Source organism: Acinetobacter seifertii, from assembly GCF_016064815.1.
Classification (GTDB): Bacteria; Pseudomonadota; Gammaproteobacteria; order Pseudomonadales; family Moraxellaceae; genus Acinetobacter; species Acinetobacter seifertii.
Genome location: NZ_CP065820.1, coordinates 2,306,857 through 2,364,527, shown reverse-complemented (window position 1 = coordinate 2,364,527; position 57,671 = coordinate 2,306,857). Strand labels below are relative to the sequence as shown.

Below are 57,671 nucleotides of genomic sequence, written 5' to 3'. Positions count from 1 at the left end.
GATAATGCTAAACCGGCAAATTCTTCTGTAGATGTTACAATCCCTTTAAGCAGCGTAAATACAAACGTACCTGCTTTAGATAAAGAATTCCAACAAGAAGCTTGGTTTAATGCAGCTAAATATCCAAATATTACTTTCAAAAGTACGAAAGTAGAAACTAAAGACAAAAAGCATTTCAAAATTACTGGTGATTTAACTGTTAAAGGTGTAACTAAGCCAGTTGTGCTTGATGCTGTTTTAAATAAACAGGGCGAACACCCGATGGCAAAAGTTCCAGCGATTGGTTTCAACGCGACAACTTCATTCAATCGTTCTGAATTTGGTCTAGGCAGCTATGTACCGAATGTAGGTGATAAGATCACTGTAAACATTACGACTGAAGCAACTGCAGCTAAAAAATAAGTTGTGAGTTTTCTAAAAAGTCCTCAATTGTGAGGACTTTTTTAATTAGATGGGTTCTTTTTTATCTGATTCTATAAAAACTAAAGGTTGAGCAGGATCAATCTTTCTTTTCTCTGCTTTTTCTTTTAAAAATTGATATGTCGGGACTTTCATTTTTGCCTGATCACGTAATTTCTTTTTAATATAGAGAACAAGAGCAAAGCAGGTCGTTGCTAACGTCAGCATCATGCCATTCATATAACTCATAATTGAACTTACATAGCCTATTGTAGTTAGACGATGCATCATACGTTCAACTTGAGTACTACTCTCTATACCTGTAATTGCCCAGCTACATAAATGTTCGCAATTATTAATAATCAAATGATAATGATTTTCGTGCATGCGTGAGCGCATACGTCGTACAACAACCTTGCCTTTGTAGCGTGGAGCATCATAAGAACGTACATGAATTTTTTTGCCGTGAGAAAAGGCATCTATTGAAGTGATTTCAATGGGACGCTTTTTTATAAAATGTGCTAGGCCTGAATAATGAATAACTCGACCTCTCCCAGCATAAATACCATGATGGCTATAACCGAGATGTTTTACAATAAGATGAGCCCCTAAAGGGTAGCGTTTATTTGTTTGTTGCATATTCACGCTGATCCGATAAAGTTTTAATCACTTTTATTAAAAGCTTTGACCATTATAGCGAATATGATTGTGTCCTAGTGTATTGATTAGGTGGAATAAGCGACTTTCGGGTATACATCTTATGAAACCTTTTTTAATTTAATAAAGTGTATTTTATAAACATAAAATGACTTATGAGATTCATCGTTAATGAAAATAGTAATACTGTGTATTATGAACTTTTTTGTCTTTGTGCAGTCTGCTTTAGCATTAGAGCATCGACAAATTGAAAATGATACGGATGATCAATTTGAAGTTATTGAACTTTCTAATTTAAATCAATTACGTCTATTTCTGAAGAAGCCACAAACGAATGAATATTATAAAAGTTTCGATAATATTCAGTACCAGCTCAAGTCATGTGAACAACTTACTTTTGCAATGAACGGAGGGATGTTCCATTCAGGCTTTTCACCTGTAGGCCTATATATTGAGCAAGGGCAAGAGATCCAACCTTTAAATCAAGATAAAGGGTGGGGGAACTTCTTCTTGCAGCCTAACGGAGTTTTTGCATGGAATAAAAGACAAGCTGTTATATGGATAACTGAACAATATAAAGCAAAGGCTTTTCAACCAGATTATGCGACACAATCTGGTCCTATGTTGGTGATTAATGGAAAACTAAATCCCTTGTTTCTAGCAAATAGCGATTCAAAGAAAATACGAAATGGGGTGGGTATAAAAAATAATAAGCTTTATTTTGTAATTTCTAAAAATAGAGTGAATTTTTATAATTTCGCTGAATTTTTCCAAAAGAATTTAAAAGTAGAACAAGCTCTATATCTTGATGGTTCTATATCTAGTCTTTATTTGAAAAAAAATAACCGTAATGATAGAAAGTTTTATATGGGTCCAATTATTGGTGTGGTTAGTCGCAAAGATTGTACAGTCAAATAAAATGCAAAAAAGCCAGTACAAGACTGGCTTTATTATTAATGAATAGATGGTTTTTGAATGAGTTCATTTAACTCTTTTCGGCTATACCCACGGGAAATAAGAACTTTTTTTATTCCCATAATGACATCTTCATCTGTTGCTTGTACAAGCGCACTTAGAAGTTGTTCATTAGTTTTACATGAGCAGTCATTTTCAACACAAGCAGTTTGATTCTTATGCTCGTTATGCTGTTGATCTGCTAAGAACAGCTTTTGCCAAAAACTCATAGAGCCTTCATATACAACCTAACATAGCTCGAAATATAGCCAATTTAAATTAAAATACAAGACTCTATATGTGATAAATCCACCAGTTGAACTCAAGAATTTTCGATAGTAATGGTTGAGTTAAACGAAATTATGACGAATAGATGACTTGATATTTTTTAAAAATTTAAGTGCTTATATGAAATGCATTGAAAAATAAGGAGATATTTAATCTCCTTATAAAATTTGATTACATTGAAAGATTTTGTTTAAATCTTCTCAAGTAATACCCCTGACTCGACATGATGTGTATAAGGAAACTGATCGAACAAAGCAAACTTAGTCACTTGATGAGTTTTTGTCAGCGTTTTTAAGTTTTCATATAAAGTGTCGGGATTACATGAAATGTAGATGATACGCTCAAAACCTTGTAAAAGTTTTAAAGTTTCATCATCAATTCCGGCACGTGGAGGGTCTACAAATACGGTATTAAAGTCGTAGCTCTGAATATCAATATTTGCTTCTTGTAAACGGCGGAACTCACGCTCACCTTGATATGCTTGAGTAAACTCTTCAGCTGATAGACGAGCTACCTGAATATTATCGATCTGGTTTTGTTCAATATTCCATTGAGCGGCATAGACTGATGATTTAGCAAGTTCTGTAGCAAGTACGCGTTCGAATTTTAGTGATAACGGAAGGGTAAAGTTACCATTACCACAATAAAGTTCTAATAAATGTTTTTTTGAACCTTCCGCTGCATCACATGCCCATTGCAGCATTTTTTTGCAAACTTGAGCATTAGGTTGGGTAAAGCTGCTTTCAATTTGCTTATATTTGAATGTACGATTTAAAAGCTCAAATTCTTCTACAACAAAGTCGTCGCCAATCACAATTTTTTGGCCACGGCTACGGCCCATAATTTTAATATTTAATTTTTCAGCAAGTGTTTTGGCTGCTTGTTCCCATTCCTGATCTAATTTACGGTGATAAATTAGAGTAACTAGCATTTGCCCACTTAGTGTTGCGAGGAAATCCACTTCAAATATACGGTTAGAAAGCTTATGTTCTGCTTTAAGTTCTTCCAAAAGTTTCGGCATTAAATCATTAATGCTTTTGTCTGCAATAGGAAACTCGTCTATGCGAACAACTGTTTTTTGCTTGTCTTCATCGTTACGTTCAAACATGGCATAAAACATATCATTTTCTGTATGCCAGATCCGAAACTCAGCACGCATACGGAAATGTTGTTCAGGTGATTCAAACACTTCTAATGTAGGCGGTGTAAATTCAGAAAATTGAGTAGTAATGCGATCAATTTTAGCTTGAAGTTGTTGACGATAAGAAGAGGTCATAGACAAAGAAAATTTAAACAGAATCAAATAGTGAATGGTACCAAAAAAAACGCGCTTGCAGGAGCCAATTTTACTCAGATATTCATAAACAAATAGGGTACTTAAATTAGAGATGATTTAAGATATTTTGAATAAAATCTGATTTTACTTTTCTATATTGATCATGGTCTAAATGACTACACTCTAATTTTAGTTGATTATATTCGTTCACGAGCTTTGGTGAGTCTATAAGCTTATTTCTAAATGTTAAGAAAAACGTAAATACTGAATCGGCTACTACAACTTGAAATGCAACATCATCGTTGTTCAGTGATTCGAGCATGCAAAGCTCGTGTGTTCTAAGCGTATTTTGTTTCTCTATAAAATTAAGTGTTTTCAACTGATTTATTGCGAATTCAAATTGCTCAGGCATAACTTCGATATAAATATCTAGATCACCTTTGGAAATTGCATGAGGTATTGCAGAAGAACCTATATGCTCAACTTTGGCAAATGGGAGAAGTGTGGAAATATCTTTTTTATACGAATTAAAAAGTTGAATACATTTTTGTTGATATTGCTCTGATTCTAAAAAGATCACTACGAAACTCTCTAATCTATAAAATTTATATATTTAAAAATAGATTACTTCATTAAATAAAAAAGCCCAAATACTGAGATTTGGGCTTTTTAAATAAATTATGCGTTAGTCAGACATAGTCATTAAGCTTGCATTACCACCAGCAGCGGCTGTATTCACACTAATTGCACGTTCAATTACTAAACGTTCAAGTGGAATCGATTCATTGGATTCAACATGTGTAATGCCAACAATTGCGCCTGAGCGGCTAGCAATTTCTTGCTGTAATGAAAGAACCTCTTCACGATTGCCATGATGTAAAACAGCATCAAAATTATCTGACGTAATGTTTTTAACTGTAGTAATTGCATCAAGTACATCTTTTGGCAACGTTTGTTTATGTTTTACCAGCAATGGACTATTTGGCATTACAGTAGCTTGGCTACCCACTGCAAAAATTGCGAGCAATTGATGTAATTGATTTTCTTCAGTGTCAGCAATTGAAAGCACACGGTGACGCGGCAAAATAATATATTGGTTACTTTCCCCAGTAGGGCCTTGTAACTCATAAAACTTGCCTACACCAAATGGTTCAATATCACGATTTGCTTGAGGTAAATGCTGTTTCGCCCAGTTTTGTAAGCTCTGATAAACCGCTCGGTTAAAACCTTCATATACAGTTTGTTCATTTTTCATAGCAAATGGTGTTGCTAATACTTTATTTGAACAATTTTGCATTAAGCGATACATATAAAGCGGGCCACCAGCTTTCGGACCTGTACCAGATAAACCTTCACCACCAAATGGTTGAACACCAACAACAGCACCAACAATATTACGGTTGATATAAAGGTTACCAACTTCAGCATGTTGAATAACGGTTTGGATGGTTTCATCAATACGAGTATGCAGACCCATTGTTAAACCATAACCTTTGGCATTAATACGTGAGATAAGTTGTTCAAGCTCGCCGTACTTATAGGTAATGATGTGTAAAACAGGACCAAAAACTTCGCGTTGTAAGTCATCGAGGTTAGGTAGCTCAATTGCTGTCGGTACAACAAAAGTTCCTTTGCTCAATTCATTTTGGTTAGTTGCACCAAACATCAGTTGATGTACTGGATAGCCCTTAGACTTCATTTTTTGGATATGTTGATCAATTGTCTGTTTTGCTTCTTCATCAATAACAGGACCAATATCCGTTTTTAAAATAGCAGGGTTACCAACAATTAACTGTTGCATTGCACCTTTAAGCATTTTGATAACGGTTGCAGCACTATCTTCTTGTACACATAAAATACGCAAAGCAGAGCAACGTTGACCTGCGCTATCAAATGCAGAACTTACAACATCAAGTACAACTTGTTCCGTTAATGCAGATGAGTCCACAATCATTGCATTCTGACCACCAGTCTCTGCAATGAGAGGAATAGATTGACCATTAGCAGCCAAGCGTTTTGCTACTGTTTTCTGCAAAATTTTTGCAACTTCGGTCGAGCCAGTAAACATGATGCCATCAATGCGTCGATCTTGGCTAAGCTGAGCACCAACTGTTTCACCACGACCAGGAAGTAGCTGTACAGCACCATGTGGAATACCAACTTCCCATAAAATTTGCACTGCTTGAGCAGCAATTAATGGTGTTTGTTCAGCAGGTTTTGCAATAACGCAGTTACCACTGACTAATGCCGCAGCAATTTGACCAGAGAAAATTGCAAGAGGAAAGTTCCATGGACTAATACAAAGTACAGTACCAAGCGGCTGAATCGTTGTATTTGCAGGAAGACTCTCAACTTGAGTTGCGTAGTATCGTAAGAAGTCTACAGCTTCACGAACTTCTGCAATGGCATTGGCATAAGTTTTACCACTTTCACGGCAAAGTAATACCATTAACTCTTGAATACGGCTTTCCATAAGGTCAGCTGCACTTTTTAAATATTGTGCGCGTTGATCTTTGGGTGTATTTGCCCATTCAATTTGTATTTGTTCAGCTGCATTCAATGCAATTTCTACATCATTAAGATCAGCTTCTTGTACATATCCAACAATTTCATCATTTTGTGCTGGGTTTGTAATTGCAACGGAATGGCCTTGTTCTGATGAAGCGTTATTTCCTAGTAATGGATGGCTTTGCCAAATACGATTACGGAGCTGTTGAGCTGTGTTATCTAAAGCTGCAAGTGGAGTATCATTTGCTAAATCATAGCCTTTAGAATTTTTACGAAGTGACCCATACATATCTAAAGGAAGAGGAATTGATGGATGTTTTAAACCAACTGAACCCTCAAGTTTAGCGGTATTGCGTATATCGTAAATTGGAGATTGAATGAGATCTTCAACTTTAAGTGTTTTATCGGCAATACGGTTAACAAATGAAGTGTTTGCACCATTTTCGAGTAAACGACGAACTAAATAAGCTAACAAAGTTTCATGGTTACCAACCGGAGCATAAATACGGCATGGTACGCCTAATTTATTTTGCTCACGAGGACCCACAACTTGTTCATAAAGTGGTTCACCCATACCGTGTAAGCATTGGAACTCATATTGACCAGCATAATATTTGCTTGGATCAGCTAAATGATAAATCGTTGCCAATGTTTGAGCATTATGAGTTGCAAATTGTGGATAGATGAACTCAGGGGCTGCAAGTAATTTTTTAGCACAAGCAATATAAGATAAATCTGTATGTACTTTACGAGTGAAGACAGGGTAGTCATCCATACCTTCGATTTGAGCTTTCTTGATTTCGCTGTCCCAATATGCACCTTTTACAAGACGAATCATGAGACGTTTTTGACTGCGTTTAGCAAGGTCGATAATATAATCAACTACAAAGAAGCAGCGTTTTTGGTAAGCTTGAATAACGAATCCAATACCTTTCCAGTTGGCTAGTTCTGGCTCGAAGCAAAGACGTTCGAGTAATTCAAGCGAAATTTCTAAACGCTCTGATTCTTCAGCATCGATATTTAAACCAATGTTGTAGTGTTTGGCTAAACGAGCGAGTTCAAATACTTTGCCGTAAAGTTCTTGATGAACACGTTCAATTTGCGCACGTTGATAACGAGGGTGTAAGGCAGAAAGCTTAATTGAAATACCCGGGCCATCATAAACACCTTTACCATTAGACGCTTTACCAATTGCATGGATAGCTTGCGTATAATCGTTAAAGTAGCGTTCAGCGTCATGGTCAGTTAAAGCTGCTTCACCTAGCATGTCGTACGAATAACGGAAGCCTTTATCTTCAAGCACTTTTGCGTGGTCTACAGCTTCTTCAATAGTTTCCCCAGTTACAAACTGTTCACCCATCATACGCATTGCAACATCAACTGCTTTACGAATAATGCCACGTCCACTACGGGCTAAAAGGCCAGTAAGTACACTTGAAAGACTGGTTTGCTTTGGGGTTTCCATAAGCTTACCAGTTAACATAAGGCCCCATGCAGCAGCATTTACAAACATTAAGCTACTTTGACCAACGTGTTCTTTCCAGTTACCTTGATTGATTTTATCTCGGATAAGCAAATCACGTGTTGCAGAGTCTGGAATACGAAGCAAAGCTTCAGCGAGGCACATAAGCGCCACGCCTTCTTGAGAAGAAAGAGAGAATTCTTGTAATAACCCTTGAACAATACCAGCTTTACCCGAAGAGGTTTTACGTTCACGTAAGTTATGGGCAAGATTAAATGCAAGTTCATAAATTTTATGATCTAAATCATCAGATACCGCAGCAGCTTGTAATAGCTCTTCTACAGCTTCCGGTTCAGCACGACGCCAAGCTGTATTAATGCGTTGTTCAAACTCACTTTTATCATTGAATTCGGTGATATAGCCTTGGTGAGATTTATCCATTTGATGAAAAGTATCCATTGTGTTCATATCTATTTCCGACAACCGACTCTCATAAACTCATCTTGAGTAGAGAGGTTTAGATAATTTATGATTACAGAAGAAACACCGAATAACTCACTATATTTAGCCTATTTTTTAGAGGAAAATTCAGATGAATGGCCCATTATTAAGCCTTGATCGCACTGATTTAAAAATTTTGGATATTCTTCAAACAGATGGGCGAATTTCTAATAGTAAATTAGCCGAAATGGTGAACTTATCTCCAACCGCTGTTATGGCTCGGGTGCAGAAGTTAACAAAAGATGAATTCATCTTGGGCTATGAAGCAAAATTGAATCCAATCAAACTGAATGCAAATTTTTTAGTGTTTGTTGAGGTCTTGCTTGATAAAACAACACCTAACGTTTTAGACGAGTTTATTGATGCTGTCGTGCATTATCCAGAAATCGTTGAATGCCATATGGTGAGTGGCGGATTTGATTTCTTAATTAAGTTAAGAAGTGGCAGCATGGAGGAGTTTAGACGTATTGCTGGGCAGGTACTATGGCAATTACCAGGGGTAAAAGAAACCCGTAGTTACCCTGTAATGCAAGTAGTCAAAGATACTTCAAAAATTAAAATCAAAACTAAAAGCAAATAAAAAGGGGCCTAAGCCCCTTTTTATTTTACTCATTTTTATACACTTTCTTTGTAGAGTTCATCTGCTTCTTCAAAGCGTCCAGTTACTGTTGTGTTTGGCGCTTTAGTTAAAAGACTCACTACAATAATGCTGATAAATGCAAGAATAAAACCAGGAATAATTTCGTAAACACCAGTACTTGCGAAAAGATTCTTCCAGCCAATCACTACAACAGCACCAACGATCATACCCGCTAAAGCACCTTGTAAATTCATACGTTTCCAGAATAATGACAAGATAATAAGCGGACCAAATGCAGCGCCGAAACCAGCCCATGCATAGGCAACAAGACCAAGAACTTTACTGTCAGGATTACCTGCAAGCACAATTGCAAGAACTGCAATCGCAAGAACCATAACTCGACCAACCCACACAAGCTCTTTTTGAGATGCATTTTTACGAAGGAAACCTTTGTATAAATCTTCAGTTAAAGCACTTGAACATACTAAAAGTTGACAGCTTAGCGTGCTCATAACAGCAGCTAAAATTGCAGCCAAAATGATACCCACAATCCAAGGATTGAATAAAATTTTAGTCAATTCCATGAATACAGTTTCAGGATTTTTGCTTACAACTGCTGCTAATTCAGGGTGTTGCTCAAAATATGCGATACCGAAGAAACCAGCACCAACAGCACCAACTAAACATAAAATCATCCAAGTCATGCCGATACGACGAGCAGCAGGAATTGATTTTACAGAATCAGCGGCCATGAAACGTACTAGGATATGCGGTTGACCAAAATAGCCTAAGCCCCATGCCATGGAGGATAAAACAGCCACCACACTTAAATCTGAAACAATATTAAATGCATGCGGACGAGCAGTTTCAATGAGCGTTACAAAGTGAGTCGTATCACCAATTGCAAGGTAAGTTACGATTGGGGTGAGTAAAAGAGCAAAAATCATTAAGCCAGCTTGGAAAGTATCGGTCCAGCTAATGGCTAAGAACCCACCAATACAAACATAACTGATTGTTGCAATAGCACTTAACCAGACTGCGGTGGTATATGACATACCAAATAAATTTTCAAATAAACGTGCGCCAGCTACCATACCTGAGGCACAGTAAATTGCGAAGAAAACCAAGATAATAACGGCAGAGAAAATACGAAGAATCTTTTTCTGGTCATCAAATCGACTTGTAAAATAGTCGGGCAGAGTGAGTGCATTATTTTGGATTTCAGTATGAACGCGTAATCGACCAGCAACCAGTAACCAGTTAAGCCAAGCACCGATAATTAGACCAATTGCAATCCACGCCTCAGATAAACCAGAAAGATAAATTGCTCCTGGTAAGCCCATGAGTAACCAACCACTCATGTCTGATGCGCCTGCGGATAATGCAGTAACGAAACTGCCTAAACTACGACCACCAAGAATATAATCAGAGAAGTCGCTTGTAGCACGGTAGGCGAATAAGCCAATAAGTACCATTGCTACGATGTACACCATAAACATGATGAGGGTGGGATCAAAATAACTCATAATGGATGTGTGTCCTTATATCCATAATCCGTGATTGTAACCTAATCCAGGTCGCTGTTTTCTTGTACGGCATTTCAAGAGGTTGAGATTCAACCACAAAAGAATTTTTTTGCTCTGTTATCTTTGTGATGTATTTTATGTATTTTTATGTAAACCAATGTAATTCTAGTTACATTATAAATTAAATTAATCTTAATCAATATCTTATAGGGCATGCATAATTCTTATAAATTTTCAAAAATTATAGAAATGGTAAATTTTGAGAATAAAATAGCATGTTTGGTTACAAAATTAGCAATGACAATATATTCACTACAAGAAAAATTGATATGAGTTGAGTGTTTTTAAATCAATTTTAGATGAAGAGACTACTCTAAAGACGAAATCTGCAGTAAAAACTATGAAAATATCAGTTCGTCAACTGATGAAATAGCTCTTTCATACCTTCTGTGGCTGTCATATTTAATAGTTTATATTGAGATGGAACACGAGAATGATCTGCTTGGGGATCTATATAGTAGGCTTCAGTGTAATTAGGAATTTCATGAACTAAAGCAGCAACAGGATAAACACTTAAGGTTGAACCAATAACAATGAAAATATCTGCTTCCTGTACTTGCTTGATGGCTTCTTCAAATGCTGGAACTGCTTCACCAAACCAAACTACATGAGGACGAAGTGGATAACCATTCGGGCAAAAGTCATGTTCTAAATCTAACTTCCAACCATTAATCTCATAAAACTGAGTTGTATATTGTGCATCTGGTCCCGAGCTTTTTGCTAGTCGAATATTACCATGTAGATGCAAGACGCTGTGGCTACCAGCACGCTCATGTAAATCATCAATATTTTGCGTAATAACCTGTACATCAAAATGAGTTTGTAGTTTGGCAATGTACTGATGAGCTTCATTTGGCTGAGCTTCTAAAATATTTTTACGGCGTTCGTTATAAAACCGTTGGACTAAAGCCGGGTTTTTGTTCCAAGCTTCTGGAGTGGCTACTTGTTGTATATCATAATTTTCCCATAGGCCATTACTGTCGCGAAAAGTACTAATTCCACTTTCTGCACTCATACCTGCACCAGAAAATACAACAAGTCTTGTCATGTCAGTGCTCCTATTCATCAGGCTTTATAGCTAATTTATACATGTATAAAAAAACCAGTTTAAAAGTAAACTGGTTTTTATCAAATACTGAAAGCGTTGCTAACTTTTATAGACCAGCTTCATATTCTGCATTTGTTAACAGTTTTTCAACATCTGCCATGTTTTCTGGCTTGATTTTATAAATCCATCCCTTGCCATATGGGTCTTCATTTACGAAATCTGGATCATCTTCAAGGTCTGTATTTACTTCTACTACAGTACCAGATACAGGAGCGTGGATATCAGAGGCCGTTTTAACTGATTCAACTACTCCAGCTTGTTCGCCAGCTGTTACTTTGCTGCCAACTTCCGGAGTTTCAACATACACCAAGTCTCCAAGTTCATCTTGTGCATGGTCAGTAATCCCTGTAATAACGAGGTCTCCTTCAATTTTTACCCACTCATGTGTACGTGCATACTTCAATTCTGAAGGGTGGTTCATGACAACTCCTTAAGCTTGTGTCCAATATTTTAATAACATTATAAATAGGGGTCTTTACGCCAGTTGCTTGGACTACGGCCACTCCAGCGTTTAAAAGCACGGCTGAAATTTGCGACATCGGAGTAACCAAGTTCATCCGCAATTTGTTCAAGACTATAATCTGTACGTGAAAGTAATGAAGTCGCATGACGATATCTGACTTCATCTACTAATGTTGAAAATGATGTTCCTTCAGCAGCCAACTGTCGTTTTAAAGTACGATCTGACATGTGTAAGTATTCTGCTACATTTTCTATGCTTAAGTAATGTTGTTCAGAATTACTTAGAATATCACGGACACGCATTGCCAAACGGCGACGTTCGCCTAAAGCTGATAGTTCCGCTTCACATTGATTAATGGCGATTTGACTGGCAATTGGATCTGAATTAATTAATTTAAGACTTAAATATTTTTTATCAAAGCTAGAAATTAAATGAGGTTGATTAAAACGAATAGTGCTGCTTAATTTACTTTTATATTTATCAAAGCCTGCTGGTTCAGGAAAGTCTAAATCAACATCACCTGCTAAATCTTCGATACCTGTCATTGCTTTTGCCATCGTCATGATGCCAATCGTTAAGCCTAAAACAATTTCGGTGCGAAGTGGCTCTAATTCAATATCACATTGCAACTGTAATGTGGCTTTGGGGCCAAATGTAGAAAAATAGAGTTGTAGAAAGGGTAAGCGTAACTGGATAAAACGAGCAGCAAGAGCAATCGCTTCTGTAATATCCTTTGCTGTCATTATTGCGTAACCAATAAATCCATGAATCGAAATGCGCATTTGGGTGCCAATATGGAAACCTAATGTACTTTCACCAGTGAGATTTAAGGCATGTTTAACCAGTTCATTTGCTACAGGTGTTGAAATACGATACTCAGGGTCGGCCAATTGCTCACTAGTAAGATGAAAAGGAGCAAATAAAGTCTCATCGTTGTATCCCCAACGTGAAACAACATCTAAAAGCAATAAGCCATAGACTCCTGGAATACCTTGATCTTGACGAGCTGAGGTAATTTTCATATGCGTTCCGTTGCTCTCATCAATTCTCTACGTGCATTTCTTACACATCTTGTCATGAAATATAATTTGAGTTTATAAAAACTGTTAGACAATCATATCAACGATTCATTAAACATTCTTTTTAAAGACAACGATTTTCGTCGTCGAAATAAGTAAAACATCCCCATGTTGATTTAAGGCTTGTGTAACGTAACTTACAATACCACGATCCAATTTTGTTTTGGATGGTGTAATGGCGGAAATTTCAGCTTCAACATGAATACGATCACCTGGTCGTGTTGGACGTGGCCACCGCAGACTAGACTCTGAACCTACTAGTCCGCCATGAATTGGCATACACTCTGTCCATAAACGCATCGTAATTGCAGAAGTATGCCATCCACTGGCAGCAATGCCTTTAAAGATAGGGTCTTCTTTAGCTAGCTCTTCATTTGTATGAAAAGGTTGGGGGTCATACTGGCTTGCAAACTGTTTAATTTCATCTAGTGTAATTTCATATTCACGACTAATAAAACGATCACCAACTTTTAAATCTTCTAAATAAAGCATTAATCTTGACCCTGTACTACTTTTTGCTCAATAAGAAAGCCACCAGTTTGACGTTTCCATAATTGTGCGTATATACCATTTTTGGCAATTAATTCTTCATGCGTACCTTGCTCTGCAATTTTACCTTCATCAAGAACAATTAAACGGTCCATTTGAGCAATGGTAGACAAACGGTGAGCAATTGCAATAACCGTTTTATCAACCATCAGGTCATTTAAACTAGACTGAATGGCTGCTTCAACTTCAGAATCTAGTGCACTTGTTGCTTCATCTAATATTAAAATTGGTGCATCTTTTAGGAAAACACGTGCAATAGCGATACGTTGTCTTTGACCGCCTGAAAGTTTGACACCACGTTCACCAACTTGTGCTTCATAACCAGAACGACCCTTTAGGTCTACAAGCTGGGGAATAAACTCAGCTGCTTTAGCTTTATGAACAGCACTTTGCATATCGTGATCAGTTGCATCTGGACGACCATATTTAATGTTCTCGGCAACTGAGCGATGTAGTAGGGACGTGTCTTGAGTAACTAAAGCAATATTCGCTCTCAAACTATCTTGTGTAACATCTTCAATATTTTGTCCATCAATTAAAATTGCACCTTCTTTAAGATGATAGAAGTGTAAAAGTAATTGGATGAGAGTAGACTTACCTGCACCTGAGCGCCCAACAATACCGATCTTTTCACCTGCTTTAATATGTAGATTAAAGTGATCGATAACATTTTTATTGTTATAGGCAAAAGTGACATCTTTAAATACGATTTCACCTTGTTTTACTGCAAGTGGTTTTGCTTCTGGTTTGTCTTGAATATTGATTTTTTTGCCGAGTGTTTGCATGCCATCTTGAATGGTTCCAACATTTTCAAATAATGCTGACATATGCCACATCATAAACTCAGCCATACTATTAAGTTTTAAAATCATGGCTGTGGTTGCAGCAATAACCCCTAAAGCCGCTAAACCTTGAGTCCATAACCAAACTGCGGTACCAATCACGCCTACAAATAAAACAGCAGAAAGCATATTAATACTAACTTCAAAAAAAGTACCTAAACGCATTTGCGCATAGACCGTTGTCATAAACTCTTTCATTGAGTCTTTTGCGTATTGGCTTTCACGGCCTGCATGGGCAAATAGTTTAACTGTTTGAATATTTGTATAGGCATCAGTTACACGGCCAGTCATTACGGCACGTGCATCGGCTTGTTGTTGTGACACTTTGCTTAAACGCGGAATAAAGAACCAAGCACTTAATAAAAATAAGCCTAACCAAACCATAAGTGGAATAAGTAAAGTCGGTGAAATTGCACCAAGAACAATACTAACAGTAATAAAGTAAATGCTGACGTAAGCCAACATATCGCCCAGAATAATCCAGAATTCGCGAATGGCTAGAGCTGTTTGCATAACCTTTGCTGAAAGGCGACCTGCAAAATCATTATGGAAAAAATCTAGGCTTTGTTTTAATAAAAGATTGTGAAAGCGCCAACGTAAGCGCATTGGAAAAGTGCTATATAAAATCTGATGTTTTATAATGGATTGAATATTAACAAATAAAATATTAGCAAATAAGACACTTATTAAAATGAGGATATTTGAAGCATGTTGGCTTAAAAAACTTTCAGGTTGACTTTTACTTAACCAGTCTACAAGTTGTCCAATTTTTGAAAAGAGCAATGCTTCAAATGTCGCTGCACCAGCTGTACAGATAACAAGAAGCAGTAAGTATGGGCGTACACCTTCAGTAGCTTGCCAAACAAATGGGAAAAAGCGTGTTGGTAAGGGCTCATCCAGACCTTTGGTTGGATAAGGATCGACAAGTTTTTCAAACCACTTCAGCATGAATGACTACCTTTATACATCAGCTAGTTTATTAAAATTCCGCAATTTAATTTTGCAATAAAGTCAGTTAGATCAAGTTCGACAAAGATGTTGATCTTTCGGATATGTGTGAAAACACATCAAAGTTTATGTTTTATATCTTTGGCTAAAACTGACATGATTTAGACAAGACATAAAGTTGGAATCGGGAAAAGCCTAAAAGGCATGGTAAAGACAAAATGTTTTATTCATTATATCGATAATAATAGATGAAGTGGTGAATGAATTTGACCTGAATGTAATTTTTATAGTTTTTTTTAATAATTGATAAAATATTAATAATTAATTTAAAAAGTATAAGCCTTTATCGCATAATTGATAAAGGCTTGAGAAAATTACCACATTAAGTCATCTGGAATCACATATGCTGCATATGGATCTTCTTCGTCGGTAGTTTGTTCGTTTTTCTCTGCATTGTTAATCAAAATAAAGCCTTGCATCTTTTGATCAATCTTTTCAGCTAAAGCCTTTGGAAGGTAAGCATACTGATCTTGATCTTTAGCAATCACTAAGCTTCCTGTTACAAGGGCATTATAGACTTGCTGAGATAGGTAGACTTTTTTAACTTTATTTTCATCAATAAATTGATAAGCGACATCGCCAGCAAAATCAATAATTTTGTGTTGCTTAATCATTTGAATGATTGAAGCTTTCAATGCTTTTTCTTCAAGTTGTTGCTGTTTTTCTAAATTTAGAGCTTGATCTTTTGCTAGTTTCTCTTTTTGAGCTTTTTCAATATTTGCCTTAATTTCTGCCTCATTACTTTGGCCTGTACGTTGCTCGTGTTGAGCTTGTTTGGTTAGCTTTTTCGCTTTTTTATTATCAACTAAACCAGCTTTGAGTAACTGAGCTTGTAAGGCATTTTTAACCATGACTTAATCCGAATTTGAAGAAGAACTGTGAAAATAAACAACCCAATACGAGATACTGAGAGTTAAACTCAAAATTGCTGGAAGCAAAAATGCTTGCAATTTTAAGTAGGGGTGAACTAAAGCAGCAATTATACCACCAAGCAGAAAACCTGAAAAAATAAGTAGATGCAAAATTATACGACGGTTTTCAACTTTTAAACCACGTGCCATATAACCAAGTGCAAGACCAAGGTCTGTCAAAACACCTGATAAATGAGTGGTCCGAATAATAGTACCTTTATAATGGCTGACCATGGCATTTTGTAATCCCATGGCGACACAAGCCCATAATAATCCATATTTGGGAAAATAAGGGAGTAATAGCCAACATAGAAAAATAAATAGAGCAACTAAGCTTAAAGGAAGGCCATATCGACGGCCTAATTTAAAATGACTGTTACCTAAAATAAAGCCACTATAAAATGATCCACATACATAACACAGTATAACAAGTACTAAATATATGATGTGTTCAAATTGCCAGTTTACCAAACTCATCGCTAGCATACTGACATTACCTGTCATATGCGAAACTGACTGATGTAAAAGGGTGATTAGCCCTAATACATTAATCATTCCGGCATTTATTGCCAGTAAGAAGGCACCAATTTGGAACCAATTTGGTAAACGTTGAAATGGCATGTTCTCTAAGAGTTTTGTTTGGAGCGAATATCAACTGCGGCTGTAAATAAAACATCAGTAGATGAGTTAAGAGCCGTTTCCGTTGAATCTTGTAATACACTAATAATCATACCTACCGCAACAACTTGCATTGCAATTTCTGATGAAATACCAAATAAACTACAAGCTACTGGAATTAAAAGTAGGGAACCGCCTGCAACACCAGATGCTCCACATGCTGAAACTGTAGCGACTACTGATAAAATAATCATGGTTGCTAAATCAACATGAATTCCTAATGTATGTACGGTTGCTAACGTAAGTACCGTGATGGTCACAGCTGCACCAGCCATGTTAACAGTTGCACCTAAAGGAATAGAAACACTTGCAGTAGATGGGTTAACGCCTAAACGCTCAGCTAAATCGAGGTTAACTGGAATGTTAGCTGCTGAACTACGTGTAAAGAATGCCGTAATACCACTTTCTTTTAAGCATTTAAAAACGAGTGGGTATGGATTACCACGAATTGTTAAACCTACTAAAATTGGATTAACTACAAGAGCAACAAAAAGCATTGTTCCTAGTAGAACAGCTAATAATTGTGCATAGCTCTCAAGCGTTGCTAAACCGGCATCAGCAAAAGTTACTGCCACTAAACCAAAAATACCCACCGGAGCAAATGCAATCACTTTATGGATAATCGCGCTCACTGCATGTGAAACATCATGCATCACTTGCTTAGTGGTATCTGAGCTGTGGCGCATTGCCAAACCGAGACCAATTGCCCATGCAAGAATACCAATAAAGTTTGCTTCGCTAATCGCTTGTACTGGGTTTGCAATAAAACTTAAAAGCAAGTTTTTTAATATATCAGCGAGGCTACCTGGCGCTTGTAGGTTGTTATGTGAAACAGTGTTGAGAAATAAGGTACTTGGAAAAGACAAGCTAGCAATTACCGCACTAAAAGCAGCTAATAGCATGCCCACAACATAAAGTAATAAGACTGGACGTAAATTTGCACTATGACCTACTTGGAAGTTGGCAATAGAAGAAAGAACCAATACAAAAACTAAAATAGGAGCAACTGATTTCAATGCTTTAATGAACAGTTCACCAAACAAGCTTAGATAGGGTGTAACGTTTGGAAATAATAGTGCAACGCCTATCCCTAAAACAATCGCAATAATAATTTTGGTGACTAAGCTTAATCGAGAAAAGAATTCAAGCATATAAAGGCCTTATTAACCTATTCGTGGCTAAAGGTTGAACAAGCGGAGTATTTTATACTTAAGTGATCGGAATCTTAAGCTTTTTTATAGCAACTAATCGGGTTTATAAGCTGTGGTAATATTAAGTATATGTTTTTAAAATATTAAAATAATATTATTAAAGTGCCAAGAAAGATGTTTTGCTTACATTACAGTCAATAAACCAATTATGTAGACTTGGTTATTTAGTAAATGAATGGTTGAAGATAAAAGATGTAAAAAGAAATAGAAGAGATTATTTTTGTTTTCAATAGATTTGAATACTAGAAAAACTACGCGAATTTTCAATCCTCTTTGCTGGAACAACTACACCCGCTACCAAGTTGAAAAATCGCATATTTCAGGAAATACATTAATATTATTATAATTTTATAAGTGCAGATCAGTTACTTTATGCAATATAACTGATAAAGCATATTTAAAATTGAATGCATCTTATCATCCTTTATAGAGTAGAAAATTTGTTTGCCATCACGACGGGTTGAAACAACATCACTTTTACGTAACATCATCAATTGTTGTGAAAGGGTGGGCTGGGTAATTTGTGTTTTGTCTTCGATCTGAGAGACATTCAACTCCTCATGAGCTAAGTGACATAAAATTAATAAACGGTCAGTGTTAGCTAAAGACTTTAATGTTCCTACGACAGAATCAGCCGCATTTTTCATTTCTTCAATTTGGAGTCCATCTTTCATACTTTATACCTATATCAATATGGCTGGCATAGTATAGATTGATCTTGCAGAAATGAATGTAGCAAAACTAATCAATCCAATTGTTTTTGTTGAAAAGGTTTATAAGTGTAATTGATAAATATATAGCATTATTAAGGTAAAACAAGAATTTGTAGTTGTTTTGTGTCAAAAGTGTTGCGTTGTGTGAGAAGCGTAATTGTTAAGTATAAATGAAACAAAGTTGAAGTAAACAATCCTTGTTTTAACTCTCATCAATAGTTAATTCTGATTTATGTCAAAAAAGTCGATAAAAAAAGATTGAGTTTTTACTTTTTAAAGATATAATGGATCGTGTACAGACAGGTCTGTATATTCTGGTTTGGAATCTTATTCCAAAAAGAAGTCTAACTCTAAACTAGAATGACTTTCAGACGCAGCGTGATGAATAAGAAGAAGATTCAACAACATAAGAAGAATAATATCACGCTTTATTTTTTAATGTGCAGTTTTTTCAAACTCAATTAATCTCTCCACACGTTTCCAGTAGTCATAAATTTTTACTGAACCATGTTCAACTTGAGCTTGAATGGTCATACCTTCTAAAATATTGACTAGAAGTAAAGCTAAAGGGCGGGACTCTTCAATTTTAAGTTCAATAAGAAGGTCTTGCATTAGCTGGGTCAACCATATTTTATATAAGGTTGCAGGTTGGTGAGTAGAAGGGTACTGTTTTAATACTTCTTCTAGGGCTTTTTGAAACATACACCCATTAAAATCATCACTATTAAACCAATTTGAATACCATAAAAATATTGCTTTAATACGAGCTAATGGATTGTTTTCATCTTCTTGGGAAATAGCAGCAGTAAGAGAATTTTGCAAAAGTGAGTTTCTCAACAATAAACACTCTTCAATAAGTTTCTCTTTTGAAGGAAAGTATTTATAAAATGTCATTTTTGCTACACCAGACTCACTGATGATACGATCTACTCCTATAGAATTATAACTATATGAGTTAAAAAGTCTTAAAGCAGTGGTAATGATGTCATCTTTTTTTGACATGTTTTGATAGCCTCACACAAATATTTTGCTCTTAGCCTAAATGGTGGAATGCATAAATAAAAAGCACGAACGCGCAATTTTACATTGTATTGATTGTTATTGATAGAAAAAAATACGTTTTTGAAAACAATAAAAGATATAAAGCCAAATGCTCTAAATATAAATTTTATATTTATTAAAAAAAAGTTCTATATTTTACAAAGTCTGTAATAGATCATTTTTTCACTTAGCAAGATTGATTTATACCATAAACGAATAACCATAAACATGGGTTTAAAGAATGGTATATTTAAACATGTATTTATAAAAGAAAAAAGGAGAAATTTATAAATTTCTCCTTTCGTGATGATTAGCTAATATTATTCCGCAGGAGGTAGAAGCATGAGAATTGAATCATTTAATAATTGAACAATATTCTCTAAAATATCCGAACTGCTTAGTTCGCTATTGAAAGGAATGCTTTTTCCGTCAGCTATAGCTTTAAGTTGAGTGGCAAAAGATTCCACAATTGGTAAATCTTCTCCATTACCCCAAAACTTTAAAACACCATTTTGTTCTTTATAAAGCAGGCGAGAAGCAGGTTCTAGTAATAATTCATAGCCTTCTGACAAAATAGCATTTAAATCTTCAATTTCAATTTCATCAGGTTCTGGAATATTGTCTGGATATTTAGGTTCAGTCATGTAGGCCATAATAGCAGCATCAAGTACTGATGAGTTTTGCAACTGAGCTAAAACCAAATCTCTTAAATAAGCTAATTCTTCTGGATTGATTTCACCAACTTGAGAAATATTCTTCCGAGCAATATCTACAACTGGGTTTTGTAGTAATTCATCGGTAGCAAATTGATCGCTAATTCTATCGATCATGCCTGAAATATTAGGCATGCGAAAACCAAATGAGTAGGTTAAACACTCATCTTCTGCAACACCATAGTGAGATAATCCAGGTGGAACATATAAAAGGTCTCCAGGAGCCAAAACTTCGTCAAAATGAACATCGATTTCAGATAAAAGCCTTAAAGGTTGATTAGGTACAAATTGAGTAGTTTCATCACACATTTGTCCTAGTTGCCAACGACGGTGACCGTGGCCTTGAACTAAGAACACGTCATAAAAGTCAAAATGTTTTCCGACTGAACCACCTTTAGGGGCATAAGAAACCATAATATCATCACGACGCCATTGTGGAATGAAAGGAAACTTCTTCCATAACTCGGCTAAATCAAATGAGTAATGATCAACTGCTTGTACTAAAAGCGTCCATAATTTTGGTAGTTTTTGAAAGTCACCTTTGGTTAGCGGTGATGATTTTAAATGCCATTCATTTGGGTTCTTATCTTTTTGACGAATAAGACGAGCACTGACATGATCTTCTACAGCAAGTTCTTTTACATCATTTGGCTCTAACATGCCAATAATTTCAGGCATGGCATTGCGCACAAGTAATGGTTTTTTCTGCCAATATTCTGTTAGAAATTGTTCAGCAGTAATGCCGCCTAAAACGGTTAAAGGTTGTGTCATGGAGATAACCTATAAATAAGCTAATAAATATTAAGGAATTTGAAGTTCAAGCTGTCTTAAAATCTGACAAAGCTGAATCATGGGTAAACCCATTAAAGTGGTTTGATCTTGGCCTATCATTTTTTCAAAAAGACTAATACCTAGACTTTCACACTTAAAACTTCCCGCACAATGGAGGGGTTTGTCTAACTCGATATATCTTTCGATTTCAAACTGGGTTAGATTGCGGAATTTAACTTGATAGTGATCAATGAGAGTGTGTTCAAAACCCTTTTCAATGCACTGGACACTTAAAGCTGTACTAAAAAAGACTGTTTTACCAGAGTTGGCCGTTAATTGAGCTTTTGCATTTTCAAAGTTTAATGGCTTACCAATAAAATCATGAGGTGCATGTTCTCGCCATGCAACCTGATCTGATCCAATTACAATTGCTTGAGGATTCTGTTGAGCTATAAGCTGTGCTTTAGCAAATGCTAATCTTTTTGCTAAATCGTCGGCATGAGTCTCACCACAAGGACTTTCATCAATATCTGGGCTAATACAGGTATATTCGAGTCTTAAACGATTCATCAAATCCTTACGCGTTTGACTACTCGATGCCAAGATAATTTTGGGTTGCTTCATCAAACTGCAAATTCCATTAACACATCTAAAGGAACATAGCTTAATACCGCTTGATGACAAGCGTGGAGTTTGATGGGAGGTGCTTGCCCAGCTTGATAAGCTTCAACCCAGCGAGTTACACAGATGCACCAGAAGTCGCCAGGCTGTAAACCTGGGAAGCCTGCCTCAGGTAGAGGCGTAATAAGATCATTTCCAATTTTTTGTGAAAAATTTAAAAACTCTGAAGTCATTTGAGCACATACAGTATGTTGTCCAAGATCTGTTACCGCTGTATGGCAAAAACCATTTCGAAAATAACCAGTAATAGGATCAAAACAACAGCTCGCTAAAGGTTCACCTAAAACATTTAAACGATTGATTTGTGGATCTGGATGAATAGACATAATGGATGAAATATTAGATTACTACCTCTATCATAATCAAAACTTTGGCTTTCTACAGCTTTTATGCAAAAAAACTAACCTTTTTTGATGTAATCATTTAAAATTGGCGCGTTTTTAAAATCATAAAGAGAGCTTTACATGAATTTTCAGCGTATGACTGATCTTAACTTAGCAGGTAAACGTGTACTTATTCGTGAAGATTTAAACGTTCCTGTTAAAAATGGCGTAATTACCAGCGATGCTCGTTTACGTGCAGCACTTCCAACAATTAAAGCTGCTTTAGAAAAAGGCGCTTCTGTAATGGTATTTTCGCATTTAGGTCGTCCTGTTGAAGGTGAGCCAAAGCCAGAACAATCACTTGCACCAGTTGCAGCATATTTAACTGAAGCATTAGGCCAAGAAGTTAAATTATTTACTGACTATCTTGATGGTGTAGAGGTTCAGGCTGGGCAAGTAGTTTTGCTTGAAAATGTTCGTTTTAATGTGGGTGAAAAGAAGAACAATCCTGAGCTTGCACAAAAGTATGCTGCTCTATGTGATGTATTTGTTATGGATGCATTTGGTACTGCTCACCGTGCGGAAGCTTCTACAGAAGGTGTTGCTCGTTTTGCTCCTGTTGCAGCTGCTGGCCCATTACTAGCTGCTGAATTAGATGCACTTGGTCGTGCAATGCAAACACCTGAAAAACCAATGGTTGCCATTGTTGCTGGTTCTAAAGTTTCAACAAAACTTGATGTTTTAAACTCATTGTCTACTATTTGCGATCAGCTTATTGTTGGTGGGGGTATCGCAAACACCTTCTTAGCGGCAGCTGGTTACAACGTTGGTAAATCTTTATACGAAGCTGATTTGGTTGAAACTGCAAAACAGATTGCTGCTAAAGTAAGTGTTCCGCTTCCTACAGATGTTGTTGTTGCTGATGCATCTCAAATTAATTTTGAAGATTTCTTGGGTTCTTTAGCCGCAGCGGAAGCTGTTGTTAAGAAAGTTGAAGATGTAACATCAAATGATATGATTTTAGATGTTGGTCCTGAAACAGCTAAAGCTTTTGCAGAAATTTTGACTACTTCTAAAACGATTCTTTGGAATGGCCCAGTTGGTGTGTTTGAAGTTGATCAATTCGGCGAAGGTACTAAAGCACTTTCTCTTGCTGTTGCTGAATCTGATGCATTCTCGATTGCTGGCGGTGGTGATACACTTGCTGCGATTGATAAATATAATGTTGCTGACCAAATTGGCTATATTTCAACTGGTGGTGGCGCATTCCTTGAGTTCGTTGAAGGTAAAACTTTACCAGCAGTTGCAGTTTTATTAGAACGTGCATAATACATATATGTAAAAGTAAGAAGGGGTTGGATTCAACCCTTTTTTCATGGATAAGTCATTAAATTGTCATATTTCTGAAATAAAATAATGAGCACTAAATCACCAATTGTGGAAAATAGTGATGAATTTAAAACTTACCTTAGCTGCTTTGTTAATTGTTCCAGTGATGTTGACTGCTTGTGGCAAAAAAGAAGAGTCTTCTAATGCAGGGCAAGATGCTGCTTCTACTACAGCAGTTGCTGATAAAGTAACTCCTGAACAGCAAGCTACAATTGATTCGCTTGATAAGCCAGTTTTAGATGAAAAGAATACCGATGTGGTTGAAGGTAGCGCTTCTAGCGAGCCGGCTGCTTCAGAAACTCATTAATTTGTTGTGTTTTGTTAAAAAGTCCCTGCAAATGCAGGGATTTTTTTTGAAATACTGTGATTTGTTGCTGAATTGAAATAAATGACAAGGTAGAATAAGCCGCACTACCTGGGAGGATATTATGGCACTCATTTCAATGCGCCAGCTCTTGGATCACGCTGCAGAACATAACTACGGCGTACCAGCATTTAACGTAAATAACTTAGAACAAATGCGTGCAATTATGCTTGCCGCGGATGCAACCAATTCACCTGTGATTGTTCAGGCATCAGCTGGAGCTCGCAAATATGCAGGCGCTCCATTCTTGCGCCATCTTATTTTGGCTGCAATTGAAGAATGGCCGCACATTCCAGTGGTAATGCACCAAGACCATGGTACAAGTCCTGAGATCTGTCAACGTTCAATTCAGCTTGGCTTTAGCTCTGTGATGATGGACGGTTCATTAGGTACAGATGGTAAAACACCTACATCTTACGAATACAACGTTGATGTAACTCGTAATGTTGTTGCTTTAGCACATGCATGTGGTGTTTCTGTTGAAGGTGAGATTGGCTGTTTAGGTAGCCTTGAAACTGGTATGGCTGGCGAAGAAGATGGTGTTGGTGCTGAAGGCGTACTTGATCACTCACAACTTCTTACTTCTGTTGAGGAAGCGACTCAGTTTGTTGCTGATACCAATGTAGATGCATTGGCGATTGCTGTAGGTACTTCACATGGTGCTTATAAATTTACACGTCCACCTACAGGCGATATCTTGGCAATTGACCGTATTAAAGAAATTCATGCGGCATTACCAAATACCCACCTTGTTATGCATGGTTCAAGCTCTGTACCACAAGAATGGTTGAAAGTGATCAATGAATTCGGTGGTGATATTAAAGAGACTTATGGTGTGCCTGTTGAACAGCTTGTAGAAGCAATTAAACATGGTGTGCGTAAGATCAATATTGATACAGACTTACGTTTAGCATCTACTGGTGCAATTCGTCAGTTTATGGCTGAAAACCCAGCTGAATTTGATCCACGTAAATACTTTGCTAAAACTGTAGATTCAATGAAGCAAATTTGTATTGATCGTTATGAAGCGTTTGGTACAGCTGGTAATGCTGATAAGATCCGCCCAATTTCTTTAGAGAAAATGGTTGATCGTTATAAATAATTCCCGTTAGGGTTTGATTTATAGAAACCGGTTATGTAAATAACCGGTTTTTTATTAGCTGGATTTTTATTCATAAAAAACCTGTGATAAACACAGGTTTTAATAAAGATGAAAAGAACTTACTTTGGTAAGTTTTTCTTGTCGAGACTAGGATCTTTAATTTCTACATAGGCATTAGCACGTACTTCACGTAACCAGCTATCAACTTCGGTGTTGAATTGACGCTCACCTAGAATTTGACGTGCCATACGCTCTTGATATTCATGAGTCATATCTTTTTCGCGTTTGTCTGTCACTTGTAGGATATGCCAGCCAAATTGAGTTTGGAAAGGTTCACTAATTTGACCTACAGGAATTTCCTGCATTTTTTTATCAAACTCAGGAACCATCATACCTGGTGTAACCCAGCCTAAACTACCGCCATCACGTGCTGAACCTGTATCGTTTGAATAGGTTGCTGCAAGTGTAGCAAAATCTTGTCCTGCTTTTAATCGCTTGTAAATGCTATCAATAATTTGTTTCGCATTTTCAGGACTAACGACTTCAGACGGTTGAATAAGAATATGGCGAGTTTGATACTGTGTTACTAAAGCTTTTTGTTCATTTTGCTTACGTTCTAAAAGTTTTAGAACATGTACGCCATCACGTACAGAGATTAGATCAGTTGTTTGACCTTCTTGTAGCGGAGTAATGCGCGCAGCAAGTTCAGCTGGAATGTCAGAAAGAGGGCGGAACCCCATATCTGCACCTTCAACTTTCGCACTTGTAGTTGAAAGCTTTTTGAGTGTATTTAAGTCATTACTTTGAGCAAGCTTCGAACGAACTTCTTTGGCTACACTCTGAACTTCTTGAGGGTTGTCCCCAGAAATTCGCATGTGAATCACATGTACTTGATTGCCAAGAGCTGCTTGTCCCTGAGGTGACTTTAAGAAATTGTCAACATCTTGATCGCTAATTTTAATGCGAGACATTACTTGTTGTTGACGTAAGCGATTGATTGCTAAATCTTCACCAATACGGCTACGTAAATTTTCATAAGTACCTGGTGCAATAGCATCTAACTTTTGTTGAAAGGCTTCTAAGCTTTTGCTACCAGATTGACTTGCTACTTTAAGTACTGCTTCATTTAGACTTTTCTCATCAGGCTTAATGCCATAACGTTTTACTTGTTCAAGTTGAGCTTGACGTAAGATAAGTTGATCTAAAACCTGAAACTGTAGGTATTGTTGAGGTGGTACTTCTTTTTTTTGTGCTTGCAATTCGTGGGTGGCTTCAGCCATTCCTTGTTCAAGATCACTTTTTAAAATTACGCTATTGTCCACAATTGCCACAACTTCATCCGCGGGTTGGGCAAAACTATGCATTGATGAAGATATTAATACAGCAAGGGTTGTTGCTTTAAAAAACTGTTTAAGATGCTTTGTCTTCATTAACGTTGTGTCCAAGATTGATTAATTTTGTTAAAACCTAACACGCGATTTTCGAGTAAAGATGCAAGTTTATTGTTTAAACCGCCTAAACCTTTGAGGGTAATTTCAGCCATGATCGCACGTTTTTCACTAACATTCGAAGCTTTCGGATCATCTAGATCGTTATAGTAAGATCGACCATAGACTGAGATACCCCAACAGCATGATTCGTAGTTAACACCGAGTAAAATTTCACGGGCAACATCATTATCGATGTCATATTGTACGTGGCCCATAATACGCCAATTGTCTTTAATTGGTTGTATAAACGATGCAACAACTTGATCGTAAGTATCTTGACGACCAGGAATGTCTTTGCGATAGAAGTAACCTAAGTTGTAAAGGTTGCCTTTGTCGCCTGTATAGTAAACTTGGAAGTCTCTCTGGGCGTTATCACCATTTGACATCCATGCTGAATTTGCTGCAATCGTAAAGTTCTGGTTAAGCTGGCTCGTTAAGCTTACGACAGGACCAGTATTACGTTCGGTATCAATCTCATCTTGTTCGTTTAAAGTAACGCGGCGATCTTCAAAGTAATAACTTTGTCCTACACTTGCACGCAAACGTTCTAAACCTACCGTGTCAAAAAGACTATAACTTACACCTAGTGATAAGAAGTTGTTGTCTTCAAGGCGGTCATGACCATAGAAGCGGTATGGGTTAAAGAGTTGATCATAATTGACTGATGCTGAAGTTGAGTCGAAGTTTGGGTAACCGTCTTGGTTCTTGTAAGGCGCATACGCATAAAATGCACGAGGGGTAATCGTTTGTAGGTATTTACCTTCGCGTTCAAAAGTTAAACCACTGTCCAAAGTAAACTGAGGTACAACAACTGATTTAGATTCCGAACTTGCGTCTAGACCCTGTGAGGCAATACTGTCCTTATCATAGAATGTCTGGATGGAGCGTACAGAAACTTCAGGAATAACAAAGGCTGATGGTGTTCGATAGTTATAACGTGTTGCGAACTGGTTATAAATACGCGTACCACTACTTTCCTGAGCAGAACCGTCATTAATTGATTTTTTAAAGTATGCCGTATCGTTATTAAATTCGTATTGTAATCCTTGTGGGTTACCAGTGACATAATTTAATAAAAACTGTGGTAAACGTGCATAAGGTTTATTTGCATCTAAAATTGTTGGATCTAGTGTTTGGAAGTCTTCAACTTTAAGCTGCGCTTTTAAGCCAGGAATACCGTGCTGATAGTTAAGTTCCCAAGCTCTACGTAAATTTACATCGGTTTTAGAGTTTGGGCTGTTATCTAAATCAGCAAAATAATCTTTATCCGATGCATAACGATATTCAAGATTGGTTGACCACTGATCGTTAATATCCCAGTTATGAAGGAAGTTAAAGTTTTTACGATCTTGATCATCGTATTTTTTATCAGATGGAAGTATACCGCCCCATATTTGACCTGAACCGAAGCCATCAGTTAAATATCTAAACGAACCTTGCAACATTGCACCACGGTCTGCTAAATAACGTGGAGTCACGGTTGCATCATAATTAGGCGCAAGGTTTAAATAAACAGGTATAGAAAGTTCAACGCCACCATCGTTTGAGAAGCCAAATTGAGGGTTGAGGATACCCGTGGTTCGGCGGTCATCGATTGGAAAGTTGAAATATGGAACGGCAATAACAGGAACATCTTTAACATAGATTTTTGTTCCACGCGTAACGCCGCGACCAGTTTCCTGATTTAGCTCAATTTTATTGGCTTGGATCTTCCATGCAGGTTTTTGACCTGGAGGGCAAGTGGTATATGTTGCATCGTTAAGAACCATCACATTTGGAGAGGTTTTTTCGATTTTTCCAGCATGGCCATGGGCATGTTGTTGTTCGGCAATATAAAAACTATTGTCTAAATTACCAGTCTGAGTCTTTAGGTTGTAATCAATTTCGTCACTTTGAGAGAGTAAGCCACCTTGAGCCAACTGTACTCGGCCTTTTGCATGTGCAAATGTTTGAGTTTTATCAATGGTCACTTTGTCGGCACGAACCGTGCGACCTTCTTGATCAATTACCACATTTCCTTCTAACACAGAGTCGCCAGCAGGGTTGTAATGACCATAATCAGCCGTAACGACCGAAGTGGTTTTATCTGCATCTAACGCTTTGGTTTCAGGATTAATAGGGGTAATCCAAGTTCCTTGACAAAATGCCGAACTCAAATATTTATTATTGCGCAACTGCGCCTCAGGTGCAGATTTATCAACATAATATTGTTGAAAGAATTCCTGTCCTGGATAGGCTTCCTTAATACTCGCCTTAAGTTGATTATTGTCTATGTTGGAGACAACATCAGCTGACTCAGCATAACTTGATTGTATGGAGCCACTACATAAGAGCGTAAAAATAGCGGTCGCTAAAGGATTAAATTTAAACTGATGCTTCATTGTCTCATTAACCAAGTATGCTAATTCACAATTAATTATTGTCGCATCATAGAGAAAAAGTTTATAAGTGGCTACACTTAACCCTTCAAAAATCTCAGCTTGTTTTAGATTTTATTGCAAATGAATACACAACGTGAACAATTGATACATACATGGCTTACATCTGTTCTTGAAAATGATCAATTTCAGATCGCTTTTTTAGCAGGTGATGCGAGCTTCCGCCGTTATGCCCGCATTCAGTTACAAAATAAAACATATATGCTTATGGATGCGCCTCCTGAAAAAGAAGACTGTGTTCCGTTTGTGACGATTGATGAATTTTTTGCGGGTAATGGAGTTCGAGTACCCCAAATTATTGCAAAGGACCTCACTCAAGGTTTTCTTTTGTTAGAAGACTTTGGGGATGTGCTGTTATCTACATTATTAAATGATGAAACAGTAGATCAGTATTATGAACAAAGCTTTAAGCAGCTCGTTCATTTGCAATCGATTGATGGCACTGACAATTTTCCAGCTTATTCATATGAAAAGTTAATGTCAGAAATGCACTTGTTAACAGACTGGATGTTGCCATCACTTGGAATTCATCCAACGGCTGAGCAAAAGAAAATTATTGATAATGCTTTTGATTTTTTGGCTCAATCAGCACTAGCTCAACCTCAGGTTATTGTACATCGCGATTTTCATAGCCGTAATTTGATGAAGATTGCAAGCGAAGACGAATTGGGTGTAATCGATTTCCAAGACGCGGTTATTGGTGCCGATACCTATGATTTAATCTCGATTACACGTGATGCATATGTGCAGTGGAACGCTGAGCATGTTTATCAATGGTTTAAAGTTTTCTATGAGCTTTTACCAGCCTCTGCTAAACAAAACCGAAGTTTTGAGCAATTTAAACGTGATGCTGATTTAATGGCAATTCAACGCCATATCAAAATTTTGGGTATTTTTGTCCGCTTATTCGAGCGAGATGGTAAGTCTGGATACCTAAAAGATTTACCGCGAGTGATGTGGTATTTACTTGAGGAAAGTCGTGGTTACGCTGAGCTTGAAGAATTCATGTCATTTGTAAATAACATGGTGATGCCTAAGTTTATCGAGAAATATGGTAGCTATGAGGTAGCAGCATAATGAAAGCAATGATTCTTGCTGCTGGCTTGGGCAATCGTATGCGTCCACTTACGCTATATACACCAAAGCCTCTGCTTGAGGTAGGCGGTAAGCCACTTATTGTGTGGCATATCGAAAAACTTAAGAAAATTGGTGTGACTGAAATAGTCATCAATTCTGCCTGGTTGGCTGATAAGCTGATTAGTAGTTTAGGCGATGGTTCTCAATTTGGTGTGGACATCCGTTGGACACGAGAAGAAGAAGGTCTTGAAACAGCTGGCGGCATTATTAATGCTTTGCCACTACTTGGAACGGATCCTTTTATTCTAGTGAATGGTGATGTTTGGACCACTATGGATTTTGAAGCTCTGTGCGATATTAAGCTAAATGATGATTTGGCACACCTTGTATTGGTTGATAATCCTAAACAACATCCTGAAGGCGACTTTACATTATTGGATGGGCGCGCTTTTGCATTTGATCAAGATGTGAAGGGTGAGAATCTAACTTTTAGTGGTGTGTCTGTTATCCATCCTAAGCTTTTTGATGGATTGGAACCTGGTAAACGTCCTTTAGCTCCACTATTGAAGCAATCAATGCAAAATCAAAAGGTATCCGCTGAAAAGCTTAAAGGTGCATGGGTAGATGTAGGGACGCCAGAGCGCTTAATGGAGCTAGATTTGCAAATTCGTGAAGGCTTCTACGATTAACTGCGTAATCCCTAATCGTTAAATAGTGTTCCACGATGCATAAATGGGTATACTTTGTTTTAAATTTTACTTAGATGTTATCTGTTTATGCATCCGTTTTTTCAAGAGTTACAACAGGGTAGTCAAAAATTAGGTTTATCGCTTAGCGATGAAGCTTTGGCGTTATTGTTAAAGTATCAAGATGCTCTGGTACTTTGGAACAAAGCTTATAATCTAACAGCGATTCGTGATCCGAAAGAAATGTTAGTGAAGCATTTGTTAGATAGCCTAAGTATTTTGAAAGACTTACCAGCAGGGCGCTTGCTAGATGTAGGTACAGGTGGTGGCATGCCAGGCATGATCATTGCTTTATGTCAGCCCGAACGTTCTTGTGTATTGCTTGATTCAAATGGTAAGAAAATTCGCTTTTTGAAACAGTTTATTGCTGACCTTAAGCTTAAAAACGTAGTAGCTGTGCAAACACGTGTTGAAAATCAAGAAACAATTGATGAGCTTGGTCAGTTTGATGTGATTACAAGTCGTGCATTTGCATCACTAACTGATTTTGTTGATGCTGCGCGTCCATATTTACATGATCAGAGCATAATTGCTGCAATGAAAGGACTCATTCCATTTGAAGAAATGGAAGAGCTTAAGCAAGAGTTTTCATGTAAAGTAATTGAACTGCATGTACCAAGACTTGATGAACAACGTCATTTACTTTTACTTCAACGAATTTAAATAAAAAGTATTAGGGTTACCATGGCTCAAATTATTGCGATTGCAAACCAAAAAGGTGGTGTTGGTAAAACAACGACTGCAGTAAATCTTGCAGCGTCACTAGCTGTATTGAAAAAACGTGTGTTACTTGTCGATATAGATTCGCAAGGTAATGCAACGATGGGGTCTGGAATTCAAAAGAATGATCTGCTTTATTCAATTACTGATGTTTTATTGGGTGAAGTTCCAATCGAAACAGCAATTCAAAAGGCAGAGGTTGGATATAAGGTTTTGGGTGCGAACCGTGAGCTTTCAGGCGTTGAGCTGGCAATTGCGGAACAAGAAGGACGTGAATTCATTTTAAAGAATGCACTAAATGAAATCAGAAATTCATTTGATTACATTATTGTTGACTGTGCACCTAGCTTAAGTTTAATTACTGTGAATGCGTTAGCGGCGGTAGATAGTGTAATCATTCCTATGCAATGTGAGTACTACGCATTAGAAGGTTTGGCAGATTTAACTCAAACTATCGATCGTATTCAAAAAGCTTTAAATCCTGATTTAGAAATCATTGGTGTGTTACGTACTATGTATGATGCACGTAATGCTTTGACACGTGATGTGTCTGCTGAGTTGGAGCAGTTTTTTGGTAAAAAACTCTACGATACTGTGATTCCGCGTAACGTTCGATTGGCAGAAGCGCCTGCACATGGTTTACCAGTTATCTATTTTGAGAAAAGTTCTAAAGGTGCAGTTGCATACTTAAATCTTGCAGCTGAGATGTTAAAGAAAAGTAAAGTGAAGAAAGGAAGTAAAGTATGAGCATCAAAAAACGCGGATTGGCGAAAGGACGTGGTTTAGATGCATTACTTGGTTCAATTCAAAAAGAAAAATTACAACTAGAAGCTCAAGCGCTTGATCATGGTCAATTAAAGCAAATTGATGTGAATTTGTTGAAACGTGGTGAATATCAGCCACGTCGTTTTATTCACGAACATGATTTGCAAGAGTTAGCATCATCTATTGAAAAGCATGGGGTAATGCAGCCAATCGTTATCCGCCCTGTAGATGATGAAGCTCATCCTTACGAAATCATTGCAGGTGAGCGTCGTTGGCGTGCTGCACAAATTGCCGGTTTAACTGAAATTCCTGCAATTGTTCGTGATTTAAATGACCAAGTTGCTATTGCTTTAGCGCTGATTGAAAACATTCAGCGTCAAGATTTAAACCCTATTGATCAAGCCTTAGCACTGCAACGTTTTCATGATGAGTTTGGTTTAAGTCATCAGGAAATCGCTGATACTGTCGGTAAAGCAAGAACAACGGTGAGTAATTTACTGCGTTTATTAAGCTTGGCTGATGATATTAAAGAGTTTATGCAACAGGGCCAACTTGATATGGGGCATGCTCGTGCCATTTTGACTTTAAAAGGTAAAGAGCAGCTTGAAGTTGCCAAAATTGTTATCGAAAAAGGATTATCTGTTCGTCAGACCGAACAGTTAGTGCGCGATTGGAATGAGCCTAAACAGGAAAAAGAAAAAACTCCTGTTGCACCAGACATTGAGCAATTAACGCAAAAATTATCTGAGCGATTTGGTGCCAATGTTAAAATTGATCATAACCAGAAAGGTAAAGGTAAGCTTGTTATTCATTATCATTCACTCGATGAGTTAGATGGTATTTTGAATATTTGTTTGCCAGAGTAATTCTAAGTTAGGTCATATATTTCTAATTTATATTCTCGGGGAAGAAAATATGTGGGAACTTGTGAAAGCGGGCGGCTGGTTAATGCTGCCTTTAATTTTGTGTTCAATTTTAACGGTCGCTATTAGTATTGAGCGTTTTATACGTTTAAGACGTTCACAAGTTTTGCCCAAATTACTGATGAGTGATGGTAGTGCAGATGTTTCTCATATCATCACAAATTTGGAGCAGGATACTGCTGCCCAAAACACAGCATTAGGAAATATTCTAAAAGCTGGTTTTGAGCATCAGGAGCATGGTGAGCAATTTGCTCGAGCACAAATGGAAGCAATGGCTTCTCAAGAAATTTCTTATTTAGAAAAAAATATTAACTTCTTGGGAACTTTGAGTGCGATTGCACCATTACTTGGCTTGCTTGGGACAGTTGTAGGGATTATTGAGTCTTTTCTAGTGATTGATTTTGGTTCGGCAGGTAGTCCAAGTCTAATGATTCCTGGTATTTCAAAAGCGCTAATTACGACCGCCGTTGGTATGCTCATTGCAATTCCTGCTCTTATCTCATATCGCTATTTTCAACGAGTAGTACAAAACTACATTGCGGAATTAGAGCAGCAGTCTACACTCTTTCACGCATCACTGTTTTACAAACGCTCTTCTGTTGCTCAAGAACACCGTCGTGTTGGTTGATGGATAGGGAACAATATGAAGTTTAAACGTTCTCAAGTTGAAGATATTCATATCAATCTGACGCCGATGATTGACTGTTTGTTGTTTATTTTAGTGTTTCTATTGTTATCTACTACTTTTAACCAGCCCAGTCGTATTAATTTAACATTACCAGATGCGCAAGGCGTCCCACCAAAACAGTACGATCATAAAATTGAAGTCGTGGTAGACTCTAGCGGTCATTACGCTGTCAACGGTCAGGCATTGTCTACCAAAGATATAGCTGATTTGAGTACTGCAATTAAGCAAATTGCTCAAGAGCGCCGTGATTTTATGTTTATCATTGCTGCTGATGCAAAAGCGTCTCATCAGGATGTTATTCGTGTTATGGATGTAGCAGGACAACTCGGTTTTGTTAACATCAATATTAGTACCAAAGTTCCTTCTAGAGGTTTTTCTGAGTGAATCAAGATTTTAAGGTTTATTTGCGTCTCATATCTTATTTAAAACCTTATTGGGGCGTGGCCTTATTAGTTCTTATCGGATTCGGTATGAACTCAGCAACAGAGGTTTCAGTTGCTAAGCTCATTAAATTTATTATTGATGCAATTCAAAATTCGAGTAGAGCGGATCTGGATTGGTTCCCTTTACTAATTATTTTATTAGTATTTTTCCGTGGCCTTGGCCTATTTATGGGTGGCTACTATACTGCTGTTATCTCACGTAGTTTGGTTTTTAGCATTCGCCAAGAGGTTTATGCAAAACTTTTAAGATTGCCAGCCCAGTATTATCTCGATAACTCTTCGGGACACATTACAGCCAAAATTATGTATAACGTTGAACAGCTGACGGCTGCTTCATCTGAATCCTTAAAAACCATCGTTCGAGATGGCATGATTACTTTGGGATTGTTGGGTTATTTGTTTTATACAAATTGGCGTTTGACTATTTGTATCATGGTTTTTTTACCGATTATTGGTATTTTAGTACGTAAAGCATCAAAACGAATGCGTAAACTTTCACTGCAAGTGCAAGATACTATGGGTGATGTCAACCATGTAGTGCAAGAAAGCATTAGTGGTAGTGCAGTTGTTAAAAGTTTCGCTGGTGAAGAGTCAGAACAAGAGCGTTTTTATAAGTCATCTGAAGAGAACTTAAAACGCGGTTTAAAAATGGTGATTGTACAAAACCTGAATAGCCCTGTTGTTCAAGTGGTTATGGCTTGCGCAATGGCTCTTATTGTATGGTTGGCTTTAAGACCACAAATTTTAGGTAATACAAGTGCTGGTGAGTTTGTCGCGTATATTACAGCGGCTGGCTTACTTTCAAAACCTGTCAAAAACTTAACTGATGTCAATGAGAAGTTGCAGCGTGGTTTGGCAGCAGCACATTCCGTTTTTGAATTATTAGATTTACCGGAAGAAGAAAACAGCGGTCAGCTTCAACCTAAGTTGCAAGGTGCAATTCGTTTTGATCATGTTGTACTTAACTATGCTGATGGCACTCAGGCGATTAAAGACTTTTCTTTAGATATCCGCCCAGGCGAAACTGTTGCATTGGTAGGGCGTTCTGGTGCTGGTAAAACCTCTTTGGTGAACATGCTGGTGCGTTTTCAAGAAGTCTCAAGTGGTCAAATTTATTTAGATGATTTACCAATACGTGATATTGAACTTTCAAGTTTGCGCACGCAAATTGCAATGGTAAATCAGCAAGTTGTTTTGTTTAACCGAACAGTACGTGAAAATATCGCTTATGGTCAGTTACATGATGCAAGTGATGAACAAGTGATAGCAGCAGCAAAAGCTGCTTATGCCCATGACTTTATTATGAACTTACCAAATGGTTACGATACTGTCTTAGGTGCTCAAGGCTTAAACTTGTCTGGTGGTCAACGTCAACGTATAGCAATTGCTCGTGCAATTTTGAAAAATGCACCAATTCTTATTTTAGATGAAGCGACAAGTGCGCTTGATAATGAATCTGAGCATTTTATTCAACAAGCATTTGATGAAGCGATGCAAGATCGTACAACGATTGTGATTGCGCATCGTTTATCAACAATTGAAAATGCAGACCGTATTGTTGTGTTAGATCGTGGTCAAATTGTTGAACAAGGTACTCATCAAGAATTACTTGCTAAACAGGGTGCTTATCATCAATTACATCAGCGTAATTTTGAGGACAACTAAGTATGTCTTTAGCCCAGCTGATACAAAATGCATGGAATAAACAATCAAATTGGTTGGTTGTTTTGCGTCCATTATCATGTTTGTATCGTGCTGGGTTTTTATTGAATCGTCATTTTTATAATTCAGGTTTAAAAAAAATCTATGACGCGCCTGTACCGGTCATGGTGATTGGAAATATTACAGTGGGCGGTAGTGGCAAAACGCCATTATTAATAGAACTGGTTAACTACCTGAAACAACATAACGTAAGAGTAGGGGTAATTAGTCGGGGTTATGGTGGAGCTGGTCCTTTTCCTTTGTTAGTAAAATCCGCTAGTCAGGCAGCTGAAGCAGGAGATGAACCTGCTTTGATTGTACAGTCAACAGGCGTTCCTATGGCTGTAGGGCCCAATAGACAAGCAGCAATCGAGTTATTATTAGCATCAGCAAAACTAGATTTAATTATTAGTGATGATGGTTTGCAACATTGGGCATTAGGTCGTCAAATAGAATGGATTGTGCTTGATCAAAATCGTGGCCTTGGAAATAGAAAGTTATTACCAGAAGGCTATTTGCGTGAACCTGCTGAACGTTTAAAAACGGGTATAGTAATCGAACATGCATTTGCTCCTTCAACAGCAATGCATATGCATTTGGATGCAGGCCAACCTTACTTGTTGAATCCTTCTTCATCAACTGAATTATCATTCAATACTCAAAATAATTACCATGCAGTAGTTGGTATTGGTTTTCCTCAGCGCTTTTACCAAACACTTAAAGGTTTAGGTATAAAGCAATTTCAAGAGCATGCTTTTCGTGATCATCATGATTACGTTATTGATGACCTTGTATTTAATGATGACCAACCTATCATTACAACTGAAAAAGATGCGGTTAAGTTGTTGCCATTACTTGAAAAGCATCCAGAATTTAAACGGCCTATTTGGGCCGTACCTGTTAAAGCTGTTTTGTCTGAAGAGTGCTATCAGGTTTTAAATCAGCAATTGCAAAAGCTTGATATTCAAATATCTTAGGAAGAAAAAATGAAACACATCGTTATTCCAGCACGCTTCTCAAGCTCGCGTTTGCCAGGTAAGCCATTGTTACTTATTCATGATCGTCCTATGATTTTACGCGTAGTAGATCAGGCAAAGAAAGTTGAAGGTTTCGATGATCTGTGTGTAGCAACCGATGATGAACGTATTGCTGAAATATGCCGTGCAGAGGGTGTTGATGTTGTTTTAACAAGTGCTGACCATCCATCGGGAACAGACCGTTTAAGCGAAGTTGCTCGTATTAAAGGTTGGGATGCGGATGACATTATTGTAAATGTACAAGGTGATGAGCCTTTACTGCCAGCTCAACTTGTTCAGCAGGTTGCTAAGCTTCTAGTTGAAAAACCAAATTGCTCAATGTCCACATTATGTGAGCCTATTTATGCTTTAGATGAATTTCAGCGTGACAGCATTGTGAAAGTGGTTATGTCTAATCAAAATGAAGCTTTATACTTTAGTCGTGCAACTATTCCTTATGATCGAGATGGTGCTAAACAAGCTGAACCAACTTTACATAGCCAAGCATTTCGTCATTTAGGTTTATATGCTTATCGTGTGAACTTGTTACAAGAATATGTTACATGGGACATGGGTAAACTTGAAAAGCTAGAGAGTCTTGAGCAATTACGTGTTTTAGAAAATGGGCACCATATTGCTATTGCTGTAGCAGAAGCAAATTTACCGCCAGGTGTTGACACCCAAGCAGATCTTGACCGTCTAAATAATATGCCTGTTGAGTCTTTTGAGTAAGTGTTAATTTAATGAATCAGAATGTGACTTCTAAGGTTTATCCGTGGCAACAGACAATGTGGGAAACGTTAACAACACGTTTTCCCAATATTGGGCATGGCTTATTATTTTATGGTAAACAAGGTTGTGGCAAGCATGCTTTTGCTAAGCATTTCTTAGCATGGGTACTTTGTTTAAATAAACAGCCTCACGGTGCTTGTGGCGAATGTAGTAGCTGTCAATGGTTAAAGTCAGATACTCACCCAAACTATGTTCATATCACGACTGATGAAGAAAATAAAAAACAGAATGCAAAAATTAAAATAGAAAAAATTCGAGATTTATTGCCATTTGTACAGCAAACTGGTGAAGGATGGCGTGTTATTGTTATTGAACCAGCCGAAGCTTTAAATCTTGCATCATCAAATGCACTGTTAAAAACTCTAGAAGAACCCGGTGAGCGCGTTGTTTTAATTTTGTTGGCTGATCACTATTTGAAATTACCAGCCACCATTCGAAGTCGCTTACAGCATTTTGCTTTAGACCGTATTTCATATGAGCAGGCAACAACTTATCTAAATGAGCATTTGGCTGAAATTGCGTCAGTGCCACCTGAATTATTGTTAGGTCTTTCTAATGATATGCCTTTGCAAGCAGTCGAAATTGCCACTAGCGATTGGTTTGCGAAAAGACAGTCCTTTTTAGAAGACTGGACTAAGGTAGTTAATCAAAAAAACATGCCTTTATTTTATTCCGCTAAGTGGCAGAAAGAGCTCAACTTTAGTGATTTTATGATGCTTCTTGAGTACTTGTTAGGGGACTTAATTTGTGTCAAGCTGAACCAACCACAGAAAAATATTGATTTACAATTTGATCAATTGGCACAAAACTATAATTTAGAAAGCTTATTCAGTCTTTATGAGGAATTACAGCAATCTAAAAGATTGGTTGAACAAAATGTACAAACACAACTCATCACAGATCAACTTTTTATAAAATTAATGAACGTTTAAGGGGAAACTATAATGCAGCCACAAATGGGTGGAATTATTCAGGTCAATATTCCTGATAGAGCAACCTTACAAGCAAGCTATATGGGGTATGTGCAAGGTGGGGGCTTATTTGTGCCATCAAAGCAAAAAGTGAAGATGGGTCAAGAAATTTTTATTTTAGCTACGTTACCAGAACAATCACAAAAAATTCCTTTAACTGGTAAAGTAGTGTGGATTTCACATAAGCAAAGTGGTTTTAAGCCTCAAGGCTTTGCAATTCAATTGAGTGGCGATAAAGGTATTTACTATAAAGCTGAGGCTGAACGGATTTTAGCTGGTAGTATGTCTTTAGATCGTCCAAGTTATACCATGTAAGCAGATAGGAAAGTACAGTGTTTGTTGATACCCATTGCCATTTAACAATGTTGGATTTAACACCTTATAACGGTGATTTAGATCTTGCACTTGCTGCTGCACGAGCAGAAGGTGTCTCTAAGTTTATGGCAATTTCAGTTGACCTTGATGATCACATTGCTTTAGCTGAAATCGCAAAGAGTCATGAAGACGTTGGGTATACGGTTGGTGTACATCCTTGTGAGGATGTAGATACCATGGCCCGAGCAACGACTGAGTATTTGATTGAGTTAGCCCAATCAGAAAAAGTGTGGGCTTTAGGTGAAACAGGTTTAGATTATTACCATAGCACTGACTTTATTAATGAGCAAAAGGCTTGTTTTGCTCGGCATATTCAAGCCTCTAAAAATGTCAAAAAGCCAGTAGTTGTTCATACACGTTCAGCCAAACATGACACGGTAGATATTATTCGAGCTGAACAATCTTCACATGGTATTTTGCACTGTTTTACTGAAGACTGGGAAACAGCAAAAGCCGTATTAGACTGCGGCTACTATATTTCTTTTTCAGGCATTGTTTCATTTAAAAATGCGCAAGATCTACGAGATGTTGCCAAGCAAGTGCCTTTGGATCGACTTTTAATTGAAACAGATAGTCCTTATTTGGCTCCAGTACCATATCGTGGTAAAACAAATGAACCAAAATACGTACCCTATGTAGCGAAAGCACTTAGTGATGTATATGATAAGTCGGTTGAGGAAATTGCAAGAATCACTTCTCAAAATTTTGAAAATTTACTCAAAGCGATTTAACTTATAGAAACTATATAAAGAGAGTAATTGCGTGAAGATGGACCGTCAAGCTCAGTTCCGAGCAAGAGAAGCGTTAATATTTCAAGTTGCGGAACAGTTGTTGTTAGAAAATGGCGAAGCCGGAATGACACTTGATGTGCTGGCTGCTGAGCTTGATTTGGCAAAAGGTACCTTGTATAAACATTTTCAAAGTAAAGATGAATTGTACATGCTGTTAATTATTCGTAATGAGCGCATGCTACTTGAAATGGTTCAAGACACTGAAAAAGCTTTTCCAGAGCATTTGGCTTTCTTTATGTTGCATCATTTGCATCACCCGGAACGAACTGTTTTGTTTCATCAAATTGAAGAAAAGCTTTCGATTACTGCTCAAGGTGTACACCATCTTTTTAATGAGCTGTATCAGGTAAGAAAACAGCGCTTACGTATCATTATTCGTATGACGGACCATTATTTAGAGTCAATCCAGAGTCATATGACTACGCGCGATTACTTGGCTTCAATCTGGTCGCTCACTCATGGAGCTGCGGCAATTCTGAACTCAAGTTTTTACCAACGTTATTTGGGTTCAAGAGATACTTTAAGAGTAGCTTATATTGATCAGGCATTGGCCTTACCGAAACAAGCAGTTGAGCAATACGCTTAATAGGTCGATATGAAATCGAAATCATTTCAATCACAAAAAGGCTTTACTCTTATAGAGGTGATGGTGGTCATTGTGATTATGACAATTATGACCTCACTTGTTGTCTTGAATATCGGTGGTATAGACCAAAAGAAGGCAATGCAGGCACGAGAGTTATTTTTATTAGATTTGCAGAAAATTAATAAAGAATCACTTGATCAATCGCGTGTATTAGCTTTAGAAACTCATGGTGAGACAGATGTCTCACCATTTTCTTATGAATTATACGAATATCACGATCAAAGTACCTTGCAAGTACAAGATATAAAAAACCAATGGCAGAAATATGCTGAGTTTAAAACACGGCAACTTCCTACGCATGTGTCTTTCTCTGTGCAACCGATAGATGGGCAGAATTATTCTAAAGCTAAAAATACCGATTTAGTGGGAGGGCAAACGCCTCAACTCATTTGGTTTGGCAATGGTGAAGCCAAGACTGTAAAAATACAATTTTATTTAGAACAAAAACCGATTGGTTCAGAAATACAAATAGATCATTTGGGTAAAATAAATGAAATCTAAAGGCTTTACCCTATTAGAAGTTATGGTAGCTCTTGCAATCTTTGCTGTAGCAGCTGTTGCTTTAACTAAAGTAGCAATGCAGTACACACAGTCTACTTCTAATGCAATTTTACGAACCAAAGCTCAATTTGTAGCAATGAATGAAATTGCTATGATGGAGATTAACCAAGAGTGGTTGCAAGGCACTCAAAGTAAGCAGGTAACTTCTCAAGGTGAGACATGGCAGGTTGATAAATCAGCTGAATCAACTGTGAGCCCTAATGTTCAAAAAATTGATGTACAAATCAGCTTATATGATCCGGATAAGGGAAAAGTACAAAACGGTATTACTCATATGGTCTTTTTTAATTATCCAGTGAAAGTAAAATAATGATAAAAAATAAGTACTTTTGCACCCGAAGCAAAGTTTCACGTCTTACGGCACGATCGAGCAGTGCTCGATTAGCTCGCGCCTCAGGATTTACGTTGGTTGAGTTATTGGTTGCGATTGCTATTTTCGCGGTATTATCTTTATTGGGATGGAAAATATTCGATTATTTGCTTAAGGTCCGTGATCGTAACGCCGAACATGAAGTGCATTTATTTGAGTTACAAGATGCTTATCAACAAATTCTTCGTGATACTCTGCAAATTATTCCTTTATCTGCAAATCAAGGTGGGCAACTTCATCCAGCTTTAGAAATCGATAATCAAATTTTACGTTTTAGCAAAGCAGGCGTAACTGATCCTTTAAAACAGGGGTTATCACCATTTGAACGAATTGAATATCGTTATGATGCTGAACAAAAAAAACTATATCGTCTTAAATATACAAATTTAAATACTTCGAATAACGAGCAACCTTTATCAAGTACCTTACTAAGTCAAGTTGACCAATATCAGGTTATGGTTTTAACTCCGCAAGAAGTAACAAAATGGCCCGAAGTTAATATTGATCCAACAAAACCTAACGATTTAAAAAAATTACCGAAAGGAATAAAAATCCAAATTACAGTAGCGGGAGTAAGTTATGAATGGATCTATAGCTTGAATCAAAGCAATTTAGCACTTTCCCAGCAAGGTGGTTCATAATGGTTATTCGTTATAAGCACCAACAGGGTGTAGCTTTATTGACAATACTTATTATGGTCGCCTTGGCTACAATTTTAGCTGCTTCAATTGCCAAGCATCAAAATAATACTATGGAAAATACAGCTTACTTAATGCGGCAAAATCAATCTTTGCTCTATGCAAAAAGTGCAGAAGCTTTTTTTTCAGAATTATTAATTCAAGATGCAAATAATGCTGGTGGAGTGGATCATTTAAAGGAAACATGGGCGCAACCTATGCCACCGTTCCCAGTGGAAGATGGTTCTGTCTCAGGGCGTTTACTTGATGAGTCGGGGAAGTTTAATCTAAATAATTTGACCAACGGGGAAGGTGCTGTCAATGAAGATGCTAAAAATTGGTTCGAGCGTTTGCTTGTACGAGTAGGTTTACCCGCTGAGTTAAGTCAAGCTGTTATTGATTGGCAAGACCCAAATGATGAACCAGCTGGACCAATGGGAGCAGAAAGTAGTTATTATCAAGGTTTAGATCCAAGCTATATGACTGCAAATACTAAATTTCATCGTATTGAAGAGTTAAAGCTGGTCAGAGGCTTTGAAGGTAAAAAATATGACCTTGTCTCTCCATATATTTCTGCCTTACCTGAAAATACGAAGTTAAATATTAATACTGCTTCACCATTGGTTTTAGCAAGTATTGATGAAAAACTAGATGTGGTAACTATAGAAAAAGAATTACAAGCACGACAGCAAAACTTAAAGTTCTTTCAAAATGTTGATGAACTTTGGCAATTGAATGCTTTTTCAGCGGTTGATAGTGAGAAGAAAAAGCAGGTGAGTGGTCTTATTGATGTTAAATCCAACTTCTTTCAAGCTCAAATTGAAGTTGTTCTAAACAATAGAAAGCGTCAGTTTACCAGTGCTTTAATGCGAAAAGACAAGCAAGTATATGTATATTCCAGAAGCTTGGCTCCATTTAACTGAATAAATTTATTGATATTTTTTTTGAGTCTGTAATACTTGAAACTTATTAATAAAAGGGATGGGGTCATATTTCTGCATAGACAGTATTTAAAGTAAAAATCAATATCTTCAAAATTCCTTCATATCTCTTATCATACTTTTTGCTAATTGTTTCTATTTGAAAAGTGGTGCGAAGTTTTTGTCTTTTGCTTTATAATAATGTTCTTAGAAGGAATGATCGATTTGGCACATGTTAATTCGTAAGTTATTTAAGTTTGAAAATGCACATGTTGTACGTAACTGTACATCGGATCGTTGTAAGCGATCGATTCATGGGCATAGTTATAAAGTCGAGTTATTACTTAAAGCTTCGAAATTAGATCATGGACAAATGGTATATGATTTTGGACTGTTAAAAGGTGTAATTAAGGATCTTTTTGATAGTTTTGATCATGCGATTTGTTTCTGGGAAAAAGACGACCCTCAATATATCGATGCTTGTAAGACTTTTAGTGCACGTTGGATTTCTTTACCAGTGTCTCCATCTGCCGAGCAATTTTCTCGTATCTTCTTTTTCTTAGCTCAGCAAGTATTACAATCGACCGTTACCCAAAATGGGGAAGGCGATGTTGAAGTTTATTCAGTGATTGTTCATGAAACTGATACGGGATATGCCCAAAGTTTCCTTGAAGATATTCAAAATGAGCAAATGGGTTTGTTAAACCTTGAAGGAATTGTTTTTTCAGAACAAGTTCAATCTGAGTGGAATGATCCACAAATGTATGAAAATTTAAAACAAGGGGTTAAATTTCATAATCCGCATGTTAACTTACAAGTAGAAGTTTAAGTTAACTTCCTTTTGTTTGTAGAAATGAAAATTGATCTAGGATGACATTAATGCAATTAACTGAGCAACAGCAAGACAAACTCAGTAAAGTTCAATTAGAAGAAAGCTGGAAAAGCTCATTAACTCCATTTTTGCTGAGCCCTTATATGGATAGTTTGCGAGACTTTCTCTTCCAAGAGAAGCAAGCCCAGAAAACAATATATCCACCAAGCAAACAAATTTTTAGTGCTTTAAATATTACGCCTTTAGATCATGTAAAGGTCGTTATTTTAGGGCAAGATCCATATCATGGCCCTAATCAGGCGAATGGGTTAAGTTTCTCCGTACAAAAAGGGATTGCATTACCTCCTTCTTTACGTAATATTTTTCATGAATTAAACACTGATTTAGGTGTACCTGTTTCGCGCCATGGTGATTTAACTAAATGGGCCGAGCAAGGTGTACTTTTATTAAATAGTGTACTTACTGTAGAAGCAGGACAACCAACATCACATCAAAAACAAGGTTGGGAAGAATTTTCTGACGCAGTAATTGATGTTTTAAATGAACAACGTGAGCACATCGTGTTTATTTTATGGGGTGCTTATGCACAACGTAAAGGACAACGTATAAATAGAGAAAAACATTTGGTTTTAACAGCTGCACATCCATCACCACTTGCGGCTAATCGTGGTGGTTTTTTTGGGTGTAAAGTGTTTTCAAAAACAAATCAATATTTGAAACAACATGGCATTGAGCCCATAGACTGGCAATTGGACGCATGATGAACTCTCCCAATGTAAATAGCTATCATCCGGATTTGGTAGTTGAAGAAGCGAAAAATGGTTGGCGTATTGTACGATTGAATCGGCCTAAATCATTACATGCTTTAGATGAATCAATCGTAACGGCTTTATTACGAGTATTTGAAGACTTCCGTGATGATGAGCTAGTAAAAGCAATTTGGTTGGATTCGACAACACCAAAAGCTTTTTGTGCTGGCGGAGATGTACGCAAATTACGTCAGCTGGTGATCAATCAAGAAGTAGAAACAGCAAATAAGTTTTTCCAGCAAGAATATGCTTTGGATTTACTGTTGCATAACTATGCCAAACCTATTGTGGTATGGGGAGAAGGTTATGTAATGGGTGGTGGACTAGGCTTGTTCATGGCGGCGCCTTTCCGCCTTGTTACGCCATATTCACGTTTAGCAATGCCTGAAATTAACATTGGCCTATATCCGGATGTTGGAGCAAGCCGTTTCCTTGCTGACCGTGGGCAAATTGGTTTATTTACTGGTTTGACTGGTTCAATTATGACTGCTGCTGGGGCATTTAGCATTGGTTGGGCAACACATATTTGTGAAGCACAACGTGATAATGTCCTGCAAAAAGTACTTAATATTAATTGGGCTCACTATCCAGCAGGTGATTTTCGCGCGATTGACGATACTTTAAATAGTTTGCATCGCCCGGTTGCAGCAGGGCCATTACAAAATTCGTTAGACGTTATTCATAGTGTTTGTCGTGGTTCAAGTTTTGAACAAGACTATCAATCAATTGTTAGCTTACGAGATGCAAGCAGTGATTGGTTGCGTCAAGCCAGCGAAAATTTGCAAAAGGGTTCACCGAGCACAGCAGCCATTACTTGGTTATTATGGCAATGGGGTAAGCAAGTACATTCTTGGGATGAAGTTTTTGATTTAGAAGCGCAAATCTCTGAATGGAAAATTCGTCATCCTGATTTTGTCGAAGGTGTTCGTGCCCGTTTGGTTGATAAAGATTTATCGCCAGAATGGAAAGCATGTGAAGACCTTAGCTTAAGAGGTATTTTGGCTGATGATCCACCAATAACGTCTATTGATAGCTGGAATGCTTTACTTAGACAATATGGCGTAGTTTCATAGTCAATAAATGTCCAAATTTAGTAACGAGTATTGGATGCAGCTTGCTTACGAGCAAGCTGAGTTAGCGGCTGAACAGGGTGAAATTCCTGTAGGTGCTGTAATCGTAAGTCAAAATAAATTAATTGGAGCAGGTTTTAATGCTCCAATTGGTTTATCTGATCCTACTGCCCATGCGGAAATTCAAGCTATTCGTGCGGCTTGTGACTCATTGAAAAATTATCGTTTACCAGAAGACGCAACTTTGTATGTTACGCTCGAGCCATGCACAATGTGTGTAGGGGCCTTAGTACATGCAAGGATTAAACATGTTGTATTTGGTACAACAGAACCTAAAGCTGGTTCACTTGTCAGTGCGCGTCAATTATTAGAAAATGGTTATTACAATCATAAATTTACTTTTGAGCAAGGATGTTTACATGAAAAATGTGCTCAACAGTTAAGTCTTTTTTTTAAGCAAAGACGTGAACAAAAGAAAAAAGAGAAACAACAAAAAAACGTCCTTAAATGATTAAAAAATGTCATGGGGTTATGGCAAACTAGCGCCGTTTCATTGACATGCTTTATTTAAATAAGGAACTTTCATGCGTAATGTAATTACTATACAAAAAGAATTTAATGCTCCGCTGTGTGATGTATTTAACCTGCTTTCTAAACATGCAACTTACAACAAGGCATTTGCTCCACTACAAGTTGTACGTGTGAAAGACTCAGCAGATCCTGAAAGACCAGATGGGGTTGGTTCTATTCGTCGTATGGGATTTGGTGCAATTAAACCGCTTAAAGAAGAAATTACTCATCTCGAAGAAAACAAGCGTATTGAATATAAATTGATTGATAATCCTTTAGTTAAACACCATTTAGGTCGTATCGAGTTTTCTGAAATTACCCCTTATATTACTTTGGTTACTTATCGTATCGAATTAACGGCAAAAGCCCCCGTTGTAAGTAAATTAATTCTTGCACAGCTAAAACTAGCGATTACACTAGGCTTTTCGAGATTAGCTAAAGCATTTGCTTCTTAGTGAGAGTTCAATGACAGTTCAAATTATTACTATTGATGGTCCGAGTGGTTCGGGTAAAGGAACATTAGCGGCAAAACTTGCTGCATATTATCAATTTCATTTACTTGACTCTGGCGCCTTGTATCGTTTGTTAGGGTTGTCATTACATAAACATGATTTATTGGAAAAATTAGATAGCCATTTAGATGAGTGTGTAAATTATGCTCGTCAGCTTAATATCAAGTTTGAAACTTCACCTGAGGGAACATTAGTTTTCCTTGATGGAGAAGATGTATCGCAAACCATCCGCACAGAGCGAGTTGGTGAATATGCATCTAAAGTTGCAGCAATTCCTGAACTTAGACAAGCACTTTTTGATCGTCAAAGAGCATTTGCGCAAACTCCAGGTTTAGTTGCAGATGGCCGAGATATGGCAACATCAATTTTCCCAGAAGCTAATGCAAAAATTTATCTGACAGCTTCGGCTGAGTCGCGTGCTGAGCGAAGAGTAAAACAGTTGCAGGGCATGGGGCTAGATGCTAAAATAAACGACATTTTAGCTAATATACAAGCGCGTGACAAAAGAGATATGGAGCGAGAAGTTGCTCCTCTCAAGCCAGCCGCAGATGCTTATATTATTGATAGTTCGGAATTAACGATCGATCAAGTATTTAAGTTAATGGTTGATTATGTCAATAGCCGTACTGTTAGCAACTAAGATTATCAGTTGACGCATAGCTTGATCAGTCTATAAAGACTATGTTGATACTTAACTAAACCGGCCTTGTCTGATCCAAGACCGCTGAATTTATCAGGTATATCATGACCGAATCTTTTGCAGCCCTCTTTGAAGAAAGTGAATTAAACCTCAACGTTGAAAAGGGTGCAGTCATCCAAGGTGTTGTTGTAAACATCGATAGCGACTGGGTTACTGTTGACACTGGCCTTAAATCAGAAGGCATTGTTGATCGTGCTGAATTTTTAAATGAACAACGTGAACTTGAAGTTCAGGTTGGCGATACTGTTGACGTAGTTGTTGAAGCTCTTGACAACGGTATGGGTCAAACAGTTTTATCACGTGAAAAAGCTAAACGTGCTGAAACTTGGACTAAACTTGAAAAAATCTTTGAAGATGGCGAAATCGTTACTGGTGTTATCTCTGGTAAAGTTAAAGGCGGTTTCACTGTTGACATCGGTCCTGTTCGTGCATTCTTACCAGGTTCATTAGTTGACACTCGTCCTATCCGTGACACTACTCACCTTGAAGGTAAAGAGTTAGAGTTTAAAGTAATCAAACTTGATGCTAAACGTAATAACGTTGTTGTATCTCGTCGTGCTGTTATGGAAGCTGAATCTTCTGCTGACCGTGAAGCATTACTTGCTCAACTTGAAGAAGGTCAAACAGTTACAGGTACTATCAAAAACCTTACTGATTACGGTGCATTCGTTGATCTTGGCGGTATTGATGGTCTTCTTCATATCACAGATATGGCTTGGAAGCGTATCAAGCATCCTTCAGAAGTTGTTGAAGTTGGTCAAGAAGTTACTGTTAAAGTACTTAAATTTGACCGTGAACGTAACCGCGTATCTTTAGGCCTTAAGCAATTAGGCGAAGATCCATGGTTAGCGATCATGAGCCGTTACCCTAAAGGTTCTATCGTTAAAGCACGTGTTACTAACTTAACTGACTACGGTTGTTTCGCTGAAATCGCGGAAGGCGTTGAAGGTTTAGTACACGTTTCTGAAATGGACCACACTAACAAAAACATCCACCCATCTAAAGTTGTTCAGATCGGTGACGAAGTTGATGTTATGGTTCTTGAAGTTGACGAAGAACGTCGTCGTATCAGCCTTGGTATCAAACAAACTCGTGCTAACCCATGGGAAGAGTTTGCTAAATCTCATGAGAAAGGCGAAAAAGTTTCAGGTACAATCAAGTCTATCACTGACTTTGGTATCTTCATTGGTTTAAATGGCGGTATCGACGGTCTAGTTCACTTGTCTGATATTTCTTGGAACGAACAAGGCGAAGAAGCTATCCGTCGTTACAAGAAAGGTGACACAGTTGAAGCTGTTATCTTGTCTGTAGACGCTGAAGGTAACCGTATCAGCCTTGGTATCAAGCAATTGAACAGCGATCCTTTCAATGATTTCTTAGCTGCTAACGAACGTGGTGCTTTAGTTAAAGGTACTGTGACTGCAGTTGATGCTCGTGGCGCAACTGTTAAGTTAGCTGACGAAGTTGAAGCAACTCTTAAAGCTTCTGAAATCAATCGTGACCGCGTTGAAGATGCGACTAAATTCTTAGAAGTTGGTCAAGAAGTTGAAGCGAAAATCATCAACGTTGATCGTAAATCTCGCTCTATCAACTTGTCTATCAAAGCGAAAGACGAAGCTGAAGAGAAAGAAGCAGTTGCTAACTTACGTACAGCATCTGCTTCTCAAGAAAATGGTCCTAAGACTATTGGTGACTTGATCAAAGCACAAATGAAGTAATAAGTTAACAAAGTACAGTTTCATGTAACGAAATTGTACTTTTTATACAAATTACTGTAAACGGTAGCGTAGTATTCAACATACTGCGCTACCGTTTTGTATTTAAACAGGTTATTATCAAACGACTTAGAGTAGTAATAAATAACGAGGTCGTAGATGACTACTGAAGCTCTTAATAAGTCTGATTTAATCGAACGCATTTCGCTAAAAAATCCACACTTGGCTGAACCTTTAGTGGAAGAAGCGGTTAAAATCATGATTGATCAAATGATTGAAGCTCTTTCGACGGACAACCGTATTGAAATCCGTGGTTTTGGTAGCTTTGCTTTACATCACCGTGAACCTAGAGTTGGTCGCAACCCTAAAACTGGTAAGTCAGTTGATGTTGCAGCAAAGGCGGTTCCGCACTTTAAACCAGGTAAAGCACTACGTGATGCAGTGAATGAATCTGGAAAATAAATAAAAACTCATAAGGGGTGCCTATGCGTTATATTCTAATTGCATTACTCATTATTTTATTTGGCTATTCTTTAGCACTTGTTTTGCAGAACCCAACAGAACTTCCTGTTGATTTATTATTTACTCAAGTTCCAGCAATGCGTTTAGGGCTATTATTGTTGCTTACCTTAGCGCTTGGAATTGTGGTTGGACTTTTATTAGGTGTGCAAGTTTTCCGAGTCTTTCAAAAAGGCTGGGAAATCAAACGTCTTCGCAAAGATATTGATCATTTGAGAAAAGAACAAATCCAAACTGCTCAATTGGCAGCGGCAGAAGCAGCTGCAAATGTAAGACATGAAAAAACTGTTGTAGATATTTATCCGCAAGATAAAAACTCTACTCCGTTATAATTATTCTTCATACTACTCTTTATCCAGTTATAAAGAGTAGTATTTTTCATTTCTATATTTCAATTACTAAATAAATTCAAAATCAATATTTTCTTATTCAAAAACTTGTCTCAATAGATTTCTTTATTAGTAGCTGACTTGTCTATTATAATAGCGTTGATTTTATGTGATGGAAGAAAGTCTCTTGAGTATCATTGTTGCGTTGGATGCTAAAAGCCAATATGACGCTTTAAAAATTGTTGAACAACTCGATCCTACATTATGCCGTGTGAAAGTAGGTAAAGAGCTTTTTACTCATGAAGGCCCATCTGTTGTAAAAAAACTTCAAGATGAAAATTTCGAAGTTTTCCTCGATTTAAAATTCCATGATATTCCTAATACGACTGCTCAAGCTGTATGTGCTGCAGCAGATTTAGGTGTGTGGATGGTGAACGTACATGCCTCAGGTGGCCGTAAAATGATGGAAACTTGTGTTGAGCGTTTAAAGGCAGGTAATTATCAAACTCAGCTAATTGCAGTAACAGTTTTAACTTCAATGGGGCGTGAGGACTTAAAAGATATTGGTTTAGATATCGAACCTGTAGAACAAGTTAAAAGATTGGCTAAACTTACCAAAGACAGTGGTTTAGATGGTGTGGTCTGTTCTGCTCAAGAAGCTAAAATTCTCCGTGAGTTAATTGGACAAGATTTTTCTTTAGTTACTCCGGGAATACGTCCAGAAGGTAGCAATGCCGATGACCAAAAACGTATTGTTACTCCAAAACAAGCAATGCTTGATGGTTCTACTCATTTAGTTATTGGTCGTCCAATTACGAAAGCAGAAGAACCAACTCAAATGTTGAAATCAATTCTTGCTTCAATTGCTTAAAAGTTTAAAAACACAGTAATTAAAAGTGGAGCGAGTAGACTTAAAAGTAAGCCACTCATCATGGCATGTGGTACATAATGTGTGCCACATGACTGTTTTACCATAGCTAATGTTACATCCATTGAGGTAGCGCCAGCGCTTGAAATTGCTGGGCGCGGAAAACGCCATCCCATTGTATACATCAGTAAAATTGCCACTATTTCTCTAAATAGATCTGTAAGTAAAGCAATTCCGCCTAACTCGGCTGAATGTAACTGTGTAAATAAAATCCCCGACATTGAATACCAGCCATAGCCTTGAGCCAAGGCTAGCATTTCGTTGAGTGTAAAATGGTTACCTAGTAAGAAATAGTTGAGAAACCCAGCTATACATGAACCTATAAAAGCAGCCAATGGCACAATAAGGATTTTCCAGCTTAACCATGTTCGATTAAAATGAGTAAAAGCTAATTCGATACCAATCAGAAAAATAAAAACTAATAACAAATACCAGCTATTAAATGGAATATGTACATTTAATCGAGTTAAAAAAATACCTAAAATGATACCTACAGCTAAAGCTAAAAATGCCTTCGCAATATTTTTTAAAGCATTTATAAAAAGTTGAAGTGAAATTTTTCCTTTTACACTTTCTTTATCAAAAACTGTATACGCTAATAAACATGTAAAAAAGGAACCGAGTGATGTCGTGACTGCAATTAATAGGGCAGGTGGCAGTATGGTAGAAGGATTGTTAATTTGATCAAGCGCAAGCGTTAATTCTAAAGCAACACTTGTGAGTAAAATATAAGAAAAATATGGCAAAACTTTGAAAATAAATTTTCGAATATTTAACGAAAGTTTAGGGCCTAAAAAGTAACCAAAAGCTATGACAATAAAAATTTGAATAATGAGGCTAACAGATTGCATATAATAGATAGATTGTTATCAACCTATCTATTATGTATTGAACATTCTATGCTTCATAGCTTTTAGAGCATTTATTTAGCAGCAAATAATCTTTGGTATTCACCTTACGAGTTTCTAGCCAATACTTCCAAGTGTAAGTTGGCCATAAGGAAAAGTTCTTTCCATCGGCAGCCTGATACCAGCTATTACACCCCCCAGCTTGCCATACTGTGCCTTGAAGTTGTTTCTGTATTCTTTCATTGAAAGCATCTTGGACTTCCGGTTTAATTTCTATCGCGTGTTGGCCAGATTTATCGACAAGTTCAATCAGCTGTAAAATATAATTAACTTGTGACTCAATCATAAAAATAACTGAGTTATGACCTAAAACAGTATTTGGCCCAACGAGTTGGAATAAATTGGGAAAATTTTTGGTCATAATGCCATAATAACTTTCTGCACCATATTTCCAAGCTCGTTTTAATTCAATTTGATTACGGCCAATACAAGTAAAATGTTTTAAGTAAATACGTGGGTCGGTAATAAAACCAGTCCCATAAATCAGGCAATCGATAGGTCTTTCTTTTCCATCTTTTGTGATAATGCTGTGCTCTTTAATTTCTTGAATACCATCTGTCACTAATTCAACATTTTTACGGTTAAATGTCGGAAAGTATTTATTTGAAATAAGAATGCGTTTACAACCCATCACGAAGTCTGGTGTAAGTTTTTTAGCTAATTCTTTATCTTTGACTTGGAAACGTATAAAAGCCTCAGCTAATTTTTGCCCATATTTCATGATTTGAGGCTGGACAATTGGCACAACGCGGGATTCGTTACTCCAATAAAGGCGACTGCGATGAATTTGTCTATAAAGATTAGATGTTTTAAATAAGGCTTTACTTAAGCTTGAGTATTTGCGCTCATCTCGTGGAATCACCCATGCTGCTGTTCTTTGAAACACATATAGTTGTTTAACATCTTTTGCAATTTCTGGAATATATTGAATTGCACTACCACCTGTACCAATAGAGGCAACTGATTTACCTATAAGGTTGTAGTTATGTTCCCATTGCGATGAGTGAAAGACTTTACCTTTAAACTTTTCGATACCATGAATATGAGGGATTTGTGGAATATGTAAGGGCCCAGAGGCAAATACTACAAATTGTGCTTCTAATGAAGGTTGGTTTATAAAATTTAGTGTCCATACATGGCGCGTTTCATCATACTGAACATGAGTAACTTCATGATTAAACTTACAGTAGTTTTTAATTTGATATTTATGAGTTATATCTTGAATATAATCAAAAATTTCCGGAGCTTCTGCATAACGTTTTGACCAGTCAGTTTTAGGTGCAAAAGATAAAGAATACATATGCGATTGAACGTCACATGCAGCTCCAGGATACCGGTTTTCGCGCCAAGTTCCACCCACATCATTAGATTTTTCTAAAATAAGAAAATCTGTTTGCTTGTTCTGTAATAGACGAATAGCCATTGCAAGGCCACCGAATCCAGCACCAATAATTGCGATTTTAGTTTTTTGAATAGCGTTTTGTTTTGCACTGTGCATTGTAAACCCTGCATATGCTGTAAAGAGGATTGCAGGCAAGACTAACGTTTTTTGATCAGTTTAAACATGATTGTACCGACGTGAAAATTGATATATTCGGCAATTAATTTTATTACTTCTTTATAGTAAAACATTTCAGTCTAGGGAAATTGATAGAAGAATGAAACGATCGGCACTTGGTTTAATCTATTTAATTCAAGGAATGCGCAATGCGGGCATTGATGTCGACTCACGTTTGGCTAATATAGGCATTAGAGTAGATTCTTTGGATCCAAGTTCAACAATTCACGATAGTTTAGAGTGGGATATTCAACAAATTATTAGTGAAAATGTTGATCCTGAAAAAGGTTTGTTCATCGGGCAGCACTATGCATTAGCAGGTTATGGTCCGTTATTAATGCTACTTGTAACAAGCCAAGATATACAAACTGCATTGGAAAAAGGCATACAGTATCAAAAACTCACTCATTTATTTGGTACTTTAAGTTTACAAGAAACTGAAAATCACATCATTCTGAACTATTTACCTGTCGACTTAAAAACAGAGATTGGTTTGCTTCGTGCCCAGTGTGAAATTTCAGGGACTTATAAATTTATTCAAGATATTTACACCATGATGGGCTTAACAATGCCTCTTATGCGTATAGATTTGCCATTTCCCAAACCAAATAATACAGATACCGTTGCTCAATATTTCTCATATTATGGAGATGATCTGCATTTTAATTCTACACATGCAGCATTTAGCCTAAGTAAGAATGTGCTTGAAATAAAAGTTCCTTCAGCGGATATCATTACTCATCGTATCTATGAAGCTAAATGTATTAAAGAAATAAAACGATTAAATGAGCAAGATCATCAAATACCACCCATTATTCAATATGTGCAAGATTATCTAGAGCTACAACAAGGAATTATCCCGAGCATGGCGGAAACCGCTTTCGCTTTAAAAATGCCTGAAAGGACATTAAGGCATCAATTGCAGCAGCTTAATACGAGTTATAAACAAATTCGTGAACAGATTATTAAGAATAAGGCGCTTAAACTTATGGAATATAAAGAATATTCAATAGAAGTTATTGCTGAGTCGCTTGGCTATTCTGAACCTGCAGCTTTTAATCATGCGTTTAAAAGATGGTTTGGGCAGAGTCCTCGGCAATATGGAAAAGAGTTTTACTGAGCATAACTCTTGATGCTAAAAGCTAATGTGGTCGGACAAAATGTTCGCTATACTCTCTTCAGTTAAAATTGAAATAAAATGATATGTTAAATTTAAAATCTTCTCATAGTACTGCTTTTACTCCTTCTTCCCCAGCAGAGCGCTATGCTGAGGCATTGGCTTCAGGCCAGTTTATGGCAGATGAAGCACAAGCACAGGCAGTGCAAGAATTAGATCGTGTTTGGAAGGAACTTTTAAACCGCTATAAAGCTTCTAAGAAAGCTTTCCGTCGCTTCCGCCGTCAAACCTCTCCAAAAGGCGTGTATATGTGGGGTGGTGTAGGTCGAGGAAAAACTTGGTTAATGGACCAATTTTATGAGTCTGTGCCATTTCGTCGTAAAACACGTATGCATTTCCATCACTTTATGCAACACGTTCATAAAGAATTAAATAAACTTTCTGGTCAACGTAATCCACTCGATATCGTGGCTGATCAAATTTATAAAGATGCGGTTGTTATTTGTTTTGATGAGTTTTTCGTTTCAAACGTAACAGATGCAATGATCTTGAGTGATTTATTCCAGAAGTTATTTGTTCGTGGAGTAACACTGATTGCTACTTCGAATATTGCACCAGACGGTTTATATAAAAATGGCATTCATCGCGACCGTTTTATACCTACCATTGAAATGGTTAAAAAGAATTGTGCTATTTTAAATGTAGATGCGGGCGTAGATTACCGTTTACGTGTTTTGAAACAAGCTCAATTGTTCAAATCGCCTTTAGGTAATGAAGCGCAAAGTTGGATATCTGAGCGTTATACTGCCTTAACGCATACGCAAGCAAATTCTCAAGAACCAATTGTGATCAATAACCGTGTTGTTGAAACGCTAGGTCACACCGAAGATGTTTTATGGTGTGAGTTTTCTGAACTTTGTTTAAAGCCGCGTAGCCCAGCAGATTTTATTGAAATTGCTAATATTTATAATACAGTTCTGGTCAGCAATGTTCCGCACTTAACCGACTTCTTGTCAGAAGGAACGCGTCGATTTATTTATCTAGTCGATGAGTTTTATGACCGTGGCGTGAAATTACTCTTAACTTCTCAAGATAGTATCATTGATATCTATCAAGGCGAGAAATTAGCTTTTGAAATTGAGCGTACGCGTTCTCGTTTGTTGGAAATGCAGTCAGATGATTATTTGCATTCAGAACACCGACAAATTGATGAAGCTAAAACTTCTTAAGAAGATAGTTGTGAAAAGCGCTCTAGATAGAGCGCTTTTTTTATAACAAAAAATTGATAAATTTAATTAAATAGTGCTTTTTCACAGCTTAAAGTTTGATATAACTAAATACGCTTTAGAAAAATCAGATACTGAAATTTTTTGTTTGTTAACAAAAAGTCTAGTTTCAGTATTTTTAAATATTGAATAAATTGTTGAGAAACCTAGTTAGAATTTTAATATTTTCCTATATAGAAAAATTTATCTTTGTCAATAGTTTTGCAACGGAAAATGCTTACTATTTAGGAATGTGATATTAGTATTCAGCTTAATTTAAATCGGTATACTAGGTTTCTCTTGGTATAAAAAGTAGCAACTTCAGGAAAGACAATGACTGCACGTATTCAAAAAGGCAAGTTAGCGATTGCTAAAGAACTTTACGATTTTATCGAAAATGAAGCTTTACCAGGTTCTGGTTTAGATAGTGAAACTTACTGGAAGAACTTTGAGCAAGTTGTTGTCGATCTTAGCCCAAAAAATAAAGCGTTATTGGCTAAGCGTGATGAATTACAAGCAAAAATTGATGAATGGCACCGTAATAACAAATTTGAATTAGGTGCTTATAAAGCGTTTTTAACTGAAATTGGTTATTTATTACCAGAAGTTGAAGATTTCCAGATCACAACTGAAAATGTAGACGAAGAAATTGCATTATTAGCAGGGCCGCAGTTAGTAGTACCTGTACGTAATGCACGTTATTGTTTAAATGCAGCAAACGCACGTTGGGGTTCTTTATATGATGCACTTTACGGCTTTGACGTAATTTCAGAAGAAGGCGGTGCTGAAAAAGGGAAAGGATATAACCCTGTACGTGGTGCGAAGGTAATCGAGTTTGCTAAAAACTTCTTAAATGAAGTTTTCCCACTTGCACAAGGCTCACACGCAGATGCAACTAAATATGCAATTGAGCAAAATAAACTTGTTGTGACTTTAAAAGATGGTACTCAAACAAATTTAGCTCATGAAGCTCAGTTCGTTGGTTTTAATGGTGAAGAAGCAAATCCTTCAGAAGTTGTACTTTTAAGTAATGGTTTGCATGTCATTATTGAAATTGATGCGAATAGCCCAATTGGTCAAACTGATTTAGCGGGTGTCAAAGATTTAACACTTGAAGCTGCGGTTACGACGATTCAAGATCTTGAAGACTCTGTTGCAGCTGTAGATGCTGAAGAAAAAGTTGAAGGTTACCGTAACTGGTTAGGTTTAATGAAGGGTACGCTTCAAGAATCTATCGAAAAAAATGGTAAAACAATTGTCCGTGCGTTAAGCAAAGACCGCGAAATTAAAAACTTAATTGGTGGAACAACAAAACTTCATGGTCGTTCACTTATGTTACTTCGTAACGTAGGTCACTTGATGACGAACCCAGCTATTTTGGTAGATGGTGAAGAAATTTTCGAAGGTATTATGGATGCATTGGTAACTCCATTGTTATCAGTTGCTGATATCCGTAGTACGAACGAAAATAAAAACTCTCGTAAAGGATCTATGTATATTGTTAAGCCAAAAATGCATGGTCCAGAAGAAGTTGCTTTTGCTGTTGAATTATTTGAACGCGCTGAACAAGCA

The 57,671-nt window shown here is 37.2% G+C and carries 59 protein-coding genes and 1 pseudogene (2 of these 60 only partly in view); 37 read left to right on the top strand and 23 right to left on the bottom strand.

Annotated elements, in window-relative coordinates; all coding sequences use genetic code 11:
- Positions 1–402, top strand: partial view of a YceI family protein gene (locus I8T81_RS10930; RefSeq protein ID WP_019458961.1) — the 3' portion only. It extends 180 nt beyond the left edge of the window; only the last 402 of its 582 coding nucleotides appear in the window; its start codon lies beyond the left edge, outside the window; it ends in the stop codon at positions 400–402.
- Between the two features lie 45 nt (positions 403–447).
- On the opposite strand, the gene I8T81_RS10925 is transcribed toward I8T81_RS10930, so the two are convergent.
- Complete coding sequence (locus I8T81_RS10925; RefSeq protein WP_198071158.1) at positions 448–1,038, bottom strand: lecithin retinol acyltransferase family protein; 591 nt, start codon at positions 1,036–1,038, stop codon at positions 448–450.
- A gap of 189 nt (positions 1,039–1,227) precedes the next feature.
- On the opposite strand from I8T81_RS10925, the gene I8T81_RS10920 reads away from it, so the two are divergent.
- Entirely contained in the window at positions 1,228–1,974 is a 747-nt protein-coding gene (locus I8T81_RS10920; protein WP_198071157.1) for a phosphodiester glycosidase family protein, read from the top strand.
- A 35-nt stretch (positions 1,975–2,009) separates the two neighbouring features.
- Here the strand turns inward: I8T81_RS10920 and I8T81_RS10915 are convergent, their stop codons facing one another.
- The 4 genes from I8T81_RS10915 to putA all read right to left on the bottom strand — a co-directional run bounded on the left by I8T81_RS10915 (position 2,010) and on the right by putA (position 8,012).
- Positions 2,010–2,240, bottom strand: a complete 231-nt coding sequence (locus I8T81_RS10915; RefSeq protein ID WP_198071155.1) for a hypothetical protein — start codon at positions 2,238–2,240, stop codon at positions 2,010–2,012.
- Between the two features lie 248 nt (positions 2,241–2,488).
- A complete protein-coding gene (gene trmA / locus I8T81_RS10910; protein WP_198071153.1) occupies positions 2,489–3,574 on the bottom strand; it encodes a tRNA (uridine(54)-C5)-methyltransferase TrmA in 1,086 nt (361 codons plus the stop codon).
- Positions 3,575–3,680: 106 nt separating this feature from the next.
- The gene (locus I8T81_RS10905) at positions 3,681–4,154 is read right to left on the bottom strand and encodes a GrpB family protein (RefSeq protein ID WP_086496079.1); all 474 of its coding nucleotides are present in this window, start codon (positions 4,152–4,154) and stop codon (positions 3,681–3,683) included.
- A gap of 105 nt (positions 4,155–4,259) precedes the next feature.
- On the bottom strand, positions 4,260–8,012 hold the full coding sequence (gene putA / locus I8T81_RS10900) for a trifunctional transcriptional regulator/proline dehydrogenase/L-glutamate gamma-semialdehyde dehydrogenase (RefSeq protein ID WP_198071151.1): 3,753 nt from the start codon (positions 8,010–8,012) through the stop codon (positions 4,260–4,262).
- A gap of 124 nt (positions 8,013–8,136) precedes the next feature.
- Here putA and I8T81_RS10895 point away from each other — a divergent pair, with 124 nt between their 5' ends.
- Positions 8,137–8,625, top strand: a complete 489-nt coding sequence (locus I8T81_RS10895; RefSeq protein ID WP_004702048.1) for an Lrp/AsnC ligand binding domain-containing protein — start codon at positions 8,137–8,139, stop codon at positions 8,623–8,625.
- A gap of 35 nt (positions 8,626–8,660) precedes the next feature.
- On the opposite strand, the gene putP is transcribed toward I8T81_RS10895, so the two are convergent.
- The 14 genes from putP to I8T81_RS10825 form a co-directional block, all read right to left on the bottom strand.
- Entirely contained in the window at positions 8,661–10,151 is a 1,491-nt protein-coding gene (gene putP, locus I8T81_RS10890; protein ID WP_039255217.1) for a sodium/proline symporter PutP, read from the bottom strand.
- Positions 10,152–10,560: 409 nt separating this feature from the next.
- On the bottom strand, positions 10,561–11,259 hold the full coding sequence (locus tag I8T81_RS10885; RefSeq protein ID WP_198071149.1) for an SIR2 family NAD-dependent protein deacylase: 699 nt from the start codon (positions 11,257–11,259) through the stop codon (positions 10,561–10,563).
- 106 nt (positions 11,260–11,365) lie between these two features.
- Positions 11,366–11,740: a glycine cleavage system protein GcvH gene (gene gcvH, locus I8T81_RS10880; RefSeq protein WP_198071147.1), complete on the bottom strand. Its 375-nt coding sequence runs from the start codon at positions 11,738–11,740 to the stop codon at positions 11,366–11,368.
- A 38-nt stretch (positions 11,741–11,778) separates the two neighbouring features.
- Positions 11,779–12,804 carry an AraC family transcriptional regulator gene (locus I8T81_RS10875; RefSeq protein WP_198071145.1) on the bottom strand — a complete coding sequence of 342 codons (1,026 nt, stop codon included), beginning with the start codon at positions 12,802–12,804 and terminating at the stop codon, positions 11,779–11,781.
- A gap of 108 nt (positions 12,805–12,912) precedes the next feature.
- The gene (locus tag I8T81_RS10870; protein WP_019458972.1) at positions 12,913–13,353 is read right to left on the bottom strand and encodes a MaoC family dehydratase; all 441 of its coding nucleotides are present in this window, start codon (positions 13,351–13,353) and stop codon (positions 12,913–12,915) included.
- Positions 13,353–15,200 carry an ABC transporter ATP-binding protein gene (locus I8T81_RS10865; protein WP_198071144.1) on the bottom strand — a complete coding sequence of 616 codons (1,848 nt, stop codon included), beginning with the start codon at positions 15,198–15,200 and terminating at the stop codon, positions 13,353–13,355. The genes I8T81_RS10870 and I8T81_RS10865 overlap by 1 nt, the downstream gene beginning before the upstream one ends.
- Before the next feature lie 374 nt (positions 15,201–15,574).
- Entirely contained in the window at positions 15,575–16,111 is a 537-nt protein-coding gene (locus I8T81_RS10860; RefSeq protein ID WP_198071142.1) for a DUF2058 domain-containing protein, read from the bottom strand.
- Between the two features lie 3 nt (positions 16,112–16,114).
- Complete coding sequence (locus I8T81_RS10855; protein WP_019458974.1) at positions 16,115–16,792, bottom strand: YoaK family protein; 678 nt, start codon at positions 16,790–16,792, stop codon at positions 16,115–16,117.
- 5 nt (positions 16,793–16,797) lie between these two features.
- A complete protein-coding gene (gene sstT / locus I8T81_RS10850) occupies positions 16,798–18,000 on the bottom strand; it encodes a serine/threonine transporter SstT (protein WP_019458975.1) in 1,203 nt (400 codons plus the stop codon).
- Positions 18,001–18,425: 425 nt separating this feature from the next.
- Positions 18,426–18,734: an ArsR/SmtB family transcription factor gene (locus tag I8T81_RS10845; RefSeq protein ID WP_004702027.1), complete on the bottom strand. Its 309-nt coding sequence runs from the start codon at positions 18,732–18,734 to the stop codon at positions 18,426–18,428.
- A gap of 474 nt (positions 18,735–19,208) precedes the next feature.
- Positions 19,209–19,775, bottom strand: coding sequence for a TetR/AcrR family transcriptional regulator (locus I8T81_RS10840; RefSeq protein ID WP_019458976.1), 567 nt, complete (start codon positions 19,773–19,775; stop codon positions 19,209–19,211).
- Positions 19,776–20,134: 359 nt separating this feature from the next.
- Positions 20,135–21,298 carry a ribosomal protein uL16 3-hydroxylase gene (locus I8T81_RS10835; protein ID WP_198071140.1) on the bottom strand — a complete coding sequence of 388 codons (1,164 nt, stop codon included), beginning with the start codon at positions 21,296–21,298 and terminating at the stop codon, positions 20,135–20,137.
- A 30-nt stretch (positions 21,299–21,328) separates the two neighbouring features.
- Complete coding sequence (locus I8T81_RS10830) at positions 21,329–21,922, bottom strand: Maf family protein (protein WP_134261614.1); 594 nt, start codon at positions 21,920–21,922, stop codon at positions 21,329–21,331.
- A complete protein-coding gene (locus I8T81_RS10825; protein WP_004702019.1) occupies positions 21,922–22,305 on the bottom strand; it encodes a DUF2237 family protein in 384 nt (127 codons plus the stop codon). The genes I8T81_RS10830 and I8T81_RS10825 overlap by 1 nt, the downstream gene beginning before the upstream one ends.
- Positions 22,306–22,443: 138 nt before the next feature.
- On the opposite strand from I8T81_RS10825, the gene I8T81_RS10820 reads away from it, so the two are divergent.
- From I8T81_RS10820 to fba, 3 genes are all read left to right on the top strand, one after another.
- Positions 22,444–23,631 (top strand): phosphoglycerate kinase, encoded by a 1,188-nt coding sequence (locus I8T81_RS10820; RefSeq protein ID WP_198071138.1) that lies wholly within the window; start codon positions 22,444–22,446, stop codon positions 23,629–23,631.
- Positions 23,632–23,752: 121 nt separating this feature from the next.
- Positions 23,753–23,998, top strand: coding sequence for a hypothetical protein (locus tag I8T81_RS10815; protein ID WP_198071136.1), 246 nt, complete (start codon positions 23,753–23,755; stop codon positions 23,996–23,998).
- Between the two features lie 121 nt (positions 23,999–24,119).
- Positions 24,120–25,157 carry a class II fructose-bisphosphate aldolase gene (fba, locus tag I8T81_RS10810; RefSeq protein ID WP_004702014.1) on the top strand — a complete coding sequence of 346 codons (1,038 nt, stop codon included), beginning with the start codon at positions 24,120–24,122 and terminating at the stop codon, positions 25,155–25,157.
- 119 nt (positions 25,158–25,276) lie between these two features.
- Here the strand turns inward: fba and I8T81_RS10805 are convergent, their stop codons facing one another.
- Entirely contained in the window at positions 25,277–26,587 is a 1,311-nt protein-coding gene (locus I8T81_RS10805) for a peptidylprolyl isomerase (RefSeq protein WP_198071134.1), read from the bottom strand.
- Positions 26,587–29,028, bottom strand: a complete 2,442-nt coding sequence (locus I8T81_RS10800; RefSeq protein ID WP_198071133.1) for an LPS-assembly protein LptD — start codon at positions 29,026–29,028, stop codon at positions 26,587–26,589. The genes I8T81_RS10805 and I8T81_RS10800 overlap by 1 nt, the downstream gene beginning before the upstream one ends.
- A gap of 120 nt (positions 29,029–29,148) precedes the next feature.
- Here I8T81_RS10800 and I8T81_RS10795 point away from each other — a divergent pair, with 120 nt between their 5' ends.
- The 28 genes and pseudogenes from I8T81_RS10795 to pyrF all read left to right on the top strand — a co-directional run bounded on the left by I8T81_RS10795 (position 29,149) and on the right by pyrF (position 51,194).
- On the top strand, positions 29,149–30,162 hold the full coding sequence (locus I8T81_RS10795) for an aminoglycoside phosphotransferase family protein (RefSeq protein WP_198071131.1): 1,014 nt from the start codon (positions 29,149–29,151) through the stop codon (positions 30,160–30,162).
- The gene (gene murU / locus I8T81_RS10790) at positions 30,162–30,851 is read left to right on the top strand and encodes an N-acetylmuramate alpha-1-phosphate uridylyltransferase MurU (RefSeq protein ID WP_039251416.1); all 690 of its coding nucleotides are present in this window, start codon (positions 30,162–30,164) and stop codon (positions 30,849–30,851) included. The genes I8T81_RS10795 and murU overlap by 1 nt, the downstream gene beginning before the upstream one ends.
- An 87-nt stretch (positions 30,852–30,938) precedes the next feature.
- Entirely contained in the window at positions 30,939–31,571 is a 633-nt protein-coding gene (gene rsmG / locus I8T81_RS10785; RefSeq protein ID WP_004702003.1) for a 16S rRNA (guanine(527)-N(7))-methyltransferase RsmG, read from the top strand.
- A 21-nt stretch (positions 31,572–31,592) separates the two neighbouring features.
- Positions 31,593–32,375, top strand: a complete 783-nt coding sequence (locus tag I8T81_RS10780; protein ID WP_004702001.1) for a ParA family protein — start codon at positions 31,593–31,595, stop codon at positions 32,373–32,375.
- On the top strand, positions 32,372–33,259 hold the full coding sequence (locus tag I8T81_RS10775; protein ID WP_049063485.1) for a ParB/RepB/Spo0J family partition protein: 888 nt from the start codon (positions 32,372–32,374) through the stop codon (positions 33,257–33,259). The genes I8T81_RS10780 and I8T81_RS10775 overlap by 4 nt, the downstream gene beginning before the upstream one ends.
- Positions 33,260–33,308: 49 nt before the next feature.
- The gene (locus I8T81_RS10770) at positions 33,309–33,944 is read left to right on the top strand and encodes a MotA/TolQ/ExbB proton channel family protein (RefSeq protein ID WP_004701997.1); all 636 of its coding nucleotides are present in this window, start codon (positions 33,309–33,311) and stop codon (positions 33,942–33,944) included.
- A 15-nt stretch (positions 33,945–33,959) separates the two neighbouring features.
- Complete coding sequence (locus I8T81_RS10765; protein ID WP_004701995.1) at positions 33,960–34,388, top strand: ExbD/TolR family protein; 429 nt, start codon at positions 33,960–33,962, stop codon at positions 34,386–34,388.
- Entirely contained in the window at positions 34,385–36,112 is a 1,728-nt protein-coding gene (msbA, locus tag I8T81_RS10760) for a lipid A export permease/ATP-binding protein MsbA (RefSeq protein WP_049063488.1), read from the top strand. Before I8T81_RS10765 ends, msbA begins: the two co-directional genes overlap by 4 nt.
- 2 nt (positions 36,113–36,114) lie before the next feature.
- Complete coding sequence (gene lpxK / locus I8T81_RS10755) at positions 36,115–37,125, top strand: tetraacyldisaccharide 4'-kinase (RefSeq protein ID WP_198071130.1); 1,011 nt, start codon at positions 36,115–36,117, stop codon at positions 37,123–37,125.
- A 9-nt stretch (positions 37,126–37,134) separates the two neighbouring features.
- Positions 37,135–37,896 carry a 3-deoxy-manno-octulosonate cytidylyltransferase gene (kdsB, locus tag I8T81_RS10750; RefSeq protein WP_198071128.1) on the top strand — a complete coding sequence of 254 codons (762 nt, stop codon included), beginning with the start codon at positions 37,135–37,137 and terminating at the stop codon, positions 37,894–37,896.
- Positions 37,897–37,907: 11 nt separating this feature from the next.
- Positions 37,908–38,888, top strand: a complete 981-nt coding sequence (locus tag I8T81_RS10745; RefSeq protein WP_198071126.1) for a DNA polymerase III subunit delta' — start codon at positions 37,908–37,910, stop codon at positions 38,886–38,888.
- A gap of 12 nt (positions 38,889–38,900) precedes the next feature.
- A complete protein-coding gene (locus tag I8T81_RS10740; RefSeq protein WP_001183024.1) occupies positions 38,901–39,242 on the top strand; it encodes a PilZ domain-containing protein in 342 nt (113 codons plus the stop codon).
- A 17-nt stretch (positions 39,243–39,259) separates the two neighbouring features.
- Complete coding sequence (locus tag I8T81_RS10735) at positions 39,260–40,033, top strand: TatD family hydrolase (RefSeq protein WP_198071125.1); 774 nt, start codon at positions 39,260–39,262, stop codon at positions 40,031–40,033.
- 37 nt (positions 40,034–40,070) lie between these two features.
- Positions 40,071–40,679, top strand: coding sequence for a TetR/AcrR family transcriptional regulator (locus I8T81_RS10730; RefSeq protein WP_000375838.1), 609 nt, complete (start codon positions 40,071–40,073; stop codon positions 40,677–40,679).
- Positions 40,680–40,688: 9 nt separating this feature from the next.
- Complete coding sequence (locus tag I8T81_RS10725) at positions 40,689–41,240, top strand: type II secretion system protein (protein ID WP_004701984.1); 552 nt, start codon at positions 40,689–40,691, stop codon at positions 41,238–41,240.
- A complete protein-coding gene (gene gspI, locus I8T81_RS10720) occupies positions 41,230–41,610 on the top strand; it encodes a type II secretion system minor pseudopilin GspI (protein WP_198071123.1) in 381 nt (126 codons plus the stop codon). The genes I8T81_RS10725 and gspI overlap by 11 nt, the downstream gene beginning before the upstream one ends.
- Positions 41,610–42,311, top strand: a complete 702-nt coding sequence (gspJ, locus tag I8T81_RS10715) for a type II secretion system minor pseudopilin GspJ (protein ID WP_198071121.1) — start codon at positions 41,610–41,612, stop codon at positions 42,309–42,311. Before gspI ends, gspJ begins: the two co-directional genes overlap by 1 nt.
- Positions 42,311–43,270, top strand: coding sequence for a type II secretion system minor pseudopilin GspK (gene gspK / locus I8T81_RS10710; RefSeq protein WP_198071120.1), 960 nt, complete (start codon positions 42,311–42,313; stop codon positions 43,268–43,270). The genes gspJ and gspK overlap by 1 nt, the downstream gene beginning before the upstream one ends.
- 229 nt (positions 43,271–43,499) lie before the next feature.
- Positions 43,500–44,096 carry a 6-pyruvoyl trahydropterin synthase family protein gene (locus I8T81_RS10705; protein WP_134261626.1) on the top strand — a complete coding sequence of 199 codons (597 nt, stop codon included), beginning with the start codon at positions 43,500–43,502 and terminating at the stop codon, positions 44,094–44,096.
- Positions 44,097–44,146: 50 nt separating this feature from the next.
- Positions 44,147–44,860, top strand: coding sequence for a uracil-DNA glycosylase (gene ung, locus I8T81_RS10700; protein ID WP_004701973.1), 714 nt, complete (start codon positions 44,147–44,149; stop codon positions 44,858–44,860).
- Positions 44,857–45,981 carry an enoyl-CoA hydratase/isomerase family protein gene (locus I8T81_RS10695; RefSeq protein WP_198071118.1) on the top strand — a complete coding sequence of 375 codons (1,125 nt, stop codon included), beginning with the start codon at positions 44,857–44,859 and terminating at the stop codon, positions 45,979–45,981. The genes ung and I8T81_RS10695 overlap by 4 nt, the downstream gene beginning before the upstream one ends.
- A 7-nt stretch (positions 45,982–45,988) precedes the next feature.
- Positions 45,989–46,493: pseudogene (gene tadA, locus I8T81_RS10690) on the top strand (tRNA adenosine(34) deaminase TadA).
- 69 nt (positions 46,494–46,562) lie between these two features.
- The gene (locus I8T81_RS10685; protein WP_107973453.1) at positions 46,563–47,003 is read left to right on the top strand and encodes an SRPBCC family protein; all 441 of its coding nucleotides are present in this window, start codon (positions 46,563–46,565) and stop codon (positions 47,001–47,003) included.
- Between the two features lie 10 nt (positions 47,004–47,013).
- A complete protein-coding gene (gene cmk, locus I8T81_RS10680) occupies positions 47,014–47,700 on the top strand; it encodes a (d)CMP kinase (RefSeq protein WP_019459000.1) in 687 nt (228 codons plus the stop codon).
- A gap of 104 nt (positions 47,701–47,804) precedes the next feature.
- Positions 47,805–49,478, top strand: coding sequence for a 30S ribosomal protein S1 (rpsA, locus tag I8T81_RS10675; RefSeq protein ID WP_002050239.1), 1,674 nt, complete (start codon positions 47,805–47,807; stop codon positions 49,476–49,478).
- A gap of 156 nt (positions 49,479–49,634) precedes the next feature.
- Complete coding sequence (locus I8T81_RS10670; protein WP_004701961.1) at positions 49,635–49,937, top strand: integration host factor subunit beta; 303 nt, start codon at positions 49,635–49,637, stop codon at positions 49,935–49,937.
- Between the two features lie 23 nt (positions 49,938–49,960).
- Positions 49,961–50,326, top strand: a complete 366-nt coding sequence (locus tag I8T81_RS10665; protein ID WP_004701960.1) for a lipopolysaccharide assembly protein LapA domain-containing protein — start codon at positions 49,961–49,963, stop codon at positions 50,324–50,326.
- A 169-nt stretch (positions 50,327–50,495) separates the two neighbouring features.
- The gene (gene pyrF / locus I8T81_RS10660) at positions 50,496–51,194 is read left to right on the top strand and encodes an orotidine-5'-phosphate decarboxylase (protein ID WP_174745481.1); all 699 of its coding nucleotides are present in this window, start codon (positions 50,496–50,498) and stop codon (positions 51,192–51,194) included.
- Here the strand turns inward: pyrF and I8T81_RS10655 are convergent.
- On the bottom strand, positions 51,191–52,102 hold the full coding sequence (locus I8T81_RS10655) for a lysine exporter LysO family protein (protein ID WP_039251393.1): 912 nt from the start codon (positions 52,100–52,102) through the stop codon (positions 51,191–51,193). The two genes, pyrF and I8T81_RS10655, sit on opposite strands and share 4 nt — an antisense overlap.
- 46 nt (positions 52,103–52,148) lie before the next feature.
- A complete protein-coding gene (locus I8T81_RS10650) occupies positions 52,149–53,696 on the bottom strand; it encodes a flavin-containing monooxygenase (protein WP_198071114.1) in 1,548 nt (515 codons plus the stop codon).
- 121 nt (positions 53,697–53,817) lie between these two features.
- Between I8T81_RS10650 and I8T81_RS10645 the strand changes: the two genes are divergently transcribed.
- The 3 genes from I8T81_RS10645 to I8T81_RS10635 form a co-directional block, all read left to right on the top strand.
- Positions 53,818–54,837, top strand: coding sequence for a helix-turn-helix domain-containing protein (locus I8T81_RS10645; protein WP_068934597.1), 1,020 nt, complete (start codon positions 53,818–53,820; stop codon positions 54,835–54,837).
- 83 nt (positions 54,838–54,920) lie between these two features.
- Positions 54,921–56,063, top strand: a complete 1,143-nt coding sequence (zapE, locus tag I8T81_RS10640; RefSeq protein ID WP_004701955.1) for a cell division protein ZapE — start codon at positions 54,921–54,923, stop codon at positions 56,061–56,063.
- A gap of 369 nt (positions 56,064–56,432) precedes the next feature.
- A protein-coding gene (locus I8T81_RS10635) for a malate synthase G (RefSeq protein ID WP_198071112.1) crosses the window boundary here: on the top strand, positions 56,433–57,671 show its 5' portion. It continues 927 nt past the right edge of the window; only the first 1,239 of its 2,166 coding nucleotides appear in the window; the start codon lies at positions 56,433–56,435; its stop codon lies off the right edge, out of view.

Coding starts and splice junctions, on each gene's coding strand:
- I8T81_RS10825 (WP_004702019.1), bottom strand. CDS start 22,305: ATGTCTATTCATCCAGATCCACAAATCAATCGTTTAAATGTTTTAGGT.
- sstT (WP_019458975.1), bottom strand. CDS start 18,000: ATGCTTGAATTCTTTTCTCGATTAAGCTTAGTCACCAAAATTATTATT.
- I8T81_RS10865 (WP_198071144.1), bottom strand. CDS start 15,200: ATGCTGAAGTGGTTTGAAAAACTTGTCGATCCTTATCCAACCAAAGGT.
- I8T81_RS10830 (WP_134261614.1), bottom strand. CDS start 21,922: ATGAAGCAACCCAAAATTATCTTGGCATCGAGTAGTCAAACGCGTAAG.
- I8T81_RS10730 (WP_000375838.1), top strand. CDS start 40,071: ATGGACCGTCAAGCTCAGTTCCGAGCAAGAGAAGCGTTAATATTTCAA.
- pyrF (WP_174745481.1), top strand. CDS start 50,496: ATGGAAGAAAGTCTCTTGAGTATCATTGTTGCGTTGGATGCTAAAAGC.
- lpxK (WP_198071130.1), top strand. CDS start 36,115: ATGTCTTTAGCCCAGCTGATACAAAATGCATGGAATAAACAATCAAAT.
- I8T81_RS10895 (WP_004702048.1), top strand. CDS start 8,137: ATGAATGGCCCATTATTAAGCCTTGATCGCACTGATTTAAAAATTTTG.
- putA (WP_198071151.1), bottom strand. CDS start 8,012: ATGAACACAATGGATACTTTTCATCAAATGGATAAATCTCACCAAGGC.
- I8T81_RS10875 (WP_198071145.1), bottom strand. CDS start 12,804: ATGAAAATTACCTCAGCTCGTCAAGATCAAGGTATTCCAGGAGTCTAT.
- I8T81_RS10685 (WP_107973453.1), top strand. CDS start 46,563: ATGCGTAATGTAATTACTATACAAAAAGAATTTAATGCTCCGCTGTGT.
- I8T81_RS10855 (WP_019458974.1), bottom strand. CDS start 16,792: ATGCCATTTCAACGTTTACCAAATTGGTTCCAAATTGGTGCCTTCTTA.
- I8T81_RS10840 (WP_019458976.1), bottom strand. CDS start 19,775: ATGTCAAAAAAAGATGACATCATTACCACTGCTTTAAGACTTTTTAAC.
- trmA (WP_198071153.1), bottom strand. CDS start 3,574: ATGACCTCTTCTTATCGTCAACAACTTCAAGCTAAAATTGATCGCATT.
- gcvH (WP_198071147.1), bottom strand. CDS start 11,740: ATGAACCACCCTTCAGAATTGAAGTATGCACGTACACATGAGTGGGTA.
- I8T81_RS10745 (WP_198071126.1), top strand. CDS start 37,908: ATGAATCAGAATGTGACTTCTAAGGTTTATCCGTGGCAACAGACAATG.
- gspK (WP_198071120.1), top strand. CDS start 42,311: ATGGTTATTCGTTATAAGCACCAACAGGGTGTAGCTTTATTGACAATA.
- ung (WP_004701973.1), top strand. CDS start 44,147: ATGCAATTAACTGAGCAACAGCAAGACAAACTCAGTAAAGTTCAATTA.
- I8T81_RS10870 (WP_019458972.1), bottom strand. CDS start 13,353: ATGCTTTATTTAGAAGATTTAAAAGTTGGTGATCGTTTTATTAGTCGT.
- gspJ (WP_198071121.1), top strand. CDS start 41,610: ATGATAAAAAATAAGTACTTTTGCACCCGAAGCAAAGTTTCACGTCTT.
- I8T81_RS10845 (WP_004702027.1), bottom strand. CDS start 18,734: ATGAAAGATGGACTCCAAATTGAAGAAATGAAAAATGCGGCTGATTCT.
- I8T81_RS10780 (WP_004702001.1), top strand. CDS start 31,593: ATGGCTCAAATTATTGCGATTGCAAACCAAAAAGGTGGTGTTGGTAAA.
- I8T81_RS10915 (WP_198071155.1), bottom strand. CDS start 2,240: ATGAGTTTTTGGCAAAAGCTGTTCTTAGCAGATCAACAGCATAACGAG.
- I8T81_RS10705 (WP_134261626.1), top strand. CDS start 43,500: ATGTTAATTCGTAAGTTATTTAAGTTTGAAAATGCACATGTTGTACGT.
- I8T81_RS10765 (WP_004701995.1), top strand. CDS start 33,960: ATGAAGTTTAAACGTTCTCAAGTTGAAGATATTCATATCAATCTGACG.
- I8T81_RS10795 (WP_198071131.1), top strand. CDS start 29,149: ATGAATACACAACGTGAACAATTGATACATACATGGCTTACATCTGTT.
- murU (WP_039251416.1), top strand. CDS start 30,162: ATGAAAGCAATGATTCTTGCTGCTGGCTTGGGCAATCGTATGCGTCCA.
- I8T81_RS10770 (WP_004701997.1), top strand. CDS start 33,309: ATGTGGGAACTTGTGAAAGCGGGCGGCTGGTTAATGCTGCCTTTAATT.
- I8T81_RS10860 (WP_198071142.1), bottom strand. CDS start 16,111: ATGGTTAAAAATGCCTTACAAGCTCAGTTACTCAAAGCTGGTTTAGTT.
- I8T81_RS10885 (WP_198071149.1), bottom strand. CDS start 11,259: ATGACAAGACTTGTTGTATTTTCTGGTGCAGGTATGAGTGCAGAAAGT.
- cmk (WP_019459000.1), top strand. CDS start 47,014: ATGACAGTTCAAATTATTACTATTGATGGTCCGAGTGGTTCGGGTAAA.
- I8T81_RS10805 (WP_198071134.1), bottom strand. CDS start 26,587: ATGAAGACAAAGCATCTTAAACAGTTTTTTAAAGCAACAACCCTTGCT.
- I8T81_RS10775 (WP_049063485.1), top strand. CDS start 32,372: ATGAGCATCAAAAAACGCGGATTGGCGAAAGGACGTGGTTTAGATGCA.
- putP (WP_039255217.1), bottom strand. CDS start 10,151: ATGAGTTATTTTGATCCCACCCTCATCATGTTTATGGTGTACATCGTA.
- I8T81_RS10835 (WP_198071140.1), bottom strand. CDS start 21,298: ATGACACAACCTTTAACCGTTTTAGGCGGCATTACTGCTGAACAATTT.
- I8T81_RS10820 (WP_198071138.1), top strand. CDS start 22,444: ATGAATTTTCAGCGTATGACTGATCTTAACTTAGCAGGTAAACGTGTA.
- I8T81_RS10695 (WP_198071118.1), top strand. CDS start 44,857: ATGATGAACTCTCCCAATGTAAATAGCTATCATCCGGATTTGGTAGTT.
- zapE (WP_004701955.1), top strand. CDS start 54,921: ATGTTAAATTTAAAATCTTCTCATAGTACTGCTTTTACTCCTTCTTCC.
- I8T81_RS10645 (WP_068934597.1), top strand. CDS start 53,818: ATGAAACGATCGGCACTTGGTTTAATCTATTTAATTCAAGGAATGCGC.
- I8T81_RS10920 (WP_198071157.1), top strand. CDS start 1,228: ATGAAAATAGTAATACTGTGTATTATGAACTTTTTTGTCTTTGTGCAG.
- I8T81_RS10925 (WP_198071158.1), bottom strand. CDS start 1,038: ATGCAACAAACAAATAAACGCTACCCTTTAGGGGCTCATCTTATTGTA.
- rsmG (WP_004702003.1), top strand. CDS start 30,939: ATGCATCCGTTTTTTCAAGAGTTACAACAGGGTAGTCAAAAATTAGGT.
- kdsB (WP_198071128.1), top strand. CDS start 37,135: ATGAAACACATCGTTATTCCAGCACGCTTCTCAAGCTCGCGTTTGCCA.
- fba (WP_004702014.1), top strand. CDS start 24,120: ATGGCACTCATTTCAATGCGCCAGCTCTTGGATCACGCTGCAGAACAT.
- I8T81_RS10670 (WP_004701961.1), top strand. CDS start 49,635: ATGACTACTGAAGCTCTTAATAAGTCTGATTTAATCGAACGCATTTCG.
- I8T81_RS10655 (WP_039251393.1), bottom strand. CDS start 52,102: ATGCAATCTGTTAGCCTCATTATTCAAATTTTTATTGTCATAGCTTTT.
- I8T81_RS10725 (WP_004701984.1), top strand. CDS start 40,689: ATGAAATCGAAATCATTTCAATCACAAAAAGGCTTTACTCTTATAGAG.
- I8T81_RS10800 (WP_198071133.1), bottom strand. CDS start 29,028: ATGAAGCATCAGTTTAAATTTAATCCTTTAGCGACCGCTATTTTTACG.
- gspI (WP_198071123.1), top strand. CDS start 41,230: ATGAAATCTAAAGGCTTTACCCTATTAGAAGTTATGGTAGCTCTTGCA.
- I8T81_RS10815 (WP_198071136.1), top strand. CDS start 23,753: ATGAATTTAAAACTTACCTTAGCTGCTTTGTTAATTGTTCCAGTGATG.
- I8T81_RS10665 (WP_004701960.1), top strand. CDS start 49,961: ATGCGTTATATTCTAATTGCATTACTCATTATTTTATTTGGCTATTCT.
- rpsA (WP_002050239.1), top strand. CDS start 47,805: ATGACCGAATCTTTTGCAGCCCTCTTTGAAGAAAGTGAATTAAACCTC.
- I8T81_RS10740 (WP_001183024.1), top strand. CDS start 38,901: ATGCAGCCACAAATGGGTGGAATTATTCAGGTCAATATTCCTGATAGA.